Here is a 57,671-nt window from a genome sequence, read left to right on the forward strand (position 1 = left end):
CGGCGTCGTCGTCAAGCTCGACGAGATCGCGCTCCAGGGGCGGCTGGGCTCCACGGCACGCGCCCCGCGCTGGGCGATCGCCTGGAAGTACGCGCCGGAGGAGGTCAACACCAAGCTGGTCGACATCAAGGTCGGCGTCGGCCGCACCGGGCGCGTCACGCCGTACGCGCAGGTGGAGCCCGTGACCGTGGCCGGGTCCGAGGTCGAGTTCGCCACCCTGCACAACCAGGAGGTGGTGAAGGCCAAGGGCGTGCTGATCGGCGACACGGTCGTGCTGCGCAAGGCCGGTGACGTGATCCCGGAGATCCTCGGCCCGGTCGCGGACCTGCGCGACGGCACCGAGCGCGAGTTCGTGATGCCGGCCGAGTGCCCGGAGTGCGGCACGCCGCTGAAGCCGATGAAGGAGGGCGACATCGACCTGCGCTGCCCCAACGCGCGGTCGTGCCCCGCCCAGCTGCGCGAGCGGCTGTTCTTCCTGGCCGGCCGGCAGTGCCTGGACATCGAGAACTTCGGCGTGGTCGCGGCGGCCGCGCTCACCCGCCCCCTGGAGCCCGCCGCGCCGCCGCTGGCCGACGAGGGCGACCTGTTCGACCTGACGATCGAGCAGCTGCTGCCGATCAAGGCGTACGTCCGCGACCCGGACAGCGGACTGCCCAAGCGGGACCCGAAGACGGGCGAGGAGAAGGTCGTCACCGTCTTCGCCAACCAGAAGGGCGAGCCGAAGAAGAACGCGCTGGCGATGCTGGCGAACATCGAGGCCGCGAAGACCCGCCCGCTCGCCCGCTTCCTCAACGGCCTGTCCATCCGCCACGTCGGCCCGGTCGCGGCCGAGGCCCTCGCCCGGCAGTTCCGCTCCCTCGACCGCATCGAGCAGGCCACCGAGGAGGAGCTGGCGGCCGTCGACGGCGTCGGCGGGATCATCGCCGCCGCCGTGAAGCAGTGGTTCGCCGAGGAGTGGCACCGGGAGATCGTGCGCAAGTGGCGGGCAGCCGGGGTGAGCTTCGAGGACGAGGGCGCCGGCGAGGACCAGGGTCCGCGTCCGCTGGACGGCCTGACCGTGGTCGTCACGGGCACCCTGCAGAACTTCACCAGGGATGGCGCAAAAGAGTCGCTGCAAGCCGTCGGTGCGAAGGTCGCCGGTTCCGTTTCGAAGAAGACGGCCTTCGTCGTCGTCGGGGACAACCCGGGTTCCAAGTACGACAAGGCGATGCAGCTGAAGGTTCCGGTTCTGAACGAGGAAGGCTTCGTCATCCTGCTCGAACAAGGGCCCGAAGCCGCGCGGGAGGCGGCTCTCCCGGCCGAGGGCTAGGCCGCCACCGGGCCGCGGAGGCTCACCCGTTCGGCGCATACCAGATCGTTACGGGTGGCCGGGTCGCATTCGGGCAAGAGATGGAGAGCGCTGCCCGTCGGAGCCCTCCGCGGCCTAGTGTGGTGACCGTGCGTCCGCCGCGCACGGCCGCGTGAGGGTCCTGCCGGCGCGAGCAGGAGGCAGGACACGCGGTACGGCACGCGGCGGGACGACGGCCCAGTGACATGTCGCCGGCCCCGCGATGCGACGCACCGCCGGCTGTGAGAGGGACGGGAATGAAACCGACCGAGAGTGCCGCCCCGGTCGCACGGCCCCAGGGACGTGCGGCGTTCGTGGGCATCACCTCCGGGCTGCCCGCAGCCTTGACGGGCATCGCCGCCGTCGCGCTCGCCGCCGGTCTCTACCAGGCGCTGAGCAGCGGCGAGGGGCTCTTCCCCGGCGGATCCGCCGGCTGGTCCCTCGCCGTCCTCACCGGACTGATCGTCGGCCATCTCGTGGCGCTCGGCCGCGACCGCTGGTGGGGCGGCACCGGATCCGGCGCCGCCCTCACCCTCGCCGTCCTGCTCCTCTACGGCTGGGTCCCGGCCTCCCTGGTCTCGCTGACCGTCGTCGTCCTGGTCGCCGCCGCCCGCCGGCACCGCTGGCGCCAGGGCATGCTGCACGGCGCCGTGGACGTCATCGGCACCGGCATCGCCGCCCTCGTGCTCGCCACCTTCGGGGACGTCCCGACCGTCGCGGAGCCCTGGCGGCCCCTCGACTGGGGGATCGCCGACGTGCCGGAAGTGGTGCTCGCCGCGGTCGCCTATCTCGTGGCGACCCGGCTGATGCTGTGGTACGCGCTCGCCCCGCAGACCGCCGGACTGCCCACCCCCGCCCGCACCGCCCTGCTCCGCCAGGGGCTCGTCGCCGTCGCGCTGCTCGGCATCGCCCCCCTCATCTGCGTCGTCGCCGCCGCCGGCCCCGCGGTCCTGCCGCTCTTCGCCGTCCCGCTCATCGCCCTCGACTCCACCCTGTGGATCGCCCGCGCCCGGGCCGAGGAGCAGCTGCGCGACCCGCTCACCGGACTGCCCAACCGGCAGTGGCTCCTGGAGCGCACCTGGACCGCCCTGGAACAGGCCGAGAGCGAGGGGGTCAGGTCCGCGCTCGTGCTGATCGACCTCGACCGCTTCCGCTCGGTCAACGACACCCTCGGGCACCTCGCCGGCGACCGGCTGCTCCTCCAGATCGCCGAACGCCTCCGGCTCGCCCTGCCGCGCGGCGCCGAGGCGGCCCGGCTCGGCGGCGACGAGTTCGCCGTCCTGCTGCCCGCCGCCGACTCCACCACCAGCGCCCAGCGGGTCGCCCGGCACCTCGTGGCCGAGCTGTCCTCGCCGCTCGACCTCGACGGGCTGACCCTCGTCCTGGAGGCCAGCGCCGGCGTCGCCGTCTTCCCCGAGCACGCCCTCGACGCCGAGGGCCTGCTGCGCCGGGCCGACGTGGCGATGTACCAGGCCAAGCGGGACCGCACCGGCGTCGAGGTCTACGAGTCCAAGCGCGACTCCAACACCCCCGACCGCCTCGGCCTCCTCGGCGACCTGCGCCGCGCCCTCGACGCCGGCGAGGTCGAGCTGCACTACCAGCCCAAGGTCCGCTTCGACGGGCAGGTCGCCGGCCTGGAGGCGCTGGTCCGCTGGGTGCACCCGGAGCGCGGCAAGGTCCCGCCGGACGAGTTCATCGCCATCGCCGAGTCCTCCGGTCTGATGCCCCACCTCACCGAGTACGTGCTGGAGACCGCGCTCGCCCAGGTGGCCCGCTGGCGCGCCCAGGGCCTCGACGTGCCCGTCGCCGTCAACGTCTCGCCGCGCGACGTCCACACCCCCGGCTTCGCCGGCGCCGTCGCGGCCCGGCTCGCACGGCACGGCGTGCCGGCCGGCGCGCTCCAGCTGGAGATAACGGAGCACGTGCTCCTGGAGGACCCCCAGCGGGCCGCCGACACCATGGCCGGGCTCACCGGCCACGGCGTCAAGATGTCCCTCGACGACTTCGGCACCGGCTACTCCTCCCTGGTGCACCTGCGCCGGCTGCCGGTGAGCGAACTGAAGATCGACCGTTCCTTCGTCGCCCGGCTCGCCGTCGACACCGAGGACGCCGAGATCGTCCGCTGCACCGTCGACCTCGCGCACTCCCTCGGACTGCTCGTGGTCGCCGAGGGCGTCGAGGACGACGAGACCTGGGAACGCCTGCGCGACCTGGGCTGCGACGCCGTCCAGGGCTGGCTGGTGGCCGCCGCGATGCCGCCCGGCGAGGCCACCGCCTGGCTCCTCGCCCGCGGCGAGCACGGCTGGCGCCGCCCCTCGGAGCTGGCCGCGAGCGCGGCCCTCGCCGAGGCCGAGCAGCCCTCGGACCGCGTCGTCCAGTAGCCGCGGGACGGCCCGTACGGACCGCCGGGCGGACCGCGTACGGGGCACGGGGAGCCCCCGCCGGGGCAAACCGTTTCACGGGTAGCGGTGCGGGCCCCATAGGATTGGGCCAACACCATCAGACTCACCCCGTGAGGATCCGCATGCCTGGCATCACGCGCGAGGAGGTCGCCCACCTCGCACGGCTGGCACGTCTGGAGCTCAAGGCCGAAGAACTCGACCACTTCGCCGGACAGCTCGACGACATCATCGGCGCGGTCGCCCGCGTCTCCGAGGTCGCAGACCAAGACGTACCGCCGACCTCCCACCCGCTGCCGCTGACCAATGTCATGCGCGCGGACGAGGTCCGTCCGTCGCTCACCCCCGAGCAGGCGCTCTCCGGCGCCCCGGCCCAGGAGCAGCAGCGTTTCAAGGTGCCGCAGATCCTGGGGGAGGACTAAGAACGTCATGACGGACAACAGCACCATCATCAAGCTCACCGCCGCCGAGATCGCGGCGAGGATCGCCTCCGGCGAGCTCACCGCCGTCGAGGTGACCGAGGCCCACCTGGCCCGCATCGAGGCCGTCGACGAGAAGGTCCACGCCTTCCTGCACGTCGACCGCGAGGGCGCCCTCGCCCAGGCCCGCGCCGTGGACGAGAAGCGGGCCCGCGGCGAGAAGCTGGGCCCGCTGGCCGGCGTCCCGCTGGCGCTCAAGGACATCTTCACGACCCGGGGCGTGCCCACGACGGTCGGCTCGAAGATGCTCGAGGGCTGGATCCCGCCGTACGACGCGACCCTGGTCACGAAGCTCAAGGCCGCCGACGTGGTGATCCTGGGCAAGACCAACATGGACGAGTTCGCGATGGGCTCCTCCACGGAGAACAGCGCCTACGGCCCGACCGGCAACCCCTGGGACCTGACCCGGATCCCCGGCGGCTCCGGCGGTGGCTCCTCGGCCGCCCTCGCCGCGTACCAGGCCCCGCTCGCCATCGGCACGGACACCGGCGGCTCGATCCGCCAGCCCGCCGCCGTCACCGGCACCGTCGGCGTCAAGCCGACCTACGGCGCGGTCTCCCGCTACGGCATGGTGGCCTTCTCCTCCTCGCTCGACCAGGGCGGCCCCTGCGCCCGTACGGTCCTCGACGCGGCCCTGCTGCACGAGGCCATCGCCGGGCACGACCCGCTCGACTCGACCTCGATCGACGCCCCGGTCCCGCCGGTCGTCGAGGCCGCCCGCAACGGCTCGGTCGCCGGCATGCGCGTGGGCATCGTCAAGCAGTTCCGCGGCGAGGGCTACCAGGCCGGTGTCGTGCAGCGCTTCGACGAGTCCGTCGAGCTGCTGAAGTCGCTGGGCGCCGAGATCGTCGAGCTGGACTGCCCGTCCTTCGACCTCGCGCTCTCCGCGTACTACATCGTCGCGCCGTCCGAGTGCTCCTCGAACCTGGCCCGCTTCGACGGTCTGCGCTACGGCCTGCGCACCGGCGACGACGGCACCCGGTCCGCCGAGGACGTCACCGCGCTCACCCGCGAGGCCGGCTTCGGCCCCGAGGTCAAGCGCCGCATCATCCTCGGCACCTACGCGCTGAGCTCCGGCTACTACGACGCGTGGTTCGGATCGGCCCAGAAGGTCCGTACCCTCATCACCCGCGAGTTCGAGCAGGCCTTCGAGCAGGTCGACGTGATCGTCTCCCCGACGACCCCGACCACGGCCTTCCCGATCGGCGAGCGCGCCGACGACCCGATGGCCATGTACCTCGCGGACCTGTGCACCATCCCGACCAACCTGGCCGGCAACGCCGCCATGTCGCTGCCCTGCGGCCTGGCGCCGGAGGACGGCCTCCCGGTCGGACTGCAGATCATCGCCCCCGCCCTGAAGGACGACCGGCTGTACAAGGTCGGTGCCGCCGTCGAGGCCGCCTTCGTGGAAAAGTGGGGACACCCGCTGCTCGAGGAGGCTCCGTCGCTGTGAGTTCCAGTGCACTGCAGAAGGCCAAGGGCTTCAAGAAGTCCAAGACCGGTACGTATCTGTCGATGGCCACCACGGCGTTCGGCGCCGTGACGGTGACCAAGCAGATCAAGAAGGCCCGTAACGAGCACGACACGCTCAAGCTCGTCGACGCCGTCGTGTCCGCCGCCGCCATCGTCACCGGCCTCGCGATCCTGTACCGCGAGCTGAAGCGCCTCGGCGACGACGACGTCCTGCTGGGCTGAGAGGGAAGTTCCACCGTGACTGTCACTGAACTGCTGTCGTACGAGGCGGCACTCGCCGCGTACGACCCCGTCATGGGCCTGGAGGTCCATGTCGAGCTCGGCACCAGGACCAAGATGTTCTGCGGCTGCTCGACCGAGCTCGGCCAGGACGCGAACACGCAGACCTGCCCGACCTGCCTCGGTCTGCCCGGCGCGCTGCCGGTCGTCAACGCGATCGGCGTCGAGTCGGCCATCAAGATCGGTCTCGCGCTGAACTGCGAGATCGCCGAGTGGTGCCGCTTCGCCCGGAAGAACTACTTCTATCCGGACATGCCGAAGAACTTCCAGACGTCCCAGTACGACGAGCCGATCGCCTTCGACGGCTACCTGGACGTCCAGCTGGAGGACGGCGAGATCTTCCGCGTGGAGATCGAGCGCGCCCACATGGAGGAGGACACCGGCAAGTCCACCCACATCGGTGGCGCGACCGGCCGCATCCACGGCGCCTCGCACTCGCTGCTCGACTACAACCGGGCCGGCATCCCGCTCATCGAGATCGTCACCAAGCCGATCGTCGGCGCGGGCGAGCGGGCCCCCGAGGTCGCCAAGGCGTACGTGGCGGAGCTGCGCGAGCTGATCCGCGCCCTGGGCGTCTCCGAGGCGCGCATGGACAAGGGCCAGATGCGCTGCGACGTCAACCTGTCGCTGATGCCGAAGGGTTCCGACACCTTCGGTACGCGCTCGGAGACGAAGAACGTCAACTCGCTCCGCTCCGTGGAGCGCGCGGCGCGCTTCGAGGTCCAGCGGCACGCGGCGGTCCTGTCCTCCGGTGGCTCCATCCTCCAGGAGACCCGCCACTTCCACGAGGACGACGGCACCACCACCTCGGGCCGCATCAAGGACAACGCCGAGGACTACCGCTACTTCCCGGAGCCGGACCTGGTGCCGGTGGCCCCCTCCCGCGAGTGGGTCGAGGAGCTGCGGAAGGGCCTGCCGGAGCTGCCGCGCGTGCGCCGCAACCGGCTGCGCGAGGAGTGGGGCGTGTCCGAGCTGGACATGCAGGCCATCCTCAACGCGGGTGCGGTCGACCCGATCGTCGCCACGACCGAGGCGGGCGCCGACGCGGCGTCGGCCCGCAAGTGGTGGATGGGCGAGCTGGCCCGCAACGCCAACGAGCAGGGCGTCGCCCTGGACGAGCTCCCGATCACCCCGGCGGACGTCGCCCGCGTGTCGGCCCTGGTCGCCTCCGGCGACCTGAACGACAAGCTGGCCCGCCAGGTCATCGAGGGCGTCCTCGCGGGCGAGGGCGCGCCGGACGAGGTCGTCGAGAAGCGCGGTCTGAAGGTCGTCTCCGACGACAGCGCGCTCGGGGCGGCGGTCGACGAGGCCATCGCCGGCAACGCGGCCATCGCCGACAAGATCCGTGGCGGCAAGGTCGCCGCGGTCGGCGCCCTGGTCGGCGCGGTCATGAAGGCCACCCGTGGCCAGGCCGACGCGGCGAAGGTCAAGGACCTGATCCTGGAGAGGCTGGGCGTCGGCGAGGGCTGACACCCGCCGCTCCGTACGGCAGAAGAGGGCGGCCCCGCACCGGACTTCCGGTGCGGGGCCGCCCTTTCGCGCGTGTGCCCTGAGCCGGGCCGGGCGGACCGGGCCGGGCCGGGCGGACCGGGCCGGGCCCGCGGCGCCCCGATCCGGCCGGATCCGGGGACGGGCCCTAGCGGCGCAGGATCGGGGCGGCGATCACGCCGCTGCCCGAGTCGGAGCAGGAGGAGGACTCCACCTTCAGCCGCAGCCGGAGCACCCCGGCGACCTTCAGGGTGCGGGAGATGGGCTTGCCGAGGACGACGGTCTCGTTGAACAGGGCCGGCTGGTCGTCCACGGAGATGACGATCCGGGCCTCCTCGATCTTCGACTTGTCGTCGATGCCGGCGGTGAACTCGAAGGTCTGCCACTCGCGGTTGAGGTCGTACTCCACGTAGGCGCCGTTGTAGCAGTCGCCGTGCAGGGCGGCTCCGTACTCCTTGGTGTTGATCTTGGCGGGGCCGACGGTGAAGGAATCGGGCTCGCTGACGGAGGAGAGGGTGGTCAGGTCCGCCATGGGCACGTCGGGCAGCGACCCGGGATCGTACGAGGGGCTGGCCGAGGCGTCGGGGTCGGTGGACTCCGTGTCCGCCGGCTCGGCCGTGGGGGACTCGGCGGTGGGCTCCTCGGTGGGCGTGGGGGCGGTGGTCACCGGGGCCGAGGAGGTGCTCCCGCCGCCCTTCGCGGAGTCGTCCTCCTTCTTGTCCTTGTCGCCGAGCAGCTCGACGCCGAGCACCGCGAGCACGGCGACCACCACGACGGCGGCGACGGCGCCGAGGACGAGGCCGGTGCGGCGCTTGCGGCGCGGCGGCCCGGGCGGGCCCGTCTCGGGCTGCCGCGGCGAGGACGGGGGCTCCGCCCGGAGCGGCGGCTCCGCGGCGAGGGGGATCGGGTACGTGGGCTCCCCGAAGCCCTGGGGGGCGCCCGGGGCGACCGTCGGCGGACCGGCCGGCGGCGGGGGTGTCGCCGGTGAGGCGAGCGGGGGCACGGCGGGCGGCGCGGGGGCGGGGACGGCGTCCTGGACGGCCGGGCGGTTCGTCGTGGTGGTGGACACGACCCCGTGCCGTACGTCCTTCACCCAGCCCGACAGGCTGACCGGCCGCCGCTCGGGGTCGGCCGCGGCGATGCTCAGCACCCGGGCGCGCTGCTCCTCCGTGAGGCCGGCGATGTGCGGCAGCCCGGCGAGTGCGGCGGACAGCTGCTCGGGGACGGTCGGCGGGGCCTGGCCGCTGAGCAGGAAGTAGGCGATGGCGCCGAAGGCGTACCGGTCGGAACCCGGGGTCCGCTTCCCCTCGAAGACCTCGGGGGCCGCGTAGCCGGGGGTGAACCACACCTCCGCCGTCTGGTGGTCGGCGGTCAGCTTGCTGAGGCCGAAGTCGACCAGAGTGGCCTGGCCGTGCTGGTCGACCATGACGTTGCCGGGGGAGAGGTCGCCGTGCACGACGGTGCGGCCCGAGGGGGTCGCCTTGCCCGAGTGCAGCCAGTCCAGGACGTCGGCGAGCTGCTCCAGCGTGCGCATCACCTCGCGGCGCTCGGCGGGGGCGGCGAGGGTGCGTTCGGCCCGCCAGTCGCGCAGGTCGAGCCCGTCGACGTGGTTCATGACCAGGACGAGGGCGCGGCCGCTGAGGGTCTCCGCCTCGCCGGGGCGGTGGATCGGCGGGCCCTGGAAGTGCTCGCGGACGCCCACCACGCCGGGGCGGTGGACGAAGCGCAGCAGTTCGGCCTGTTCGTTCCACTTCTGGCTGACGCGTTCGAACAGTTCCGGGGTGATCGTCGTCTTGGAGTCGAGCACCTTGACGACGACCGGTTCCGCACCGCCCGCCAGCTCGATCTCCGCGAGGTAGAGAACGGCCTCGCCGCCGCGTCCGATGGACCTCAGCAGGCGGTACCGGTCGGGCGCCGTGTCCGGCCCGATGTGATGCGCAGTGCCGCTCAATCTTCCCCCACGTCACGAGAATTGACAGGCGATCAGCTTGCCGCTCACGGCGAGGTGGGGTCAACCGAGCTGATATACGATCACTATTGATCAACTTCTTCTCAATCCGGTCGCATTGTCACGATGCGGCTCACGTGTACTGGGGGAATACGTGTCCAACGTGCGCAAGCGAAGGGGCCGGAGAGCCCTGACCCTGCTGGCCGCCGGTGCCGTCGCGGTCCTCGGCCTCCAAGCCGGTCCGCTCGCCTCCGAGGCGGCCGCGGCCACCCCGGACGCCAGCCGGTTCCACGGGGTCAACTGGGCGGACCCGCGCGACAACTACGCCGACGACGCGGTCGTGCCGACCGGGCTGTCGACCGAGGACGACTACCTGACGACGTACGCCAAGTCGGCCGCCGTGGTGGGGCAGTTCCAGAGCGGGTTCGGCGCCGACACCGTCCGGCTGCCGGTCAACCCGGCCTCGGTGAACGGCCCGTGGTGGGACTCCTACCGCGGCGCGATCGACGCCGCCGTGGGCCGGGGCGTCAAGGTCGTGCTCGGCTACTGGGAGGGACCGGGCGCCGCCAAGAACGGCCGGATCGACGACAGGGCCGCCTACGACGCCATGTGGCGGACGGTCGTCGACCAGTACGGCGACACCGGCCGGGTCTACTTCGAGCCGATGAACGAGCCGTTCGGCTACGCGGCGACCGAGTGGGCCGACATCGCGGCCGGCTGGCTCTCCGCCTACGGGGCCGTCGTCCCGCGGGAGCGGGTCCTCGTCGGTGGCGTCGGCTACAGCGACGACGTCCGGCCCGTGTGTGCCGACCCGCGCCTGGCCGGCACCCACCTGTCCCTGCACCAGTACGGCTTCTGGCACCAGGACTGGACCGATCCCGCCCGCTGGGCCGCCGACCTGCGCACCAGGGTGGGGAACTGCGCGTCGCGCACCGTCCTCACCGAGTTCGGGACCGAGCTGACCAGCGGCCTCGACTACAACGGTCCGGTCAACGGGCGCTGGGAGGTCGCCACCCTGAAGGGCCAGACCGACACCGTGCGCGAACTGGGCATCGGCTCGGTCTACTGGCCCGGTCTGCGGGCCGGCGACGCGTACAGCCTCACCGAGCTCCAGGGCACCGGCACGGACCTGACCCTGCGCACCACCAACACCTCGGCCGCCGACCGGCTCGCCTGGGCCTGGTGGGGCACCGGCCGTCCGGCCACCACCGCGGGCCCGCTGCGCGGCGTGGGCTCCGGCCACTGCCTGGACGTCCCCGGGGCCTCGCACGAGCCGGGCACCAAGATGATCATCTGGTACTGCAACGGCAACGAGAACCAGCGGTGGACGTACACCGCCCAGAAGGAGCTCCGGGTCTACGGGGACATGTGCCTGGACGTCGACCACGGCGGCACCGCGGGCGGCACCCCGCTGATCCTGTGGCCCTGCAACGGCGGCACCAACCAGAAGTGGAACCTCGACGCCGGCGGCTCGATCACCGCGCAGGACTCCGGCCTGGCCCTCGACGTCGGCGGCGCCTACACGGCCCCGGGCAGCAACGTCGGCCTCTGGTACGGCAACGGCGGCACCAACCAGAGGTGGCAGCGCCTCTGACGGGGGGACGCATCCCGTCCCGCCCGTGACGTCCGCCCTCCTGGGCGGAAAGGGACGGCCCCGCACCGGGAATCCGGTGCGGGGCCGTCCCTTTCCCGGCCGTCGCGGGGCGGGCGCTCAGTGCGCGAACTCGGGCCGCTCCTTGGGATCGAGCCCCTTCAGGAGGTTGCGGCGCAGCCACCTGCTCAGGGGTTTCTCCGCCCAGCGGTAGACGGCGTAGGAGAGCAACAGCATGGTGGCCGTCGTCACGGCCACGGTGCCCCAGAAACCGAGCGCCGGCACGTGCCGGGTCAGCCCCTTCGCCAGGGGGATCCCGAGACTCAGGTGCACCAGGTAGAAGGGGTACGTCAGCGCGCCGGCGGTGACGAGCCAGCTCCACCGGATCCTCCGGAGCGGGCCGAGGGAGGCCAGCATCAGGACCGCGAGGAACGCGGTGACGAGGACCGCGCACAGGGTCCAGGAGACCGTCCGGTCCGTGTTGGACGTGGCCAGGTGCCAGTTCACCCGGATCTGCAGCACGCTGAGCTGGTAGCCCCAGGCCATGGCGAGCAGGAACCACAGCATCAGGTTCTGGCCGAAGCGGCACATGAGGTACACCGTGATGCCCGCGATGAAGTAGCCCGCGTAAGGGCTGAGGACGAACTGGTCGAGCAGCTTGTTCTCGGTGGAGCGGGTGACGAACGCCGCGACCAGCCAGAGCGTGCAGAAGCCCATCATGCGCTGATAGGTGGTGCCGAACTTCAGGACCACGGCCATCAGCAGGTAGAACCTGGCCTCGACGTCCAGCGTCCAGGCCACCCCGTCGAGGAGGTCGACCTTGAGCGGTCCGGGAAACATCGTCAGGTTGGAGACGATCACCCGGGGGTGGATGGCCGACCAGACGTCGCCGGTCTGCATCGCGCTGATCGCCACGCGCGCGACGATCAGCGCGATGACGAACCAGTAGGCGGGGAAGAGCCGCGAGATCCGGGAGACCGCGAACTGGCCGGGGGTGCGGCCCCAGGCGCTCATGCAGATGACGAATCCGCTGATGAGGAAGAACATCTCGACGCCGAGCCAGCCGTACATGGAGGCGCGGTGGACGAGAGGGGCGAAGACCTTGGGTGATTCACCCCAGATGGCCGGGTTCGTCGTGCCCAGGAAATGGAACGCGGCGACGAAGAGGCAGGCCGCCAGGCGCATTCCGTCCACGAGAGCCAGGCGAGGGGGTTGCGGCCTGCCGGTGGCGGGAGTGATCGGGGACGCGCCTGGGCCGGTGGCCGGCGGGGGTCCGGGCTTCACGGCCGGTGCCGTGTCCGCCGCGTAGTCGATGGTCATGGGCCCCTCAGGCGTCGGGCGGTCAGAACCGGCCGCCCCTTCCGTCGGCACGCGAACGGGCGCCCCGGCGAGGACTCGCGGACCGGAGGCGTGGACGGGTGCGGATGGAGGCCTGACTCCTGACAGGATCGGCTGGCCGTGAAGCGCGTATCCGGAACACCGGGTTCGAACGGGATTCCGAAATTCGCGCGGCGTGTACTTTTCCTTCCTTTGAAGTCCCTGTCAAACACGCCTTCTTCCCGGAACGGTCCGGCCGGCCCGCGCAATGCCGGAAACGAGCGGAAATGTCGCCGCGTGGCGTTCCGCCCCGGTGACAGGGGCATTCATCGTCGCGCCCACGCCGGGCCTCCTGGTGGTCACCCGGCCTCACTAGCGTCCGCCACGGCCCCATCCGAAGGCTCGAAGGCGAACCGTGGGGCGTCGAGTGGAGGTCGGTCGTGGCATCGGAGCTGTCCCCGGAGATATCGCGCAGAAGGCTGCTCGCACTCGGCGGAGGCGCGCTCGGCGCCGCCGCCGCGGGGTCCCTGCTCCCGCCGTCACTGCAGGCGGCCATGGCGGCCGAGCCGCCGGCCGGCGGGATGGCGGCGGTGCGGCACGTGGTGATCCTCATGCAGGAGAACCGGTCCTTCGACCACTACTTCGGCACCCTGCGCGGCGTCCGGGGCTTCGGCGACCGCAACGCCGTCGAGCTGCCCACCGGGCGCCCGGTGTTCGAGCAGCCCGGTCCGCCGGGCCGGACCGTGCTGCCCTTCCCGGTGCGCGGCGCCGCCGCGGCCCAGGCGAAGGACCTCCAGTACATCGGCGACCTCGACCACTCCTGGAGCGGCGGAGCCAGGGCCTGGCGCGACGGCTGGATGGACGGCTGGGTCTCCGCCAAGACCGCCGCCACCATGGCGTACTACGACCGCCGCGACATCCCCCTGCACTACGAGCTCGCCGACACGTTCACGGTCTGCGACGCCTACCACGCGTCCGTCCACACCTCCACCAGCCCCAACCGCAACCACCTGTGGTCCGGCTGGACGGGATACGAGGCGGACGGCAGCCGCGCCGTCACCAACGCCGCCTACGCCGAGGACAGGCATCCCGGCTACGGCTGGCCCACCTACGCCGAACGCCTGGAGGCCGCCGGGCGGAGCTGGAAGACGTACACCGAGTGGGAGAACTTCACCGACAACAACATCGAGTTCTTCACCACCTTCAAGCGGATCGCCCGCAAGGCGCTCGCCCCGACCGGCGGGCACACCTTCATGGAGTCGTTCTACGCCGCCGTCCGCGAGACCGGCGACGCAGCCGCACGGGCGCGCCTCCTCGGCCTCCTGGAGGAGGGGGTGGCCACCCTCACCGACGCCGAGCGCTCCCTCTTCGAGCGCGGGCTGCGCCGGGTCGAGAGCGGCACCCTCGCCGACGCCTTCCGCGCCGACGTCGCCGCCGGCACCCTCCCCGAGGTCTCGTACCTGGTGCCCTCCGCCGTCGACTCCGAGCACCCCGGCGCCTCCTCGCCGGTCGCGTCCGCGAGCCTCGTCTACCGGGTGCTCGACGCCCTCGGCTCGCATCCCGAGGTGTGGCGGCACACCGTCGTCCTGATCAACTACGACGAGAACGACGGCTTCTTCGACCACGTCCCGCCGCCGGTCCCGCCCGCCGACGACACCGACGAGCGCTGGAAGGGCCTGCCCACCGGACTCGGCATCCGCGTCCCGCTGCTCGTGATCTCCCCCTGGTCGGTCGGCGGCTACGTCTGCTCCGAGACCTTCGACCACACCTCCGTGATCCGTTTCCTGGAGAAGCTGACCGGGGTGGCGGAGCCCAACATCACGCCCTGGCGCCGGACCGTCACCGGCGACCTCACCTCCGCCTTCGACTTCAGGCGGACCCGCGGGCTGCCGCCCGTCGAGCAGCCCGGCCCGGTCCCGCCGTTCACCGGCCGCTGGCGGCCGCAGCCCCCGGCCGTCCAGTCGATGCCCGCGCAGGAACCCGGCACCCGCCCCGCCCGCCCGCTGCCGTACCAGCCGGACGCCTTCGCTCGGGTCGCGGACGGTCGGGCGACCGTCACGCTCGGCAACACCGGCAAGGCCGCCGTGCACTTCGCCCTCTACCCCTACGCGGGCGAGTTCGACGTCCCGCAGCACACCGACGTCAGGGGCACGGCCACCTGGGCGGTCCCCCTTCCGCGTGATCGTTACCGCTTCACGATCACCGGGCCCAACGGCTTCCGCCGCGAGTTCGCGGGCCCCTCGGCCGGCGGCGCCGAGCTCGTCTCGCGCATCGACCACCACGACCGTGACCTCCACCTCACCGTCCGCAACGACTCCGCTGCGGCCGTCACCTTCACCGTCCGGCCGCTCGGATACGTGGATCCCGACGACCTCGCCGACTGGACCCGCGAGGTGACCGTGAAGCCCGGCCGGTCCCGCACGGTCGTGCACTCCGCCGCCGACGCCCACGGCTGGTACGACGTCGAGGTGACCGGCCCCGAGGGCTTCCGGCGCCGCCTCATGGGGCACGTCGAGAACGGGCGCCCGAGCGTGTCCGGCTGAGGCCCCGCAGCTCAGGGCGCTGCGCCGGGCCGCACGCGCGGGGGTTCGGGGCCGCGGTCCCGAACCCCCGCCACGCCCTGTGAGGATCGCCACGAAAGGGGCAAAGGATCACGTTTGGCTGCAACAGTGGGCGGCGGAGCACCGACCATCCGAGGAGCACGTCCTTTGGCAGCCATCGCACGATGGTGCATCAAGCACCGCCTCGCCACCGTCCTGCTCTGGCTCCTCGCGCTCGGCGGAGCCGTCACCGGGGCGGCCGTCGCGGGGAACGCGTACTCGAACGACTACGACGTGCCCGGCACCGAGTCGGGCCGCGCCGTCGCCCTCCTCGACAAGGGCTTCCACGGCGCCGGCGGCGACACCGACACCATCGTCTGGCACACCGACCGCGGCAGCGTCACGGCTCCCGACGTCGAGCAGCGCATGTCCGCGATGCTCAAGAAGGTCGAGCGGCTTCCGGGCGTCGCCGGCGTCGCCTCCCCGTACGGATCCGTACCGGGGCAGATCAGCGAGGACGGGCACACCGCCTACGCGTCCGTCGTCTTCGACGCCAAGGCCTCCGACATCCCGGAGGCCCAGGCCGAGGCCCTCGTCGACACCGCCAGGGCCGCCGCCACCCCGGGCGTCCAGGTCGAGCTCGGCGGCGAGGCCGTCGGCTCCACCGAGGCCCCCAGCGCCCACATCGCCGAGATCGTCGGCGTGGCCGTCGCCGCCCTCGTCCTCTTCCTCGCGTTCGGCTCCCTCGCCGCCTCCGTGCTCCCCATCGCGACCGCCCTGGTCAGCGTGGGCATCGCGTACTCCGGCATCGCCCTGCTCGGGCACGTCATGACCGTCGCCGACTTCGCCCCCATGCTCGGCATGCTGGTCGGCCTCGGCGTCGGCATCGACTACGCGCTGTTCATCGTGACCCGGCACCGCAAGGGCCTCAAACGGGGCCTGCCCGTGGCCGAGGCCGCGCGGATCGCGGTCGCCACCACGGGCCGGGCCGTCGTCTTCGCCGGCGCCACCGTCTGCATCGCCCTGCTCGGCATGCTGATCCTGCGGCTCAGCTTCCTCAACGGCGTCGCCATCGCCGCCTGTCTGACCGTCGTCCTCACCGTCGCGGCCTCCGTCACCCTGCTCCCCGCGCTGCTGTCCTTCATCGGCATGCGCGCCCTCAGCCGCAAGGAACGCCGCCGGCTCACCGAGCACGGCCCCGAGCCCGAGCTGCCCACCACCTTCTCCGCCCGCTGGTCCCGCTTCGTCGAGCGCCACCCCAAGCTCCTCGGCGCCGTCGCCGCCGTCGTCATGGCGGTCCTGGCGCTGCCCACCTTCTCGCTCCACCTCGGCAGCTCCGACCAGGGCAACAACCCGGCCACCGCCACCACGCGCAAGGCCTACGACATGATCGCCGAGGGCTTCGGCCCGGGCACCAACGGGCCGCTCACCCTCGTCGCCCAGCTCGACGGCGCCGACGACCGGGTCGCCCTCGACGCCCTGCCGGCCCGGCTGGCGCACACCCAGGGCGTCGCGTCCGTCTCCCCGGTCACGTACAACCACGGCGCCGACACCGCCGTCCTCACCGTCGTCCCCGAGTCCTCGCCCCAGTCCGAGGCCACCAGCCGGCTCGTCGACCGGCTCCGCGACGACGTCCTGCCGGCGGCCGAGGACGGCACCTCGCTCCAGGTCCACGTCGGCGGCGTCACCGCCTCCTACGACGACTTCGCCGAGATCATCGTCGGCAAGCTGCCGCTCTTCGTGGGGGTCGTGATCGCGCTGGGCTGCGTCCTGCTGCTGCTCGCGTTCCGCTCCATCGGCATCCCGCTCAAGGCCGCGCTCATGAACATCGCCGCCGTCGCGAGCGCCTTCGGAGTCGTCGTCGCGGTCTTCCAGTGGGGCTGGGGGAGCGAGCTGCTCGGCCTCGGCAGCGCCGGACCCATCGAACCCTTCCTGCCCGTGATCATGGTCTCGGTGCTCTTCGGGCTCTCCATGGACTACCAGGTCTTCCTGGTCAGCCGGATGTACGAGGAATGGCTGGAGACCGGCGACAACCGGCGTGCCGTCCGCGTCGGCCTCGCCGAGACCAGCCGGGTGATCAACTCGGCCGCGGTCATCATGATCTCCGTCTTCCTCGCCTTCGTCCTGTCCGGCGACCGACGCGTCGCGATGTTCGGCATCGGACTCGCCGCCGCCGTCGCCCTGGACGCCTTCGTGCTGCGCACCCTCCTCGTCCCCGCCCTCATGCACATGCTGGGCGGCGCGAACTGGTGGCTCCCGCGCTGGCTCGACCGGCGGCTGCCGCGGATCAGCATCGAACCGCCCGAGTGCCGGGTCGCCGCCGACGCCCGCGCCGCCGACGCCCACGTCGCCGACGCCCGCGCGAAGATCCCCGTACAGCGGGTGACCGTGGACGAGGCGGGGGAGCCCGAGGGAGCACGGTGACGGCCGTACGGCCCACCCGGCGCCGGCCGCGGCGGCGCGCCCCCGCGGCCTCCTGAGGCGGCCGCGGCCCTCCCTAAGGAGCCCCCCGGGACGCCTAAGGCCCCCCGTACGCCGAACATGCGGCACTCTCCCCATGTGCCCGCACCCCCTGGGAGACGAAGGTAGAGGCATCGCAAGGAGCGATACCGAAACCGGAACCCCCAGGGAGAACACGATGTTCCAGTACGAGCTGCACCGCATCGAGCACGCCGAGCTGGTCCGCCAGGCCGCCGCCGCCCGCCTCGCCCGCGAGGCCGTCCGCGCGGCCAGGGCCCGCCGGTCGGCCAGGGGCCAGGATCCGGAGGGGCGGGTGAGCGCCCACCGGAACGACTTCACCCGGGCCGCGTGACCCCGGATGAGCACGTCCCGCGGGAACGGGGCGCTGCCGGGCATCCCCCGTAGGAGCGCGCCGGCGGACGCCTGTGCGATGCTCGGCGCCGTGGAGACCAGGTCAGTCAGCCCCGTCTTCGTCGGCCGCGCCGGCGAACTCACCGCCCTCACGGAGGCGCTCTCCCGCGCGACCGCGGGAGAGCCCCAGGCCCTCCTCGTCGGCGGCGAGGCCGGCGTCGGGAAGACCCGCCTCGTCGAGGAGTTCCTCGACGAGGCCTGCTCCCGGGGCGCCGTCGTCGCACTCGGCGGCTGCGTCGAGATCGGCGCCGACGGGCTGCCCTTCGCCCCCTTCTCCACGGCCCTGCGCGCCCTGCACCGCCGCCTCCCCGAGGAACTCGCCGCCGCGGCCGAAGGGCACGAGGGCGAGCTCGGCAGGCTGCTGCCCGAACTCGGCGACCCCACCGGTCACGACCCCGCCGCCGAGGACGCCACCGCCCGCCTCTTCGAGCTGACCGTACGGCTCCTGGAACGCGTCGCCGCCGAACGCACCGTCGTCCTCGTCCTGGAGGACCTGCACTGGGCCGACGCCTCCACCCGGCACCTGCTCGCCTACCTCTTCCGCACCCTCCACCGCGGCCGGATCGTGGTCGTCGCGACCTACCGCGCCGACGACATCCACCGCCGGCACCCGCTGCGCCCCCTGCTCGCCGAACTCGACCGGCTGCGCTCCGTCCGCCGCGTCGAACTCGCCCGCTTCACCCGCGCCGAGGTGCACCGCCAGCTCACCGGCATCCTCGCCGCCGAACCCGACCCGGGCCTCCTCGACGAGGTCTACGCACGCTCCGACGGCAACGCCTTCTTCGTCGAGGAACTCGTCGCCTCGCACGAGTCCGGCTGTCACGCCGGCTCCCTCAGCGCCTCCCTCCGCGACCTCCTGCTGGTCCGCGTGGAGGCCCTGCCCGAGGAGACCCAGCGGGTCGTCCGGATCGTCGCCGAAGGCGGCTCCACCGTCGAGTTCGACCTGCTCGCCGCCGTCGCCGGGCTCTCCGAGGACGCGCTCCTCGACGCGCTGCGCGCCGCCGTCGGCGCGAACATCCTGCTCGCCGCCCCCGACGGCGACGGCTACCGCTTCCGCCACTCCCTGGTCCGCGAGGCCGTCAGCGACGACCTGCTGCCCGGCGAGCGCTCCCGGCTCAACCGCCGCTACGCCGAGGCCCTGGAGAGCGCCCCCGGCCTGGTCCGAGCCGCCGAGCGCGCCAACCGGCTCGCCACGTACTGGTACCACGCCCACGACCCCGCCCGGGCCCTGCCCGCCGTCCTCCGCGCCTCCGTCGAGACCCGCAAGCGCTACGCCTACGCCGAACAGCTGCGGCTCCTGGAACGCGCCATGGAGCTGTGGGACGAGGTGCCCGACGAGGTCCGCGGCGCACTGCGCCCCATGGACTACGCCGAGGCCTACCCGGCCTGCGGCTGCGACCCCGAGACCACCCCGCTGCGCTTTCTCGACCTGCTCGCCGAGGCCGCCGTCGCCGCCCGGCTCAGCGGCGAACGCGAACGCGCCCTCACGATCGGGCGCACCGCGCTGCGGCTGCTCGGCACCGACGAGGAGAGCGACCCGCTGCGCGCCGCCTGGTTCTACGTCGAACGGGCCCGCATCCAGTCCCACCTGGGCCGCGGCGACGGCTGGGACGAGATCGCCCGCGCCCAGGAACTCGTCCGGGGACTGCCGCCGTCCGCCGTGCACGCCGTGGTCCTCGCCATCGCCGCCGGCTGGGGCATGCTCCGCAGCCCCGGCCCCGAGGCGCTCGCCGCCGCCGAACGGGCCGTCGAGTACGCCCGTCTGGTCAGGGCCGAGGCGACCGAGCTCACCGCCCGGCTGACCCTCGGCACCATCATGGTGGCCGCCGGCGACATCGAGCCCGGGCTCGCCGCGATGCACGAGGTCCGCGAACGGACCATGGCTCTCGGCCAGTTCCACGAGGCGTCCCGCGCCCACGTGAACATCTCCTCCTGTCTGGAAGGGCTCGGCCGCTCCCGGGAGGCCGTGGAGATCGCCGCCGCGGGCATCGAGATGTGCCGGGCCCGCGGCCTGGTCGACAGCGCGGGCTGGGTCCGCGCCAACCTCGCCGAGTCGCTCCACTCCCTCGGCGCCTGGGACCGGGTCCAGGAGGAGTGCGAACACCTCCTGCGCACCGGGGCCGCGGGCACCAAACCAGGCGGCACCGCGCTGCTGCTGCTCGCCCAGCTCGCCGCCGCCCGCGGCGAACCGGCCGTCGCCGCCGCCCGCCTCACCGAGGCCGCCAGGCGCTACGGCAGCCGCGACCCGATCCCCCAGTACACCCTGCCGACGGCCCACGTGACGGTCGTCGTGGCCGCCGCCGAAGGCCGCCTCGCCGACGTGCGGGCCGAACTCGCCACCGTGGCCGAGGCCGGCTTCCAGCCCGGCACCCACCGCTACGGCTGGCCGCTCGTCCTCGCCGCCGCCACCGCGGAGGCGGACGCCCGGGGGCTCCCGGCCGCCGCCGAGGGCCGCGCCGCCGCCCTCGACGTGATCCGCCGCTGCGTCCGGAGCCTGGCCACCCCGGCGCCCGTCTGGCGCGCCCACTCCCTGCAGGTGTCGGCCGAGCTGGCCCGCGCGGAGGGCCGGGACAGCGCCGCACGCAGGGCCGAGATCGTCGAGGCCTTCGGCGCGCTGGAGCGTCCCTACGAGCTGGCGAGGGCGCGGCACCGGCTCGCCGACGCCCTCCTCGCGGAGGGCGGCCGTCGCGAGGAGGCCGCCGAGCTGCTCCGCGCCGCCCAGGCCACCGTCGCGGGCCTGCGCGCCCAGCCGCTGCGCGAGGACGTGGAGCTCCTCGCGGCCCGCGCCCGCCTCGGCCCGCTCACCGCCGACCGGTCCGCCCCGGCGGCTTCGGAACCGGCCGACGAGGCCTCCGACGCCTTCGGTCTCACCCCGCGCGAGCAGGACGTGCTCCGGCTGGTCTCCGAGGGCCGCACCAACCGCCAGATCGCCGAGGAGCTGTTCATCTCACCGAAGACGGCGAGCGTCCACGTCTCGAACATCCTCGCCAAACTGGGCGTCTCCGGGCGCGGCGAGGCCGCCGCCCTGGCCCACCGCCTGCGCCTCCTGGAGCCGCAGCCCCAGTCCTAGTCCTGAACCCGGTCCTGGTGCCGTCCGGTCGCCTCCGCCGTCCCGGCCGCGGAACCGGCGGCGGGGGCGGCGCCGGGAAGGGGCACGTGAGCGGTGCCGGCTCCGGGGCCGGGCTCCGGCGTGGCGCCGGGCGCGGGCTCCGGCGTGACGTCGGGCGCGGGCGCGGCGCCGGGTATCCGGACCACGACCTTGCCCGAGGCCAGGTCTATCGGACCCTTGTGCGGGGCGCCGTCGCCCAGGTCCTCCCTGGTCAGGGCCAGCCGCTGCCGCTCGTCCTCGGAGTGCTTCCGGCCCGGTGCGAACAGCTCTTCCATCAGGTTGAACACTGCGGTCTCGCTTCCTACCGGACCTCCAGGCGGAGGATCCGGTCGTCACCGGGCCCGGGCGTGCCCCGGGTGTCGGTCTCGCTGGTCACCAGCCAGAGACGCGCGCCGCCCCCGGTCGCCAGGACCGTACGCAGCCGCCCGTACTCATCCTCGAGGAACGCCCGGGGCTCCCCGGAACGTTCCGCGCCGGAGAGAGGGATGCGCCACAGGCGCTCGCCGCGCAGCCCGGCCATCCAGATCGCGCCGTGCGCGTAGGCGATCCCGCTCGGCGAGGCCTGGCCGGTCGGCCACTGCGCCACCGGGTCCGTGAACCCCGCCCGGCCGGCCCGTCCCTCGACGACCGGCCAGCCGTAGTCGCGGCCGGGCTCGATCAGATTCAGCTCGTCCCAGGTGTTCTGCCCGAACTCCGACGCCCACAGCCGCCCGTCCGCGTCCCAGGCCAGTCCCTGCACGTTGCGGTGCCCGTACGAGTACACCACCGAGCCCGGGAAGGGATTGCCCGGCGCCGGGCGGCCCTCCGGCGTCATCCGCAGGATCTTCCCGCCCAGCGAGCCCCTGTCCTGGGCGAGCCCGGTCCGGCCCGTCTCGCCGGTCCCCGCGTACAGCATCCCGTCCGGCCCGAAGGCGATCCGCCCGCCGTTGTGGACCAGACCCTTGGGAAGGCCCGTCAGGACCGGCTCCGGCGCCCCGAGCCGGTCGCCCGCCCCGCCCCCGTACCGCATGCGCACGATCCGGTTGTCCGAGGCCGAGGTCAGATACGCGTACACCCGGCCGTCCCGCACCGCCAGGCCCAGCAACCCGCCCTCGCCGCCCGGCACCACCCCGGGCACCTCGCCGAGCGTGGTCCGGCGCCCGGTCCGCACGTCGACCCGGGTGATCGTCCGGTCGTCGCGCGAGGAGACGAGCAGGTCGCCGCCGGGCAGCTCGGCCAGGCCCCAGGGCGATCTCAGTCCCTCGGTCAGCGTCCCCGTCACCCGCACCCCGCCCGCGGCGGCGGACGGCGCCGCCGAGGAGCCGGACGGAGCGGACGGAGCCGACGACGGGGTGCCCGGGCGCCCCTCGTCCCCGTCCGACGGCGACGAGCACCCGGCGATCAGCAGCAGCACCGCGACGGCACCCGCCGCGCCCTGCCCCACGACTCGGCCTCGACCCATGATCCCGATCCCTTCCGGCGGCGATCCCTCCCTCTTGATACACCGCTCGCGCCGATCGGGTTCCCGGCCCCACGCCGGATCATGCGCTCAGTCCCAGGACCCCCGCGGCGCCGGCAGCGCCGCGATCTCCGCCAGGTCCGCCGCGTCGAGCACCAGCTCCGCCGCCCGCGCGTTCTCCACGGCCCACCGCTCCCGCTTGGCCCCCGGGACCGGGATCACGTGCGAGCCCCGGCCGAGCACCCACGCGAGCGCCACCTGCGCCGGCGTGACCCCCTCGCCGTGCCGGGCCGCGACCCGGCGCAGCCCCGCCACCAGCGGCTGGTTGGCCGCCATCATCTCGGCCGTGAACCGGGGATGCCGGGCCCGTGGGTCGTCCGCCTCGAAACCGCCGCCCGTCGTCAGCGTCCCGGTCAGATAGCCGCAGCCCAGCGGCATGGCGGCCAGGAAGCCCACCCCGCGCGCCGCGCACCAGGGCAGCAGCCGTACCAGCGCCTCCGGCGCCCACACCGACAGTTCGGCCTCGACCGCGCTCACCGGGAAGACCTGCTGGATCCGGTCCAGCTGCCGGATCGTTCCCTCGTAACCGCCGCCCGGCGCGCCCCGCCGGGCCGACCGCGCGCCCACGGCGCACAGCCCGAGCGCCCGCACCTTGCCGGCCTTCACCAGCTCGGCCATGGCGCCCCAGGTCTCCTCCACCGGCACCTCGGGGTCGGCCCGGTGCAGCTGGTACAGATCGATCACGTCCGTCTGCAGCCGGCGCAGCGAGGCGTCACAGGCCCTGCGAACGTACCCGGGCCGCCCGTTGGCCACGATGTGCTGGTCGCCCACGAGCAGTCCCACCTTCGTCGACACGAAGGCGTCCGCCCGGCGCTCCTTCAACACCCGCCCCAGCAGCAGCTCGTTGGTGAAGGGGCCGTACATGTCGGCCGTGTCGAGCAGGTTCGCCCCGACGTCCAGCGCCGCGTGCACCGTCCGCACCGAGCGGTCCCCGCGCCGCTGGGAGGCGCTGTACGCCCAGTTCATCGGCATGCATCCGAGGCCCACCGCACCCACACCGAGCGCCGCCGCCCCGATCGTCCTGCGCTCCACCTGCCGGTACCCCTCCCTGTGCCGCCCCCCAAAGTAACCAATGGCGCGCGCGATTCTTCGCATAGCCTCGCGCACATGACACTCGATGACACCGCCGCTGACGTGTGGCTTCCGATTCCGGCCGACGAGATCGACGGACTCCCCGCGCCGGGTGCGTCGGGCCTGAACTACCGCTTCTGGGACGGCGGGCCGGACTTCCCGGCCGATCCGGCGCACTGCGCCTTCTACGTGGTGCCGTACATGAAGGGCGAGCAGGTCGCGGTGCGCCCGCTGGCCGGGATGAGCTCGCTGCGGGCCGTGCAGACGCTCTCCGCCGGCATCGACCACGTCACCCCCGGGATCGACGCGCTGCGCCCCGGCGTGCGCCTGTGCAACGCCAAGGGCGTGCACGAGGCCAGCACCGCCGAGCTGACGCTCGCGCTGATCCTCGCCTCGCTGCGCGGCATCCCCGGTTTCGTCCGCGGCCAGGACGCGGAGGAGTGGCGGGCCGGCTTCTATCCGGCGCTCGCCGACAAGTCCGTCCTGATCGTCGGGTACGGGTCGATCGGCGCCGCCATCGAGGACCGGCTCGTTCCCTTCGAATGCGCGCGGGTCGTGCGCGTCGCGCGCTCCGCGCGTGCCACCGAGCGCGGTCCCGTCCACCCGTTGACCGAACTGCCCGCCCTGCTGCCCCGGGCCGACGTGGTCGTGCTGTCCACGCCGCTCACCCCCGAGAGCCGGCACCTGGCGGACGCCGGTTTCCTGGCCCGGATGAAGGACGGCGCCCTCCTCGTCAACGTGGCGCGCGGTCCCGTGGTGGACACGGCCGCGCTCCTGAAGGAGGTGGAGACCGGCCGGATCACGGCGGCACTCGATGTCACCGACCCGGAACCGCTGCCCGCCGGACACCCCCTGTGGCACGCTCCCGGTGTCCTGGTGAGCCCCCACGTGGGCGGCTCCACGTCGGCGTTCATGCCGCGCGCGAAGCGCCTGCTCGCGGCCCAGCTGACCCGGTTCGCGGCGGGGGAGCGGCTGGCGAACGTCGTCCTGACCACCTGAGCGGCAGCCCGGGCCCGCCGCCCGATCCGGCGCCCGGGTCGTGCGCGCCCCATGAGTGCGCCGGTCACGAGCCCCCAGCCCGTCACGCAGAGTACTGCGGCCCTGTCCCTGAGTGACGGTCCTGGTGTATGGTCCCGTGGCGGGGGACTGCGTCGAGAACGGGCAGACGCTGGGGAGCGAAGTGACGGGACATCAGATTCCGAGGGGGGCGACGGGTGACGCACGGCCGAGTGACCGACGATCCGACGCGGCGGCACCGCCGCCTGCCATCCCCTCGCGCCCCATGGCGGCGCTGCCGGACCAGGCGGTCCCGGACCGGCCCGCCCGCGCGGCCGGGCCGGGGACGACCGGCGCCGATCAGCTCCCGGGCGGCTCCGGGTGCCATGTCGCCGTGCCCCCGCCCCGCAGTGGCGCCGGCCCCGGCGAGGACGACGGCACGGTACGAGCCGCGGCGGTGCGGCCCCGTGCCGCCGACCGCCCGGGTGGAGCGCCGGGCGCCGGCCGGGGTGACCTCCCGGGCGACGGCCCGGACGCGACGCCCGGGGACGCCCCGGGCGACATCCCGGACGGCCCCCGGAACGGCACGGTGGGCGTTCCGGTCGTCGCCGCGGCCGACGCCCCTGCCGTCCCCGCGGCCGACGCCCCCGCCATCGCCTCCGCCGTCGCCGCGGCCGACGGCGCCTCCGCCGAGGGCGACGCGAGAGCCCCGGCCGGCGGGCGTGCGCGGGTCTCGGGCCGTGCCCCCCGCGCCGCCGCCCGCTGCTCCGGCCACGACGAGCCCTCCGGCGGCTGCGGCGGGCACGAGGCGGCGGGCTCGGACCGCCTGCGGGACGCCTTCCGCCCGCCGCCCGCGCAGGAGCACCCCGGCGAGGCGCCGGAGGAGGCGGTGACGGCCGGGACGCTCGCCGGGGCCCGCCCGGCCGCCGCCGGCGAGGCCGCGGCTCCGCCCGGGGCCGGTTCCGAGCGCGAGCGCCCGGCGCCCGTCGGCGGCGTGCTCGCCCAGCTCGGGCTCGGACTCGTCTGCGGGGGGTACGCCACCGGCGCCGCGCTCGGCTGGGGGTCCCCGCGGCTCTCCGTCTTCATGGGCGACTTCGGGCTGAGCGCCGCCGCGCTGGCCGCCGCCGTCTCCTGCCTGCTCTACGCCCGCGGCCACCATCGCAGCTTCCGCCCCGCGTGGCTCCTGTTCGCCTTCTCCTCCTTCATGGCAGCCGCCGGGAACGCCGTCTGGGGCTGGTACGAGGTGGTGCTGCGCGCGGAGGTGCCCAGCCCCTCCGTCGCCGACGTCTGCTTCCTGCTCTTCGCCCCGCCCGCCATCGTCGGCCTGCTCGTCCTCGCCAAACGGCCCGTGACCCGGGCCGGCTGGGTCTGCCTCGGACTCGACGCCTGGCTCATCGGCGGCTCCCTGCTCACGCTCTCCTGGAGCCTCGCCCTCGCGCACACCGCGTACGTCCCGGGCGAGAGCGTGGCCCGGGCCGCGCTCTCCCTCGCGTACCCGCTGCTCGACATCGTCCTCGTCAGCATGGTGCTCGCGCTGCACTTCCGGCGCTCCCACGTCAACCGCTCGGCCATCAACACGGCCATCGCGGCCCTCGCGCTCACCGTGCTGTGCGACGCCCTGTTCACCTCGCCGCTGCTGCGCGAGCACTACGCCTCGGGGCAGCTCCTGGACGCGGGCTGGTTCGCCGGTTCCCTGCTGCTCGCCTACGCGCCCTGGGGCGTGCGGCGTGCGGCGTGGGGCCGAGGTGCCGCCCCCCGCCCGCGTCCGGCATCCGCACAGCCGCCCCCTCGCCGGCTCGCTGGCCGCGCTCACGCCCTACCTCGCGGCGGCGGTCTGCACGCTCGGCATCCTGTACAACGTCGTCGAGGGACGCAGAGTGGACCGCGTCGTCGTCCTCACCGGCTGCGCGGTCGTGCTCGCCCTGGTCGTCCGGCAGGGCATCATGCTGCTCGACAACATCGCCCTCACCCACGAACTCGCCCAGAAGGAGAACCACTTCCGGTCCCTGGTGCAGGGCTCCAGCGACGTCATCATGATCGCCGCACCCACCGGCATACTCCGCTACGTGAGCCCCGCCGCCTCCGGTGTGTACGGGCGCGAGGCGGAGGAACTGATCGGTTCCGAGCTGGCCTCCCTCATCCACCCCGAGGACCTGGGCGGCGTCGTCCACGAGGTGCGCCGCTTCCTCGCCGCGCCGCCCGCCGAGGAGCCCACCACCCGGATCGAGTGCCGCTTCCGGTCCGGCCGCGGCGACTGGCTCAACGTCGAGTCCACGGTCAACCGCCACCAGGGCGGCCTGATCTTCAACAGCCGCGACGTCACCGAACGCGTCCGCCTCCAGGCCCAGTTGCGGCACAACGCGGAGCACGATCCGCTCACCGACCTGCCCAACCGGGCGCTGTTCACCGAGCGCGTCCGGGGCGCGCTGAGCGGCCGCCGTGCCTCCGACGCCGGCACCGCCGTGCTCTTCATCGACCTGGACGGCTTCAAGGGCGTCAACGACCGCCTCGGACACCAGGCCGGCGACGAGCTGCTGATCCAGGCCGCCCGCCGGCTCCAGGACTCCGTACGGGCCGGGGACACCGCCGCCCGGCTCGGCGGCGACGAGTTCGCCGCCCTCATCCTCGGCGACGGCACCCGGGACCGGGCCGACCGCGAGTGCCGCGTGCACGAGATCGCCGACCGGCTGCGGCTGCGGCTCTCCCAGCCGTACCGCCTGGAAAGCGGCACCGAGGTGCGGGTCGCCGCCTCCATCGGCGTGGCCTTCGCCGAGCCCGGACTCGTCGCCGGCGAGCTGCTGCGCAACGCCGACCTCGCGATGTACCGGGCCAAGGCGGGCGGCAAGGACCGTGTCGAGCTGTACGCCCCGCAGATGCAGGCCGAGGTGGTCCGCCGCTCCGAGATCGCCGCGCGGCTGCGCAGCGCCCTGCACGACGGCGAGTTCGCCCTGCTGCACCAGCCCGTGGTGGACCTCGCCACCGGCCGGATCGCCGCCGTGGCCGCGCAGGCCCGCTGGCGCTCCGCCCAGGGCATCCTCTTCACCCCCGCCGAGTTCCTGCGGGTCTCCCCCGACAGCGAGCGCACCGCCGAACTCGGCCGCTGGCTGCTCGAAGAGGCGGTCGAACAGGCCGCCGAGCGAGCCGGGATCGGGCATCGCACCCCGGTGACCGTCCGGCTGTCCGCGCGCCGCCTGCTCGACCGCTCGCTGCCGCTCGGCTCCGTCGAGTCCCTGCTCACCCGGCACGGGCTGCCGTCGGGATCCCTGATCGTCGAGCTCGCCGACAGCGACCCCCGGGACCCCCGGATCACCTTCGACGAGCTGGAGCAGCGGCTGGCCGCCCTGCGACGCCTCGGCGTCAAGATCTCCCTCGACGGATTCGGCAGCGGACACGCCGCCATCAACGCCCTGCGGCGCCTCCCGGTCGACATACTGAAACTGGACCGCGGCCTCGTCGAGGGCATCGTGGAATCGGCCAGACTGCGCAAGATCACCAGCGGTCTGCTCCGCATCGCGGGCGACCTGGGGATGCAGTCCGTCGCCGACGGGGTGGACATGCCCGAGCAGGTGCTCGCCCTGCGTGCCATGGGCTGCACCCATGGTCAGGGCCTGGCCTTCGCCGGTCCGCTCGACGAGTACCGGCTGCGTCGCGCCCTCGTCCGGGACGAGTACCCGCTGCCCGGGCCGGTCCCGGTGAGTGCCGGAAACCGTCCCCCGTTGCGCTCACATAGTGAGACGCCCGTCCCACCCACTTGACAGTGACGGCGCGTCGGGGAGAGGGTCAGTGCCATGCGCACCCGAATTCTCGTACTTGGAAAGCGCGTCGGCTGAGGCAGGCCCAGAGAAGGCCCGCCTGTAAACGCACCCGACGCGCTCCCCTCGCTTGCCTCCCGGCACGAGGGGTTTTTTGTTGCACCGGCTCACCCTGAAGTCGTACCAAACCCCCGCAGAACGCCCCGCACACCACCTCGCACAAACCCTCTGCTTCGAGAAGAGAACGCTGATGACCGAGCAGGCCACCGGGCACCATCCGCAGCCGCGCACCCGCAGCGGCGCACCGTCCGCCACCACCGTCGAGCACGTCACGGGTGCGCAGTCCCTCATCCGCTCTCTCGAGGAAGTGGGTGCCGACACCGTCTTCGGCATCCCCGGCGGCGCGATCCTCCCGGCGTACGACCCGATGATGGACTCGAAGCGCGTGCGCCACATCCTGGTCCGCCACGAGCAGGGCGCGGGCCACGCCGCCACCGGCTACGCCCAGGCCACGGGCAAGGTCGGCGTCTGCATGGCGACCTCGGGCCCCGGTGCCACCAACCTGGTCACGCCGATCGCCGACGCGCACATGGACTCCGTCCCGCTGGTCGCGATCACCGGCCAGGTCGCCTCCAAGGCGATCGGTACGGACGCCTTCCAGGAGGCGGACATCTGCGGCATCACGATGCCGATCACCAAGCACAACTTCCTGGTCACCAAGGCCGAGGACATCCCGCGGACGATCGCCGAGGCCTTCCACATCGCCGCCACCGGCCGTCCCGGCCCGGTGCTGGTCGACATCGCCAAGGACGCCCTCCAGGCGAAGACCACCTTCAGCTGGCCGCCGCAGACCGACCTGCCCGGCTACCGCCCGGTCACCAAGCCGCACGCCAAGCAGATCCGCGAGGCGGCCAAGCTGATCACGGCCGCCAAGCGCCCGGTCCTGTACGTCGGCGGCGGCGTCCTGAAGGCCGGTGCCACCACCGAGCTGAAGGTCCTCGCGGAGCTCACCGGCGCCCCGGTCACCACCACCCTGATGGCCCTGGGCGCGTTCCCCGACAGCCACCCGCTGCACGTGGGAATGCCGGGCATGCACGGTGCGGTCACCGCCGTCACCGCGCTGCAGAAGGCCGACCTGATCGTCGCCCTCGGCGCCCGTTTCGACGACCGCGTCACCGGCAAGCTGGACAGCTTCGCCCCCTTCGCCAAGATCGTCCACGCCGACATCGACCCGGCCGAGATCGGCAAGAACCGCGCCGCCGACGTCCCGATCGTCGGTGACGCCCGCGAGGTCATCGCCGACCTGGTCCAGGCCGTCCAGGCCGAGCACAGCGAGGGCAACAAGGGCGACTACACCGCCTGGTGGAGCGACCTCAACCGCTGGCGCGAGACCTACCCCCTCGGCTACGACCTGCCGGAGGACGGCAGCCTCTCGCCCCAGCAGGTCATCGAGCGCATCGGCAGGCTCGCGCCCGACGGCACGATCTTCGCCGCCGGCGTCGGCCAGCACCAGATGTGGGCGGCCCACTTCGTGAACTACGAGAAGCCGCGCACCTGGCTCAACTCCGGCGGCGCCGGAACGATGGGCTACGCGGTCCCCGCCGCGATGGGCGCCAAGGCCGGCGAGCCGGACCGCACGGTCTGGGCGATCGACGGCGACGGCTGTTTCCAGATGACCAACCAGGAGTTGGTCACCTGCGCCCTGAACAACATCCCGATCAAGGTCGCCATCATCAACAACGGCGCCCTCGGCATGGTCCGTCAGTGGCAGACCCTGTTCTACAACCAGCGCTACTCCAACACGGTGCTGCACTCCGGCCCGCAGGACGTCAACCCGGACGCGCGGGGCACCCGCATCCCGGACTTCGTCAAGCTGTCCGAGGCCATGGGCTGTGTCGCCCTGCGCTGTGAGGACCCGGCCGACCTCGACAAGGTCATCGAGGAGGCCAACGCGATCAACGACCGCCCGGTCGTGATCGACTTCATCGTCCACGAGGACGCCCAGGTCTGGCCGATGGTCGCCGCCGGTACCTCCAACGACGAGGTCATGGCCGCTCGGGGCGTCCGCCCCGACTTCGGCGACGGCGAAGACGACTGAAGCGCAGAGCGAAGGAAGAGACCCACACCATGTCCACCAAGCACACGCTCTCCGTCCTGGTCGAGAACACGCCCGGCATCCTCGCCCGGATCGCCGCCCTGTTCTCCCGCCGCGGCTTCAACATCGACTCGCTCGCCGTCGGTGTCACCGAGCACCCCGACATCTCCCGCATCACCATCGTGGTCAATGTCGAGGACCTGCCGCTGGAGCAGGTGACCAAGCAGCTCAACAAGCTGGTCAACGTCCTGAAGATCGTCGAACTCGAGCCCAGCGCCGCGATCCAGCGCGAGCTCGTCCTGGTGAAGGTCCGCGCCGACAACGAGACCCGCTCCCAGATCGTCGAGATCGTCCAGCTGTTCCGCGCCAAGACCGTGGACGTCTCGCCCGAGGCGGTCACCATCGAAGCCACCGGTTCGAGTGACAAGCTCGAGGCGATGCTGAAGATGCTGGAGCAGTTCGGCATCAAGGAACTCGTCCAGTCCGGCACGATCGCCATAGGGCGCGGATCCCGTTCCATCACGGACCGGTCCCTGCGGGCCCTCGACCGCAGCGCCTGACACCGGCGCGCCGGGACGGGCCGGTCGCCGGTCCACCCGGCGGTCCGCCTGGCGAGACCCGAAAACCTTCCTCCCGCACCCCGCCGTACGGTGGGAGCAACACCAGCACCTCAAGGAGATTCCCAGTGGCCGAGCTGTTCTACGACGACGATGCCGACCTGTCCATCATCCAGGGCCGCAAGGTCGCGGTGATCGGTTACGGCAGCCAGGGCCACGCCCACGCGCTGTCGCTCCGTGACTCGGGTGTCGACGTCCGCGTCGGTCTGCACGAGGGCTCCAAGTCCAAGGCCAAGGCCGAGGAGCAGGGCCTGCGCGTGGTGACCCCGGCCGAGGCCGCCGCCGAGGCCGACGTCATCATGATCCTCATCCCGGACCCGATCCAGGCCGAGGTCTACGAGGCGTCGATCGCTCCGAACCTGAAGGACGGCGACGCGCTGTTCTTCGCCCACGGCTTCAACGTGCGCTTCGGCTTCATCAAGCCCCCGGCCGGCGTCGACGTCGCCCTGGTCGCCCCGAAGGGCCCGGGCCACCTGGTCCGCCGTCAGTACGAGGAGGGTCGCGGCGTCCCCGCGATCGCCGCCGTCGAGCAGGACGCGACGGGCAACGCCTTCGCCCTGGCCCTGTCCTACGCCAAGGCCATCGGCGGCACCCGCGCCGGCGTCATCAAGACGACCTTCACCGAGGAGACCGAGACCGACCTCTTCGGCGAGCAGGCCGTGCTGTGCGGTGGCGCCAGCGCCCTGGTCAAGGCCGGCTTCGAGACCCTGGTCGAGGCCGGTTACCAGCCGGAGATCGCCTACTTCGAGTGCCTCCACGAGCTGAAGCTGATCGTGGACCTCATGTACGAGGGCGGCCTGGAGAAGATGCGCTGGTCCGTCTCCGAGACGGCCGAGTGGGGCGACTACATCACCGGCCCGCGCATCATCACGGACGCCACCAAGGCCGAGATGAAGAAGGTCCTCACCGACATCCAGGACGGCACCTTCGCCAAGAACTGGATGGACGAGTACCACGGCGGTCTGAAGAAGTACAACGAGTACAAGACCCAGGACGAGCAGCACCTCCTGGAGACCACCGGCAAGGAGCTGCGGAAGCTCATGAGCTGGGTGAACGACGAGGAGGCGTAAGCCTTCGACGCGGGGCCGGACATGCCGTCCGGCCCCGCGTCACTTCCTTGGACACCCCGTCCAACCACGGACGGGTGATCCTTCCAACGAGGCGCACGAGCGGCGCCGACGCACCACTACACTGCTCAACAACATCGCGTCTGGCCCACAGCGTCGTGCGCTTCCACGCGGCAAGCCCCCTCCACCGCTGCGGCCGTCGGGACGGCCGTCCGCACTGCCTTTGTGAGGACTCACGTGAGCTCGAAACCTGTCGTACTCATCGCTGAAGAGCTGTCGCCCGCCACCGTCGACGCGCTGGGACCGGACTTCGAGATCCGGCACTGCAACGGCGCCGACCGCGCCGAGCTGCTCCCCGCGATCGCCGATGTCGACGCCATCCTGATCCGCTCCGCGACCAAGGTCGACGCGGAGGCCATCGCCGCCGCCCGGAAGCTGCGCGTCGTCGCCCGTGCCGGTGTCGGCCTCGACAACGTGGACGTCTCCGCCGCCACCAAGGCCGGCGTGATGGTCGTGAACGCCCCGACCTCCAACATCGTCACCGCCGCCGAGCTCGCGTGCGGTCTGCTCGTCGCCACCGCGCGCAACATCCCGCAGGCCAACACCGCGCTGAAGAACGGCGAGTGGAAGCGCTCGAAGTACACGGGCGTCGAGCTCAGCGAGAAGACCCTCGGCGTCGTCGGCCTCGGCCGCATCGGCGTCCTGGTCGCCCAGCGCATGTCGGCCTTCGGCATGAAGATCGTCGCCTACGACCCCTACGTGCAGCCCGCCCGCGCCGCCCAGATGGGGGTGAAGCTGCTGGCCCTGGACGAGCTCCTGGAGGTCGCCGACTTCATCACCGTCCACCTGCCCAAGACCCCGGAGACCCTCGGTCTCATCGGTGACGAGGCGCTGCACAAGGTCAAGCCCTCGGTCCGGATCGTCAACGCCGCGCGCGGCGGGATCGTGGACGAGGCGGCGCTGTACTCGGCGCTGAAGGAGGGCCGGGTCGCCGGCGCGGGTCTCGACGTGTACGCGAAGGAGCCCTGCACGGACTCCCCGCTGTTCGAGCTCGACGAGGTCGTCTGCACCCCGCACCTGGGCGCCTCCACGGACGAGGCGCAGGAGAAGGCCGGCATCGCGGTGGCCCGTTCGGTGCGCCTGGCGCTCGCCGGCGAGCTGGTCCCGGACGCGGTCAACGTCCAGGGCGGTGTCATCGCCGAGGACGTGAAGCCCGGTCTCCCGCTGGCCGAGAAGCTCGGCCGGATCTTCACCGCGCTGGCCGGCGAGGTCGCGGCCCGGCTCGACGTCGAGGTGTACGGCGAGATCACCCAGCACGACGTCAAGGTGCTCGAACTCTCCGCGCTCAAGGGCGTGTTCGAGGACGTGGTCGACGAGACCGTGTCCTACGTCAACGCCCCGCTGTTCGCGCAGGAGCGTGGTGTCGAGGTGCGCCTGACCACGAGCTCCGAGTCGCCCGACCACCGCAACATGGTCACCGTGCGCGGCACGCTCTCGAGCGGCCAGGAGGTCTCGGTCTCCGGCACGCTGGCGGGCCCGAAGCACCTGCAGAAGATCGTCGCGGTCGGCGAGTATGACGTGGACCTGGCCCTGGCCGACCACATGTGCGTGCTGCGCTACGAGGACCGCCCCGGCGTCGTCGGCACGGTCGGCCGGATCCTCGGCGAGGCCGGTCTGAACATCGCGGGCATGCAGGTCTCCCGTACGGAGGAGGGCGGCGAGGCGCTCGTCGTGCTCACCGTCGACGACACGGTCCCGGCGAACGTGCTCTCCGAGATCGCGGAGGAGATCGGCGCGACCTCGGCGCGCTCGGTCAACCTGGTCTGACCGGCGGCCGGGCCCGTCCCGGCCGCCCGCCCGCTCCCGTACCCGCCCCCTAGACACACGTCTTAGACAAGCGTCTAGGGGGCGGGTACAGTGCTGTCCATGGGACACAAGGAAGATCTGCTCGAAGGCGCCAAGCGCTGCCTCCTGGAGAAGGGCTACGCCCGCACGACCGCCCGTGACGTGGTCGCCGCCTCCGGCACCAACCTGGCCTCCATCGGCTATCACTACGGTTCCAAGGACGCCCTGCTCCAGCAGGCCTTCCTCGCCCTCACCGAGGAGTGGGGCGAGGCCGCCTTCGCCGCGGACGACGAGGGCGACCGGAGCCTGCCGGCCGACCCGTACGAGCGGTTCCGTGCCGTCTGGGAGCAGGTCATCGCCGGGGCCGAGGCCGCCGGCCCGGTGTGGAAGCTCCAGACGGAGGTCGTCACCCGCATCGACGACGACGAGAAGCTGCGCGAGGCCATCAAGGAGCCCCAGCGCGAGGGGCGCCTCGGCATGGCCCAGGGCTTCCTCGGCATCGACCCGGAGAAGGAGCCCGAGAAGGCCCGGGTGGCCGGGCTGCTCTGCCAGGCCCTCGCGGCGGGGGTGATGATCCAGTGGATGGTCGACCCGGAGACCGCGCCCACGGCGGACGACCTCACGGCCGGGCTCAAGGTGCTGATGGGGGAGGAGAGCTGAGCACCACCTTCGCGCGCGGGTGCTCCCCCTCGACGTACCGCAGGGCCCGGTCCGCCTCGGCCAGCGGATAGGTCCGCTCGACCACCGGGGCCATCGCGCCCGTCTCGGCGAGCTCCCGCAGCGTCGCCAGGTTCTCCCGGCGCGGCTCCGCCGTGAGCACCCGGATCCGCCCGCGGGTGAACAGCGACGCCAGCTGCCCCCGGACGATCAGCCCCATGGGCCCGATCAGGCTGCCGCCCTCGAAGACGCCCCCGCCGGACAGGACGAGCCTCCCCTCCGGGGCGAGCACCCGCCGGTACTCGGCCAGCGAACGGTTGCCCACGAGGTCGAGGAGCAGGTCGTAGCGCTCCGGTCCCTTCGTGAAGTCCTCCCGCGTGTAGTCGAGGACGCGGTCCGCGCCGAGTCCGCGCACCAGCTCCGCGTTCCGCGTGCTGCACACCCCGGTGACCTCGGCGCCCCACGCCTTCGCGATCTGCACGGCGAACGTGCCCACGCCCCCGGACGCCCCGTTGACCAGCACCCGGTCGCGCTCCCGCAGCCGGCCCAGGTCGCGCAGTCCCATCAGCGCGGTGTTGCCGGCCAGCGGGATCGCCGCCGCCTGCTCGTAGCCGAGTCCGGCGGGTCTTCGCTCCACGGCGTCCTGCGCGGCGCACACGTACTCGGCGAAGGCGCCGGCGCCCTCCCCGAACACCTCGTCGCCGGGCCGGAAGCGGCTCACGCCCCCGCCCACCGCCGTCACGACGCCGGCGAAGTCCGTCCCCCTGGTCCGCTCCCTGGGCCGCCGCAGCCCCAGCGCCGCCCGCGCCACGTAGGGGTCGCCCCGCATCAGGTGCCAGTCCCGCGCGTTGACCGAGGCCGCGTGCACCCGCACGAGCACCTCGTGGTCCCGGGGCACCGGCACGTCGACCTCCCGGAACTCCAGCACGTCCGCCGATCCGTACCGGTCCTGCACCCATGCCTTCATCACACCGCTCCCTCCGACGCCCCGACTCCTCCTCGACGGTAGGCCTTCTGACGGGTCGTGGGACATCGGGGGAGACCCGGGGAAATCCCCGAGAGCTCCCTCAGGGGCAGGACGGTGGCGTCCCCGGACGGGCGTCCGGGGCGGTCACAGCTTCGCCGCCTTGAGGGCCATGTGCAGCAGCAGGCGGTCCTCGCCCGCGTCCAGGTCAAGGCCGGTGAGCTGCTCGACGCGGGAGAGGCGGTAGTACAGGGTCTGGCGGTGGATGCCGAGGGCCGTCGCCGTGCGGCCGGCCTGGCCCGCGTGGTCCAGGAACACCTCGGCCGTGCGGGCCAGTTCGGCGTGCGCCGGGGCCAGCAGGGTGCGGACCACCGGGTCGGGTCCGGCCGGCGGCAGGGCGGTGAGCATGCGGTACGGGCCGAGGGCCGCCCACTCGGCGAGCGGGCCGAGGTGCGGCTGGGCGGTCGCGGCGCGGGCCGCCGAGACGGCCTCGTGCCAGGCCACGTCCAGATCGGCGAGGCCACGGCGCGGCGCCGCGATCCCGGCCACCGTCGCGGGTCCCGCCGTACCGCGCAGCCGGCCGGCCGCGCCGCCGGCGGGGGAGAGGTTGTCGGCCGACCGCAGCCGCACGAGCGCGGCCAGCGCCCGCGGCGCACCGCCCTCGCCGGGCCCGGCACCCGGCCCGGTCCTCCCCGCGCCCGCCCCGCCGGCCCCGGACGCACCCGCTCCCGGCACTCCCGTGACCGCGGCCCCGGGCCGGCTCCACGGCACCGTGCACAGGGCCGCCGCGCCCGGCACCGTGCGCGGGGACGGGGAGTCCTCGTCCGGCCAGGGCGCGAGGCAGACCAGGGCGTGGAGGCCGTCGGCGTCCGGGCCGAGGGCGGAGCGGAGGGCGGCCAGGGCCATGTCGTACTGCCAGCCGCGTTCCGCCGTCAGGGTGGCGCGCAGCTCGCGGGAGAGGTCGGCGCCGGCGCGTTCCTCGTCGGCGAGCAGGTCGCCGATCCGGGCGGCCACCTCCATGGCGGCGGTCAGCTGAGCGTGCGACGGGCCGGGATCGGCGTCGAGCAGCCACACGTAGCCGAGGACGACACCCCGATGGCGTACGGGCAGGCAGATCCGGCCCCGGTTCACGCCCGCGTCCGGGGCGGCCGGGATGCGGACCGGGCCGGTGGCCCGGGTGATCCCGAAGCCCTCGAACCAGGCGCGGACGGCCGGGGTGGACTTCCTGGTGAGGATCGACCGGGTGCGGACCGGGTCCATGGCACTGTCGTCGTCGCTGTCGTGGGCGCCGAAGGCGATCAGGCCGAAGTCGCGGTTCTCCAGGGTCGCCGGGGCGCCGAGCAGCGCCGAGATCTCGTCCACCAGGTCCTGGTAATCGCCCTTCACGGCGCCCATTCTCGCACCGCACGGCGCTCCCTTCAGACAGATGTCTGAGAGCGGGGCCACGGATGCGTGACAGCTGTAGATGGCGCACGATCGGAGCGATCCTTAGGTTTCACGGTGGTTCTTCGTGCTGTTCCCGTTCGGTCACGTACCTTCGGGTACGGCACCTTTCGTCACCCTGCCCTCTGGAGGTGCCCCGTGCTGGGTCCCGTGATCCTCGCCGCGTCGCGCAGCGACAAGATGCGCCGTTTCGTGTCGGCCGCCCCCGGGACCAAGCAGGTCGTGGCTCGCTTCATCGCCGGCGAGACGGTGAACGACGTCGTCCCGATCGTGCAGGAGCTGGCGGCCCGCGGCCTGGAGGTCACCCTCGACGTCGTCGGTGAGGACATCACCACCGTCGAGCAGTCCTACGCCGCCCGTGACGCCTACCTGGAGCTCATCGGCCGCCTCAGGGAGCTGGGCCTGGGCGCCCGCGCCGAGATGTCCGTGAAGCTGTCCATGTTCGGTCAGTCGCTGGAGAACGGCCACGAGCTGGCCCTCGCGAACGTCCGCCCGGTCGTCGCGGCCGCCGCCGAGATCGGCACGACCGTCACCCTGGACGCCGAGGACCACACCACCCTCGACTCGATGTTCGCCATCCACGAGGAGCTGCGGAAGGACTTCCCGCAGACCGGCTGCGTCATCCAGGCCTACCTCTTCCGCACCGAGGACGACGCCCGCCGCCTCGCCGCCAACGGCTCGCGCGTGCGCATCGTGAAGGGCGCCTACAAGGAGCCCGCCTCGGTCGCCATCCAGGACAAGCCCGAGATCGACAAGGCCTACGTCCGGATCATGAAGATCCTGATGGAGGGCGAGGGCTACCCGATGATCGGGTCCCACGACCCCCGGCTCATCTCCGTCGGGCAGGAGCTCGCGCGCCGCGCCGGGCGCAAGCTGGACGAGTACGAGTTCCAGATGCTGTACGGCATCCGCACCGAGGAGCAGAACCGGCTCGCGGCCGAGGGCCACCGGATGCGCGTCTACACCGCGTACGGCACCGACTGGTACGGCTACTTCATGCGCCGCCTCGCGGAGAAGCCGGCCAACCTGCTCTTCTTCGTCCGCTCCATCCTCACCAAGGGCTGAGCCCCACACCCCTCCGAAGGAGTCAAGAGCCTCATGGACGCTGTGACCCAGGTCCCCACTCCCGTCAACGAGCCGGTGCACGGCTACGCCCCGGGTTCCCCCGAGCGCGCCCGCCTGGAGGTCAAGCTCAAGGAGCTGGCCGACAACCCGCGCGAGCTGCCGATGACCATCGGCGGAGTGAAGCGCATGGGCGGCGGCGAGCGCGTCGACGTCGTGCAGCCGCACAACCACAAGGCCGTCATCGGCACCTTCGCCGCCGCCACCCAGCAGGACGCCCAGGACGCCATCGACGCCGCCCTGGCCGCCGCCCCGGCCTGGCGCGCGATGTCCTTCGACGACCGCGCGGCGATCATCCTGCGCGCCGCCGAGCTGCTCGCCGGCCCGTGGCGCGAGACGCTGGCCGCCTCCACCATGCTCGGCCAGTCCAAGACCGCCCAGCAGGCCGAGATCGACACCCCGTGCGAGCTCGTCGACTTCTGGCGCTTCAACGTGGCCTACGCCCGGCAGATCCTCGCCGAGCAGCCGCCGGCGAACTCCCCGGGTGTGTGGAACCGTCTGGACCACCGCCCGCTGGAGGGCTTCGTCTACGCGATCACGCCGTTCAACTTCACGGCCATCGCGGGCAACCTGCCCACCGCCCCCGCCCTCATGGGCAACGTGGTGGTCTGGAAGCCGTCCCCGACCCAGACCCACTCCGCCGTGCTCCTCATGGAGCTCCTGGAGGAGGCCGGCCTGCCGAAGGGCGTCATCAACCTGGTGACCGGCGACGGCATCGCCGTGTCCGAGGTGGCCCTGAACCACCGCGACCTGGCCGGCATCCACTTCACCGGCTCGACCAAGACCTTCCAGCACCTGTGGAAGACGGTCGGCAACAACATCGAGAAGTACCGCTCCTACCCGCGGATCGTCGGCGAGACCGGCGGCAAGGACTTCGTCGTCGCGCACCCGAGCGCCGACCGCGCCGTCCTGAAGACCGCGCTGACCCGCGGCTCCTTCGAGTTCCAGGGCCAGAAGTGTTCCGCGTCCTCGCGGGCGTACGTCCCGGCCTCCATCTGGAACGACGGCTTCAAGGAGGAGTTCGCGGCCGAGGTCGACGGCATCAAGATGGGTGACGTCACCGACCTGTCGAACTTCATCGGTGCCGTCATCGACGAGCGCTCCTTCGCCAAGAACAAGGCCGCCATCGACCGTGCGAAGGCCGACCCCAGCTGCACGATCGTGGCCGGCGGCAGCTACGACGACTCCGAGGGCTACTTCGTCCGCCCGACGGTCATCGAGTGCACCGACCCGGAGAACGAGGTCTTCACGACCGAGTACTTCGGCCCGATCCTCGCCGTGCACGTCTACGACGACGCCAAGTACGACGAGATGCTGACCCAGATGGAGTCGGTCTCGGACTACGCGCTCACCGGCTCGGTCATCGCGGGCGACCGCGCCGCCGCCGCGTACACGATGGAGAAGCTGCGCTTCGCGGCCGGCAACTTCTACATCAACGACAAGTCGACCGGCGCCGTCGTCGGCCAGCAGCCCTTCGGCGGCGGTCGTGCCTCCGGCACCAACGACAAGGCCGGCGCCCCGCAGAACCTGATGCGCTGGACGCTGACCCGCGCCATCAAGGAGACGCTGGTCCCGCCGACCGAGTACGGCTACCCGCACATGGGCTGACGCCCCCGCCGCCCTCCGGCGGCCCCCGAACACCGCCCCCTTCCTCGGTCCCCCAACCGAGGTCGGGGGCGGTTTCCATGGGACGGGCTTACGCTGCTGGGAAGGGGGCCGGCTCGGCGAGGAGGAACGGCATGCCTGGATCGACGACCCTCGGCCCGGGACACGGGGTCGACGCGATCGCCCACCCCGACGCGCAGCGGATGACGGCCGTGATGCGGGAGCTGCACCGGCTGCTCACCACCACGGACCCGGAGCGGATCACGCACGCGCAGGTCACCGCCCTGTGCGGGGGCGATGCGCACCGGCGCATGGAGTTCACCGCCTGGGTGGAGCGGATGGCCCACCAGCTGGAGCGGGCTACGGCCTGACGGCGACCCGCCGTGCCAGGAAGTCGTCGATGAGCGACGCGATCTGCGGGGCGTGGGTCTCCAGGGCGAAGTGCCCGGTCGGCAGGAGGTGGACCTCGGCGTCCGGAAGGTCGCGGCGGAAGGCCTCGGCGCCGGCCGGGACGAAGACCTGGTCGCCCTCGCCCCAGACGGCGAGGAGGGGGACCCGGCTGGTGCGGAAGTACTCCTGGAAGGCCGGGTAGAGGGCGAAGTTGGTGTCGTAGTCGGCGATCAGGCCGAGTTGGATCCCGTCCTGGCCCTCGCGGGCCATCAGTGCGGCGTCGTGCTCCCAGGCGTCGGGGTCGAGGAGGCCGCGGTACTCCGCGGGCACGCCCGTCTCGTACTGCCACCGGATGCCGTCGAGGGAGCGGATGCCGCGGACCGGGGCCTCGGTCTCCGGGGTGCGCTCGGCGATCAGGGCGAGGACGGGGGCCCAGGCGTCGGCGCCGAGGCCGTCCAGGTAGGCGTTGCCGTTCTGGGAGACGATCGCGGTGACCCGCTCCGGGTGGGCGAGGGCGAGCCGCAGGCCGATCGGGGCGCCGTAGTCCTGGATGTAGAGCGCGAACCGGTCGAGACCGAGGGCCTCGGTGAACTCCGAGGTCAGTGCGCTCAGTTCGGCGAAGGTGTACGGGAAGTCGGCGGCGTCCGGGGCGGCGCTGCGGCCGAAGCCCAGGTGGTCGGGGGCGATCAGCCGGTAGCGGTCGGCGAGGCGCGGGATCAGGTCGCGGAACATGCGCGAGCTGGTCGGGAAGCCGTGCAGGAGGAGCAGGACGGGGGCGTCGGCGGGGCCCGCCTCCCGGTAGAAGATCTCGTGGCCGCGGACGGTGACGGTGCGGTGGTGGATCGGCAGCACGGACATCCCTCTAACCCCTCATTGCCTGATGACTGGTTACGGGAAGAGTCAATCCTGCCGCGTCTAACCTGTCAATAATCTTTTGAAGGTTATATGGGGGAGTGGGGAGACTGGGGAGGTGACCGGAGACGCCCGGGTGCGGACCGCACCCACCCACGAGCTCGGCCCCGAACGGATCCGCGCCGCCCGCGCGATGCTCGACGCCGCCTTCGACGGGGACTTCGCGGACGAGGACTGGGACCACGCCCTCGGCGGCCTGCACGCCTGGATAGAGGACGGGGCCGGGATCGCCGCCCACGGCAGCCTCGTCATGCGACGCGTCCTGCACCGGGGCCGCTCGTACCGCGTCGGATACGTGGAGGCCGTGGGGGTCCGCCCCGAGCTGCGCCGGCAGGGCCTCGCCGGCCGCGTCATGGCCGAACTGGAACGCGCCGTCGACGGCGGGTACGCCTTCGGGGCCCTGTCCGCCTCCGACGCCGGCGCCGCCCTCTACCGGGCGCGTGGCTGGAGCCTCTGGCGCGGACGGATCGAGGTGCTGGGTCCGGACGGAATCGTCCGCCTCCCGGACGAGGAGGACTCCACCTACCTGCGGCCGGCCGCCGGGGGCCCGTTGCCGGACCCGGCCGGTCCGCTCGTCTTCGACTGGCGGGACGGCGACGTGCTGTGACCGTGCGCCGGCCGGCCGGGCGTCAGGAGGCCGGGCCTGTGCGGGGTGCCGCCGAGCTCCCCGGCCGCGCCGACTCCAGGTGCGCGGTGTACAGCCCCGACGCCATCGAACCCAGGCCCAGCGTGAGCGCGAACCCCGGCATCCCCAGCGCCCCGATGAAGAAGGCCCCGGTCGACGCGAGGACCAGCGCCGCCCACACCGCGAGCACGAGCTTGCCCGGGCGGCTCAGGAACAGCCGGCGGCGGGGCGTCTCGGGCAGCGTGTCCAGCGCTCCCGCCGGGCCCGCGGTCGCCGCCCGCGGGCGCTTGAAGTAGCCGTACACCAGCCACTCCCCGCACAGCTCCCAGCCCTCGGGCGAGAGCTCGCCGAGCACCCGGGCGCGCCGCCGGCCGGTGATCACCTCGCGGCGGTACTCCCAGCGCAGCGCCGCGCCCGGCACCCGCCGGCAGACGAACCGGCCGACCGTGTCGAGTGACTCCACCTCCCAGCCCTGGTCGCCGTGGACCGCGAGCATCCGGCGGTCGTTGAAGAGGTCCGCGGTCCAGGTCCAGTGCTCCGCCGCCGTGCCCGGGTCCTCCGGCTCGGGTGCGAGCCCGCCGAGCGAGGCCGCGAAGCGCGCGGCCGGCCCGAACTCCTCCTCCGGGGCGGTCCCGGTCTCCGCCACGTGCCCGCGCAGGTCGGCGACGGTCGCGGAGATCTGCTCCTCGGGCACGCCCGCGGTGCGCAGGGCGGTGGTCAGTTCGTCGAAGTACGCGGTCATGAAGTGCTTCCCCCTGCGTGCAGCTTGCCTTGTACGGCCCGGTGGAACTCCGTCCAGGCCTCGCTCTCGGCCGCGAGACGGGTCCGGCCGGGCGCGGTGAGCCGGTAGTAGCGCCGCCCGGGGCCGCGCTCGGCGGCCCGGAACTCGGCCTCGACCAGTCCCGCCTCCTCCAGGCGGTTCAGTACGGGATAGAGCGTCCCGCCCTTGATCTCGCCCAGGCCCGCGTCGGCGAGCGACCTGGCGATCTCGTACCCGTAACTCTCACCGTCGGTCAGGCAGGAGAGGACGAGCAGGTCGAGGACTCCCTTGAGCCAGCTGGAGCGGCGGTCTGCGGCCATGGCGGCATCTCATCACTACCTAGGTAGGAATGCAATCTAGCTAGCGATGCGGTCGTGGGGCGTCCGGGCCCGGGAGGTCCCTCGCCGTGCGGGCGCCGATCCGCGACCCGTGCGGCCGGACGGGATGATCGCCGTCTCAGATAGTAGGAAGTCCGAGTAATTGTGGAGACAGATGCGGCCGCCTGCCCTAGCTTTGTAGAAGCCGAACGTCCCGCTCCATCGAGCGGAGGCGGACGCGAGCGCGATGCCCCTAGGCAGGCAACCCCTGCGGCGGCGCTCCCCGCCCCTTCCGGCGCCTTCGATCATCACTGATCTCCGCACATCCGGATCACCACTGATCTCAAGGAGTCGATCCCTCATGGCCGCTCAGACCTCCCGCCGCGTCCGCCACTCCGCCGGCCACTCCGGCGACGACGCCCGCAAGAACGCCGCCGCCGCCCTCCAGCGCGCCCTCGACCGCCGCGACAACGGCGGCGAAACCGGTCACTGACCGGTCCCGGGCCGTGCGTCCGGCCGATCGCGGCCGGACCGCGCCCAGGCGTCCGCGGGTCTCCGCACCCCCGCGGACACCGCCGACTTCCCCGGTCGACGGGCGACCGGCCACGATCAGGGTCCGCGCCGCGTGCGCCACGAACGGACCCCGCTCGCGGATCCGCGCGTCCGGCTCGCGGCCGGGGCGACCCGGCCCTCCCCGGTGAGGCCGGGCACGACCACCGCGCACGGGAACCGGATCACGGTCCCCGCGTCGTGGAACTCCCTCCACGGCCGCTCCGCCCCGCACCGACGACCTCCGGGCCGGCGGCGCGTCCCGCCACGCCGCCCGTCGCCGGGATCCCGCGGCCGGGCCGCCTCCGGCGCGCCCTCAGGCCGACGGCCTCGGCGCAGGACTGCGGCGGCGGCTCGTCCGGGCCGTTCACCGCTCCGACCACCGGGCGGATGCCCCATGACTCCGTCCTCGACGGCGCGCCTCCCCGCGAGCAGGAGGATCGTCCGCATCCTGGACAAGATGTGTCAGACGATGGGACGAAGAGTAGGGTGCCGACATGTCTCACAGCATCGATCTCGCAGTCATCCCCGGCGACGGCATCGGCCAGGAGGTCGTGGCCCAGGGCCTCAAGGTCCTCGCGGCCGTGCTTCCCCAGGATGTGAAGCTGGAGACGAAGGAGTACGACTTCGGCGCCAAGCGCTACCACGCCACCGGTGAGACCCTCACCGACGCCGACCTCGATGCCCTCAAGGGACACGACGCGATCCTGCTCGGCGCGATCGGCGACCCGTCGGTCCCGTCCGGCGTGCTGGAGCGGGGCTTCCTGCTGAAGCTGCGCTTCGCCTTCGACCACCACGTCAACCTGCGCCCCTCCAGGCTGCTCCCCGGCGTCGCGACCCCGCTCGCCGGCCAGCCGGAGATCGACTTCGTCGTCGTCCGCGAGGGCACCGAGGGTCCGTACACGGGCAACGGCGGCACCATCCGCAAGGGCACCGAGCACGAGGTCGCCACCGAGGTCTCGGTCAACACCGCCTTCGGTGTCGAGCGCGTGGTCCGGGACGCCTTCGCCCGCGCCCAGGCGCGCCCCCGCAAGAAGCTGACGCTGGTCCACAAGAACAACGTGCTGACCTTCGCGGGCCACCTCTGGACCGACATCTTCCACAAGGTCGCGGCCGAGTTCCCCGAGGTCACGACGGACTACCTGCACGTCGACGCCGCGACGATCTTCCTCGTCACCGACCCGGCCCGCTTCGACGTGATCGTCACCGACAACCTCTTCGGCGACATCATCACGGACCTCGCCGCGGCCGTCTCCGGCGGCATCGGCGTCGCCGCCTCGGGCAACATCAACCCGAGCGGCGAGTTCCCCTCCATGTTCGAGCCGGTCCACGGCTCCGCGCCGGACATCGCGGGCCAGGGCAAGGCCGACCCCACGGCCACCGTGCTCTCCGTCGCCCTCCTCCTGCGTCACCTCGGCTACGAGGCCGAGGCCGCCCGGGTCGAGGCGGCCGTCGCCGCCGACCTCACCGAGCGTGGTGACAGCGTCCGCACGACGGACGAGATCGGCGACGCGCTCGCGGTACGCGTAGCGAGCTGACCCGCCGCTGACATCCCACCCAGCCGCCGGGTCGCACTCCGCACCCGGCGGCTGTACCTATGCGGTCGCCGGGTGCCACCATCGAATCCTTGGACCGCGTACACACCGTTTCCGTGCACCGGCCCCCACGGGCGATAATCGAACGTGGGGCCGCGGCATGCGGGAAAGCTCGGACGTCCTAGCAGTACTGCGTGACTGCGGAGCGGCGTGAGCGCGGTCCGACACACACAACCGGTGAAGGACAAGCACTCATGACGACGCCCACCATCGAGCTCAAGCCCTCCTCCAGCCCGCTGTCCGACGCGGAGCGCGAGGCGATCCTGGCCAATCCGGGATTCGGCCGCCACTTCACCGACCACATGGTCACCGTCCGCTGGACGGAGGGCCGCGGCTGGCACGACGGCCAGCTCGTGCCGTACGGCCCGCTCTCCCTCGATCCGGCGACCAACGTCCTGCACTACGCCCAGGAGATCTTCGAGGGCCTGAAGGCCTACCGCCGCCCCGACGGCTCCGTCGCCAGCTTCCGCCCCGACGCCAACGCCCGCCGCTTCCAGCGTTCCGCGCACCGGCTCGGCATGCCCGAGCTGCCCGTCGAGACCTTCATCGAGGCCTGTGACGTGCTGGTCCGCCAGGACGAGGCGTGGGTCCCGGAGCACGGCGGCGAGGCCTCGCTCTACCTGCGGCCGTTCATGATCGCGACCGAGGTCGGACTGGGCGTCCGCCCGGCCAACGAGTACCTGTTCGTCGTCATCGCCTCCCCGGCCGGCCCGTACTTCCCGGGCGGCGTCAAGCCCGTCTCCATCTGGGCCTCCGAGGACCGGGTCCGCGCCGTTCCCGGCGGCATGGGCGACGCCAAGACCGGCGGCAACTACGCGGCCTCCCTGCTCGCGCAGGCCGAGGCGGCGGAGAAGGGCTGCGACCAGGTCTGCTACCTCGACGCGGTCGAGCACAAGTGGGTCGAGGAACTCGGCGGCATGAACCTGTACTTCGTGTACGGGAACAAGATCGTCACCCCGACCCTCAGCGGCTCCATCCTGGAGGGCATCACCCGCGACTCCCTGCTCAAGGTCGCCGCGGACCTCGGTTACGAGTCCGAGGAGGCCCGCGTCTCCATCGACCAGTGGCAGGCCGACACCGAGAACGGCACCCTCACCGAGGTCTTCGCCTGCGGCACCGCCGCCGTCATCACCCCGGTCGGCACGGTCAAGTCCGCCCGGGGCGAGTGGCAGCAGTCGGGCGGTCAGCCCGGCGAGGTCACCATGAAGCTCCGCGAGGCGCTGCTCGCCATCCAGACCGGGAAGGCCGAGGACGTCCACGGCTGGATGCACGAGCTGGGCAAGTAGGCCCCCGGGCCCCGGGGTTACGACTCCGGGTCCACCAGCGCGCCCGGGACGGTCACCGTCCCGGGCGTCCGCGTCTGCCGGGCCGGCGTCAGGACCGCGTACAGCGCGCCTCCGACGATCCCGGAGAGCACGAAGCTGCAGTCGATCCCGCCGGTCAGGGGGAGCAGGGGGCCCTCGTAGAGCGGGGTGGACACGCCGGCCAGGCCGACGGCCGCGCCGATCGCCCAGGAGGCGGTGGCGCGCGGGTGCCAGCCCGCCGAGAACCAGTAGACGCCGCCGCGCGAACGCCGGTTGTACACCTGGAGCGCCTCCGCGTCGTACACCCCGCGACACCGCCGGTGCCCGATCAGGGTGATGACCGCCCACGGCGTGCCGATCGCGGTGAGCAGCAGGACGAACGAGGTCATGGCGGTCTGCGCGTCCGAGGCGAAGTGGCCGAGGAAGACGAAGGCGGTGGCCACCGCCGCCACGACCAGGGTGGCCCGGGCCCGGGTCGCCCTGGGCAGGATCGCGTCGAGGTCGAGCCCCATCGAGTAGAGCATCAGACCGGCGTTGCCGACCGAGCCGGCGGTCGCGGCGATCAGCAGCGGCACCAGGTACCAGGCGGGCGAGGCCGCCACGAGCGGGCCGGCGTACTCGGCTCCGCCGCGGGCCGCGAGGGCCGTGACCGTGCCGAAGAGCTGCGGGACCAGCAGGCCCACCAGCAGGCCCAGACAGGTGGCCCGCCAGACCCGCCGCGGGCTGTGCCGTTCGGGCGAGATGTAGCGGGTGTAGTCGCCGAGCAGGGTGATGAAGGCGACCGGACCGCTGAGTCCGGCGGCGACCGCGGAGAGCAGCCAGGTCGGCCAGAACGAGCCGAGCAGGTAGGGGGTGCCGGGCACCGGGGCGGTGGTGAAGTCCCCGGCGTACGCGACGAGTCCGATCGCGAGCAGCACGGTCATCCCGACCGCGAGGGCCTGGCTCAGCTTGAGCAGCATCCGGTAGCCGTAGACGGCGCCGACCACGGTGAGGGCGGCGAGCAGCGCGTAGACGGCGGCGTGCGCCGCTCCGCCGGTGGGCAGCCCGGCCAGCCGCTCCAGGGTGCCCACCATCACGTCGCCGCCGATCCACAGGGTCAGCGCCGTGTAGCCGAGGGAGAGCAGCAGTCCGACCACCGAGCCCACCAGCCGTCCGCGTACGCCGAAGAAGGCGCCGGAGGAGGTGGACAGGTTGGTGGCGGTGCGCAGCGAGACCAGGGCGAGCGGGGCGGTGACCGCCACGCCGGCCACGGTGCCGGTGACGACCGAGGTCACCGAGGCCCACAGACCGAGTCCGAAGGAGACCGGGAGCCAGCCGAAGACGATCACGCCGAGGCAGAGGTTGGAGCCGAGCAGGATCGAGACGAGGTCCCGGGGTCCGCTGGTCCGTTCCTCCTCGGGGACGGTGTCGACTCCGCGCTGTTCTATCGCCATGGGGACTCCCTGGGGGGACGGGGTGGGGCGGGCGGGGGAGTGGGGGGTTTAGAGCATCGCTCAATGTCAGCCAATGTGACTCATCGCGGATGGCCACGTCAATGCTTGGAAGATGTGGCGCGAACATTTAGAGTGTCGTTCAAACAGGAGGTGTACGGACGTGCGACTGACCCCCACGGAACGCGACCGGCTGCTGCTCTTCGGCGCCGCCGAGCTCGCCCGGGCCCGCCGGGCCCGGGGCCTGCGGCTCAATGTGCCGGAGGCGACCGCCCTCATCGCGGACACCGTCTGCGAGGCGGCCCGCGACGGCAAGCGACTCGCCGAGGCGATCGAGGCGGCCCGCTCCGTCCTCGGCCCCGACGACGTGCTGCCGGGCGTCGCCGACGTCGTCACCGAGGTGCACGTCGAGGCCGTCTTCGAGGACGGATCCCGGCTCGCCGTGGTCTCCGACCCCATCGGCGGGGGCACCCTCGGGCCCGGCGCCCCCGGTGCGCTGCTGCCCGGACCCGCGTACGAGGAGGCCGCGGCCACCGTCACGCTGAGCGTCCGCAACACGGCCGCCGTGCCGGTCAGCGTCACCTCCCACTTCCACTTCTTCGAGGCCAACCCGCGCCTCGACTTCGACCGTGCCGCCGCCTACGGCATGCGGCTCGCCATCCCGGCCGGCGCCTCCTTCCGCTTCGACCCCGGCGGCGAGGCCGAGGTGGGTCTCCTCCCCATCGGCGGCGCCCGCGTCGCCATCGGCTTCGCCGGCCTGGTCGACGGCCCGCTGGACGCCCCCGGGGCGCGGGAGGAGGCCCTGCGCAGGGCCGCCGCCTGCGGATACCTCGGTGCCGACGCCCCGAAGGAGAGTGAGTGATGGACCCCTACGAGTACGCCTCCGTGCACGGCCCGCGCGCCGGTGACCGGGTCGTCCTGGGCGACTCCGGACTCGTCGTCCGCGTCGAGTCCGACTCCCAGAAGCCCGGCGACGAGTTCCTGGCCGGCTTCGGCAAGACCGCCCGCGACGGGCTCCACCTGAAGGCCGCGGCCGTCCGGGAGACCTGCGACGTCGTGATCAGCAACGTCCTCGTCATCGACGCCGTCCTGGGCATCCGCAAGGTGTCCGTCGGCATCCGCGAGGGCCGGATCCACGCCATCGGACGGGCCGGCAACCCCGACACCCTCGACGGGGTCGACGTCGTCGTCGGGACCGGCACCTCGATCGTCTCCGGCGAGGGCCTGATCGCCACCGCCGGAGCCGTCGACACGCACGTCCACCTGCTCTCCCCGCGCATCATGGAGGCCTCGCTCGCCAGCGGCGTCACCACGGTCATCGGCCAGGAGTTCGGCCCCGTCTGGGGTGTCGGCGTCAACTCGCCCTGGGCCCTGCGCCACGCCTTCAACGCCTTCGACGCCTGGCCGGTCAACATCGGCTTCCTCGGCCGCGGCTCCTCCTCCGACCCGGCCCCGCTGGTCGAGGCGCTGGCCGAGGGCGGCGCCTCCGGCTTCAAGGTCCACGAGGACATGGGCGCCCACACCCGCGCCCTGGACACCGCGCTGCGGGTCGCCGAGGAACACGACGTCCAGGTCGCGCTGCACTCCGACGGCCTGAACGAGTGCCTGTCGGTGGAGGACACCCTCAGCGTCCTGGAGGGGCGGACGATCCACGCCTTCCACATCGAGGGCTGCGGCGGCGGGCACGTCCCCAACGTGCTCAAGATGGCGGGCGTGCCGAACGTCATCGGCTCCTCCACGAACCCCACGCTGCCCTTCGGCCGCGACGCGGTCGCCGAGCACTACGGGATGATCGTCTCCGTCCACGACCTGAAGACCGACCTGCCCGGCGACGCCGCGATGGCGCGCGACCGGATCCGGGCCGGGACGATGGGTGCGGAGGACGTCCTGCACGACCTCGGCGCGATCGGCATCACCTCGTCCGACGCGCAGGGGATGGGAAGGGCCGGCGAGACCGTACGCCGGACCTTCGCCATGGCCGGGAAGATGAAGGCGGAGCTCGGCCCCATGGAGGGCGACGGCCCGCACGACGACAACGCGCGCGTGCTGCGCTACATGGCCAAGCTCACCGTCAACCCGGCCATCGCCCACGGCCTCGCCCACGAGATCGGCTCCATCGAGGTCGGCAAGCTCGCCGACATCGTGCTGTGGCGGCCGGAGTTCTTCGGCGCCAAGCCGCAGCTCGTGCTGAAGTCCGGCTTCCCTGCGTACGGGGTCGTGGGCGATCCGAACGCCGCCACCGACACCTGCGAACCGCTCGTCCTCGGCCCGCAGTTCGGCGCGCACGGCGCGACCGCGGCCGACATCGCGGTGGCGTTCGTCGCCCAGGCGGCGATCGACCTCGGCGGGGACCGGCTGCCCACCCGGCGCCGGCGCGTCCCCGTGCGCGGCACCCGCGGCATCGGGCCGGCCGACCTGCTCCTCAACTCCCGGATCGGCGACGTCCAGGTCGACGGCCACTCCGGCCTCGTCTCCCTCGACGGGGCGCCGATCCGCTCCGAGGCGGCGGAGTCCGTCTCCCTCAACCGCCTCTACTTCCTCTGATCCCCTAGGACCCGTGATCATGACGTACCGCATGCCCGCCGAGTGGACCCCGCACGAGCGCACCTGGATGGCCTGGCCCAGCCCCAACCCCACCTTCACCACCGCGGAGGAGCTGGCCGAGGCCCGTGCCGCCTGGGCGTCCGTGGCCCGCGCCGTACGCCGCTTCGAGCCCGTGACCATGGTCGTCGCGCCCGGCGACACCGACTCCGCCCGCGCGCTCCTCGGCGAGGACGTCGAACTGCTGGAGCGCGAGCTGGACGACGCCTGGATGCGCGACATCGGCCCCACCTTCGTGAAGGACGCGGAGGGCCGGCTCGCCGCCGTGGACTGGGTCTTCAACGGCTGGGGCGCGCAGGACTGGGCCCGCTGGGAGAACGACTCCAAGATCGCCCGTCATGTGGCGGACGCCGCGGGCGTCCCGGTGGTCAGCAGCCCCCTGGTGAACGAGGGCGGCGCCATCCACGTGGACGGCGAGGGCACGGTCCTGCTCACGGACACCGTGCAGCTCGGCGCGGGCCGCAACCCCGGGTGGACCCGCCAGGAGGTCGAGGCGGAGGTCCACGCCCGGCTCGGCACCACCAAGGCGATCTGGCTCCCGCACGGCCTGGCCGGCGACTACGGCCTCTACGGCACCCAGGGCCACGTCGACATCGTCGCCGCCTTCGCCCGCCCCGGCACCCTCCTGGTGCACAGCCAGCAGAACCCCCAGCACCCCGACTTCGAGCGCTCCCGCCTCCACGTCGGCCTCCTGCGCGGCCAGACCGACGCGCAGGGCCGCCCGCTGGAGGTCATCGAGGTGCCGGCCCCGACCGTCCTGAAGGACGAGGAGGGCGACTGGGTCGACTACTCGTACATCAACCACTACCTCTGCAACGGAGGCGTGGTCCTGTGCGCCTTCGACGATCCGCACGACGAGGTCGCCGCGGAGATCTTCCGCCGCCTGTTCCCGGAGCGGGAGGTCGTCCTGGTCGACGCCCGGACCGTCTTCGCGGGCGGCGGCGGCATCCACTGCATCACCCAGCAGCAGCCCGCGGTCTGACCGGGCCAGGGCCCGGGGGCCGGCTCCCGGGACCGGCGGCCGGCCGCCGGAGCTGCGCCGGGTGGAGGCCCGCCCCGCAAGCCGCCGGGTGGACGCCGGACATGCCCCGGGTGCCCCGCGCGTGAACGGGAGGTGCCGCCGGGCCGCTAGCATCGCGGAGCCTGGGGTCAGGTGTTCGGTGTTCCGGTGAAGGACGGAGTGGGCTGTGGCGCGACCGCGTGTCGGTGTGGCGGTGTTGACGATGGGCAACCGGCCCGAGGAGCTGCGGGCGCTGCTCGACTCCGTGGCCGGGCAGGACGAGCAGCCCACCCGGGTGGTCGTGATCGGCAACGGCGCCGGCTCCCTCGCCGAGCTCCCCGAGGGCGTGCACGGCGTCGAACTGCCCGAGAACCGCGGGGTGTCCGGCGGCCGCAACGTCGCCATCGAGACGCTCCGGGCCTTCGGCGACGTCGACGTCCTCGTGGACCTCGACGACGACGGCCTGCTCGTCGACACCGACGTCTTCCGGCGGCTCGCCGACCTCTACGAGGCCGATCCCGCGCTCGGCATCGTCTCCTTCCGCATCGCGGACGAGAACGGCGAGACGCAGCGCCGGCACGTGCCGCGGATCGGCGCGTCGGACCCGATGCGCGGCGGCGAGGTGACCACCTTCCTCGGCGGCGGCCACGGGCTCTCGATGCGGATGCTCGACGGGATCGGCGGCTGGCCCGAGGAGTTCTTCTTCACCCACGAGGAGACCGACCTCGCCTGGCGGGCGCTCGACGCGGGCTGGAGCGTCCGGTACGCGCCGGAGCTGCTGCTCCAGCACCCCAAGACCAGCCCGGCCCGGCACGCCGTCTACTACCGGATGACCGCCCGCAACCGCGTCTGGCTGGCCAAGCGCAATCTCCCGGTCCCGCTCGTCCCCGTCTACCTGGGGGTCTGGACCCTGCTCACGCTGGCCCGCACCCGCTCCCTGCCGGGCCTGCGCGCCTGGTTCGGCGGCTTCTTCGAGGGCGTCCGCCGCACCGGCGGCGCCCGCCGTCCCATGAGCTGGACCACGGTCTGGCGCATGAGCCGTCTCGGCCGCCCGCCGGTCATCTAGGACCCGCGCGGGGCACCGGGCACGCCCCGGGCGCCCGCGCCCGCCCGGTCCGACAACCCGCCGATCCTGTAGAACGTACGAGTGAGTCAGAGCAGCGACCCGACCCCCCACCCCCGCCGGCGCAACCAGGCCGCACCGCCCCGTGAGGACGTGCTCGCCGCCGCCATGGACACCATCGCCGAGCGCGGGCTCGACGGGCTGACCATGGCCGGGCTCGGGCGGCAGGTCGGGATGAGCAGCGGGCACCTGCTCTACTACTTCCGCACCAAGGACGAGCTCCTGCTGCAGACCCTGGAGTGGAGCGAGGGACGCCTGGGGGCCGAGCGCAGCGCACTGCTGTCCGGGCCCGGGACCGCCCGGGAACGGCTCGACGGCTACGTGGACGTCTACGTGCCGGACGGGCCGCGCGACCCGCACTGGACGCTCTGGCTGGAGGTCTGGAACCGCTCGCAGAACGCCGACGACGACGCCCGGGCCCGCCAGGCCGCCATCGAGGGCGCCTGGCACCGGGACCTCGTCGCGATCCTCGCCGAGGGCGTCTCGCGCGGGGAGTTCCGGACGGTCGACCCGGACCGCTCCGCACACCGGATGCGTGCGCTGCTCGACGGATTCAGCGTCCATGTCGCCGTCGGCATCCCCGGCACGGGACGCGAACAAGTGCTCGGTCACGTCAGGGAGTTCGTCGCCGAAACCCTGCTTCCGTGACCTTTAGGCACGCAAGTACTCCTGATCGTTGCCCGGTGCACCCTTGTTGTTCCCCGACCGTCTCCGGCACGGTTCGGGGCCATGGGACGAGAGCACTGGAAGAAGATCTGGGTCGGCTCGGCCGGCAACATGGTCGAGTGGTTCGACTGGTTCGTGTACGCGAGCTTCGCGACCTATTTCGCGGGGGCGTTCTTCCCCGAGGGCAACGACACCGCCAAGCTCATGAACACCGCCGGCATCTTCGCCGTCGGCTTCTTCATGCGCCCGGTCGGCGGCTGGCTGCTCGGCCGGGTCGGTGACCGCAAGGGCCGCAAGGCGGCCCTGACCCTCACCGTGACGCTGATGTCCGCGTCCGCGGTCCTCATCGCCGTCGCGCCGACCTACGCCGTCGCGGGGTACGGCGGCGCCGCCGTTCTGCTGGTCGCCCGCCTGCTCCAAGGGCTGTCCGTCGGCGGCGAGTACGCCGCCAGCGCCACGTACCTCACCGAGGCCTCCGCACCGCGGCACCGCGGCTTCGCCTCCAGCTTCCAGTACGTGTCGATGACGGCCGGCCAGATCCTCGGCCTCGGTCTGCAGATCATCCTGCAGCGGACCATGTCCGCCGAGGCCCTGCACGGCTGGGGCTGGCGCATCCCGTTCGTCGTCGGCGCCCTCGGCGCGGCCGTGGTCTTCTACCTGCGCCGCACCATGCTGGAGACGGAGGTGTACGAGGAGACCGCCGACTCCGGCGTCGCGAGCGGCGACAAGGGCACCCTCAAGGCCCTGTGGGCGCACCGCCGCGAGGCCTTCCTCGTCGTCGCGCTCACCATGGGCGGCACGGTGGCCTACTACACGTACACCACCTACCTCACCAAGTACCTGTCCAACTCCGCCGGCCTGCCCAAGCAGACCGCCACCCTGGTGTCCTTCTGCGCGCTGATCGTCTTCGCCTGTCTCCAGCCGCTCGCCGGCCGGCTCTCCGACCGGATCGGGCGCCGCCCGCTGCTCATCACCTTCGCGGTGGGGTCCACCCTCCTCACCGTGCCGATCATGGCGTTGCTCCGGCACGCGGGCTCCTTCTGGCCGGCCCTCGGCCTCTCCCTCCTCGCGCTCGTCGTCGTCACCGGCTACACCTCGATCAACGCGTGCGTGAAGGCCGAGCTCTTCCCGACGGGGGTGCGCGCGCTCGGCGTCGCCCTGCCGTACGCCGTCGCCAACGCCCTGTTCGGCGGCACGGCCGAGTACGTGGCCCTGTGGTTCAAGGACGCCGGGATCGAGTCCGGCTACTCCTGGTACGTCGCCGGCTGCGCGGCCGTCTCGCTGGTCGTGTACGTCACGATGCGCGAGACCCGTGACATCGACCTGGGCCGCGTGGGCGGGCCGGGGCGGCCGGAGGCGGCCGGCGAGCAGGAGAAGGCCGCCGCGCCCGCCGTCTGACCGGCCGACGGTCCCACCGTGCGCGCCGCACGGCGCGGCTGACCGCGGCCAGGGGGCTCTCCCTGGTCGCACGGTGCGGCTGATCGCGGCCAGGGGGCTCTCCCTGGCCGCGGCCCAGGCGGTCCTTCCCGCTCCGGCCCGGCCGCCGGGCCCGCTCGTACGGGTCGTACCGGTCGCCCCTGGCGCGGCGGGCCCCCAGCCCCCGGCCGGCGGGGCGGCCGGAGCCCGGACCGGAAGGGAGCCCGGAGGCGGCCAGGTGCTCCCGCGGACGATCCGCCCGCATCCTGAGACTGCGCTCCTGTCGCTCGCGCGGCTGTGGCACACTGCCGACGTGCTCGCTACCACCATGATTATCGGCAGCAGCGCGCCGGTCCGCAGTGACCGCTGAGGCGTGGAACGACCCCCACGCAGGCGGCCACCGTGCCCCAGACCCGCGCGCAGACCTCTCGCACCCGCGAGGGGTTTTTTCGTTTTCCGGCCCCACCACCGCCGGAAACGGACAGCGCGTGAGAATGGGGGCAAGTGGATCCAGACCTTCCGGAGCCACATCCGACAGGAGCCATCACGTCATGACCACGGAGAACGGCGAGCGCCCGCGCCTCGACGACAGCTTCCATGTCTTCGACACCACGCTGCGCGACGGAGCCCAGCGCGAAGGAATCAACCTCACCGTCGCGGACAAGCTGACCATCGCACGGCACCTCGACGACTTCGGCGTCGGTTTCATCGAGGGCGGCTGGCCCGGCGCCAACCCTCGTGACACCGAGTTCTTCGCGCGCGCCCGACAGGAGATCGCGTTCAGGAACGCGCAGCTCGTCGCCTTCGGCGCCACCCGCAGAGCCGGCGGCAACGCCGCCGAGGACCCGCAGGTCAAGGCGCTGCTCGACTCCGGCGCCCCGGTCGTCACCCTCGTCGCCAAGTCGCACGACCGGCACGTCGAGCTGGCGCTGCGCACCACGCTCGAAGAGAACCTGGAGATGGTCCGCGACACCGTCTCCCACCTGGTCTCCCAGGGCCGTCGCGTGTTCGTCGACTGCGAGCACTTCTTCGACGGCTACAAGGAGAACCCCGGCTACGCCAAGGACGTCGTCCGGGCCGCGCATGAGGCCGGCGCCGACGTCGTCATCCTCTGCGACACCAACGGCGGCATGCTGCCGGCACAGGTCCAGGCCGTGGTCGCCACGGTCCTCGCCGACACCGGCGCACGGCTCGGCATCCACGCCCAGGACGACACCGGCTGCGCCGTGGCCAACACGCTCGCCGCCGTCGACGCCGGCGCCACCCACGTCCAGTGCACCGCCAACGGCTACGGCGAGCGGGTCGGCAACGCCAACCTCTTCCCGGTCGTCGCGGCCCTGGAGCTCAAGTACGACAAGCGGGTGCTGCCCGAGGGCGCCCTCGCCGAGATGACCCGGATCTCGCACGCCATCGCCGAGGTCGTCAACCTCACGCCCTCCACCCACCAGCCGTACGTGGGCGTCTCCGCCTTCGCGCACAAGGCGGGACTGCACGCCTCCGCCATCAAGGTGGACCCGGACCTCTACCAGCACATCGACCCCGAGCGGGTCGGCAACACCATGCGGATGCTGGTCTCCGACATGGCCGGCCGCGCCTCCATCGAGCTCAAGGGCAAGGAGCTCGGCGTCGACCTCGGCGGCGACCGCGCCCTGGTGGCCCGGGTCGTCGAGCGGGTCAAGGAGCGCGAGCTCAAGGGCTACACGTACGAGGCCGCCGACGCCTCCTTCGAACTGCTGCTCCGCGAGGAGGCCGAGGGCCGGCCGCGCCGCTACTTCCGCACCGAGTCCTGGCGGGCCATCGTCGAGGACCGGCCGGACGGCACCCACGCCAACGAGGCCACGGTGAAGCTGTGGGCCAAGGGCGAGCGGATCGTCGCCACCGCCGAGGGCAACGGCCCCGTCAACGCCCTCGACCTGGCGATGCGGGTCGGCCTGGAGCGGATCTACCCGCAGCTCGCCAAGTTCGAGCTGGTCGACTACAAGGTCCGCATCCTGGAGGGCCGTCACGGCACCGAGTCCACGACCCGGGTCCTGGTCACGACCAGCGACGGCAACGGGGAGTGGGCGACGGTCGGCGTCGGCGAGAACGTCATCGCCGCCTCCTGGCAGGCCCTGGAGGACGCCTACACGTACGGACTGCTGCGGGCGGGCGTCGACCCGGCCGAATAACCGCGCGCCGTACCGGACGACCGCGCGTCGTGCCGGAGTTCCCGAGCCGGTACGCCCCAGCATGTCCGGTATGACTCGTCATGCTTATCGTGCGGCAGGGGGCGTGGTCGCGGCGGGCGCGGCGGCCGCCCTGCTCGCCGGAGGCCTCGGCGCCGCCGCGGCCGCGCCCGGGGCCGCCCGCGACCGGAGCCCGGTACGGCTCCTCGCCTCCCCGGTCACCACGGTGGCCGAGGGCGGCACGGCGCGGGTCCGCCTGCGGATCGACACCACCCGGCCGCTGACCCGTCCGGTGACGGTCCGCTGGACCACGGCGGCGCGACCGGCGGCCGGCGGCCGGTCGGCCGCGCCCGCACCGGCCGCCGCGGCGCGGTCCGCGGAGCCCGCCCGGGACTACCGCGCCTCCTCCGGCACCCTCACCTTCCCCGCCGGCACCCTGCCCGGCTCGACCCGCGCCGTCGAGGTCCCGACCCTGCGCGACGCGACGCCCGAGACGGCCGAGGCCGTCCCGGTCAGCCTCGACGTCACCGGCGCGGCCCCGCCCGAGCGCGCCCCGCTGGTCGTGGTGGACGCCAACGGGCTGCCGTACCTGGACCCGGCCCGGCCCGTCCGGGAACGGGTCGCCGACCTGCTCGGGCGGATGACCCGGGCGGAGAAGATCGGGCAGATGACCCAGGCCGGCCGCAACACCCTGGCCGCCTACGAGGACATCACCTCCTACGCCCTGGGGTCGGTCGTGCACGAGGCCGTGCCCGACGGCGCGGCGGCGCGGACCGCCGAACAGTGGCGGCAGACCAACGACACCTACCAGTGGTACGCGCGCGCCACCCGCCTCCAGATCCCCCTGCTGCTCGGCGCCGACGCCGTGCACGGCCACGCGCTGGTCGCGGGCGCCACGGTCATGCCGCACAACATCGGACTGGGCGCCGCCCGCGACCCCGCGCTCGTGGAGCGGCTCGCCGCGATCACCGCCGAGGAGGCCCGGGCGACCGGCGTCACCTGGGACTTCTCGCCCTGCGTCTGCGTGGTCCGCGACGTGCGCTGGGGACGGACCTACGAATCCTTCGGCGAGGACCCGGGACTGGTCGCCTCCCTCGCGGTCGCCGTCCGCGGGCTGCAGGGTGCCGCCGACGGCCGGGACCTCGCCCGCAACGACAAGGTGCTGGCCACCGCCAAGCACTTCGTGGGCGACGGCGGCACCGCCTACGGCTCGGGCCGGGCCCCGTACACCCTCGACCAGGGCGCCACCCTGATCGACCGGCGCG

Annotated in this window: 43 protein-coding genes and 1 pseudogene (2 of these 44 running past the window's edge); 33 read left to right on the top strand and 11 right to left on the bottom strand. The window is 72.8% G+C overall.

What is annotated here, in order from left to right; all coding sequences use genetic code 11:
• The 6 genes from ligA to gatB form a co-directional block, all read left to right on the top strand.
• Positions 1-1,309 carry the 3' portion of an NAD-dependent DNA ligase LigA gene (gene ligA / locus ACGF1Z_RS24745; protein ID WP_393007462.1) on the top strand. The gene continues 869 nt to the left of window position 1, outside the view, so only the last 1,309 of its 2,178 coding nucleotides appear in the window; the start codon falls outside the window, past its left edge; its stop codon occupies positions 1,307-1,309.
• Positions 1,310-1,584: 275 nt separating this feature from the next.
• Complete coding sequence (locus tag ACGF1Z_RS24750; RefSeq protein WP_393007464.1) at positions 1,585-3,708, top strand: putative bifunctional diguanylate cyclase/phosphodiesterase; 2,124 nt, start codon at positions 1,585-1,587, stop codon at positions 3,706-3,708.
• A 143-nt stretch (positions 3,709-3,851) separates the two neighbouring features.
• On the top strand, positions 3,852-4,148 hold the full coding sequence (gene gatC / locus ACGF1Z_RS24755) for an Asp-tRNA(Asn)/Glu-tRNA(Gln) amidotransferase subunit GatC (RefSeq protein WP_010984178.1): 297 nt from the start codon (positions 3,852-3,854) through the stop codon (positions 4,146-4,148).
• 7 nt (positions 4,149-4,155) lie between these two features.
• Complete coding sequence (gene gatA, locus ACGF1Z_RS24760; RefSeq protein WP_393007466.1) at positions 4,156-5,658, top strand: Asp-tRNA(Asn)/Glu-tRNA(Gln) amidotransferase subunit GatA; 1,503 nt, start codon at positions 4,156-4,158, stop codon at positions 5,656-5,658.
• Positions 5,655-5,900: a hypothetical protein gene (locus ACGF1Z_RS24765; RefSeq protein ID WP_393007468.1), complete on the top strand. Its 246-nt coding sequence runs from the start codon at positions 5,655-5,657 to the stop codon at positions 5,898-5,900. Before gatA ends, ACGF1Z_RS24765 begins: the two co-directional genes overlap by 4 nt.
• A 15-nt stretch (positions 5,901-5,915) precedes the next feature.
• The gene (gene gatB, locus ACGF1Z_RS24770; protein WP_393007470.1) at positions 5,916-7,427 is read left to right on the top strand and encodes an Asp-tRNA(Asn)/Glu-tRNA(Gln) amidotransferase subunit GatB; all 1,512 of its coding nucleotides are present in this window, start codon (positions 5,916-5,918) and stop codon (positions 7,425-7,427) included.
• A gap of 166 nt (positions 7,428-7,593) precedes the next feature.
• Here the strand turns inward: gatB and ACGF1Z_RS24775 are convergent, their stop codons facing one another.
• Positions 7,594-9,396: a protein kinase gene (locus ACGF1Z_RS24775; RefSeq protein WP_393007472.1), complete on the bottom strand. Its 1,803-nt coding sequence runs from the start codon at positions 9,394-9,396 to the stop codon at positions 7,594-7,596.
• Between the two features lie 160 nt (positions 9,397-9,556).
• On the opposite strand from ACGF1Z_RS24775, the gene ACGF1Z_RS24780 reads away from it, so the two are divergent.
• Positions 9,557-10,987, top strand: coding sequence for a lectin (locus ACGF1Z_RS24780; protein ID WP_393007474.1), 1,431 nt, complete (start codon positions 9,557-9,559; stop codon positions 10,985-10,987).
• 117 nt (positions 10,988-11,104) lie between these two features.
• Here ACGF1Z_RS24780 and ACGF1Z_RS24785 read toward each other — a convergent pair whose 3' ends face one another.
• Positions 11,105-12,169: an acyltransferase family protein gene (locus tag ACGF1Z_RS24785; RefSeq protein WP_393007852.1), complete on the bottom strand. Its 1,065-nt coding sequence runs from the start codon at positions 12,167-12,169 to the stop codon at positions 11,105-11,107.
• A gap of 584 nt (positions 12,170-12,753) precedes the next feature.
• Here ACGF1Z_RS24785 and ACGF1Z_RS24790 point away from each other — a divergent pair.
• From ACGF1Z_RS24790 to ACGF1Z_RS24805, 4 genes are all read left to right on the top strand, one after another.
• Positions 12,754-14,844: a phosphocholine-specific phospholipase C gene (locus ACGF1Z_RS24790; RefSeq protein ID WP_393007854.1), complete on the top strand. Its 2,091-nt coding sequence runs from the start codon at positions 12,754-12,756 to the stop codon at positions 14,842-14,844.
• A gap of 165 nt (positions 14,845-15,009) precedes the next feature.
• Positions 15,010-17,265 carry an MMPL family transporter gene (locus tag ACGF1Z_RS24795; RefSeq protein WP_393007476.1) on the top strand — a complete coding sequence of 752 codons (2,256 nt, stop codon included), beginning with the start codon at positions 15,010-15,012 and terminating at the stop codon, positions 17,263-17,265.
• Between the two features lie 214 nt (positions 17,266-17,479).
• A complete protein-coding gene (locus tag ACGF1Z_RS24800; protein WP_393007478.1) occupies positions 17,480-17,653 on the top strand; it encodes a hypothetical protein in 174 nt (57 codons plus the stop codon).
• A gap of 78 nt (positions 17,654-17,731) precedes the next feature.
• The gene (locus ACGF1Z_RS24805) at positions 17,732-20,782 is read left to right on the top strand and encodes an AAA family ATPase (RefSeq protein ID WP_393007856.1); all 3,051 of its coding nucleotides are present in this window, start codon (positions 17,732-17,734) and stop codon (positions 20,780-20,782) included.
• On the opposite strand, the gene ACGF1Z_RS24810 is transcribed toward ACGF1Z_RS24805, so the two are convergent.
• The 3 genes from ACGF1Z_RS24810 to ACGF1Z_RS24820 all read right to left on the bottom strand — a co-directional run bounded on the left by ACGF1Z_RS24810 (position 20,779) and on the right by ACGF1Z_RS24820 (position 23,351).
• Entirely contained in the window at positions 20,779-21,108 is a 330-nt protein-coding gene (locus ACGF1Z_RS24810; RefSeq protein ID WP_393007480.1) for a DUF6191 domain-containing protein, read from the bottom strand. The genes ACGF1Z_RS24805 and ACGF1Z_RS24810 overlap by 4 nt on opposite strands.
• A 14-nt stretch (positions 21,109-21,122) precedes the next feature.
• On the bottom strand, positions 21,123-22,262 hold the full coding sequence (locus ACGF1Z_RS24815; RefSeq protein ID WP_393007482.1) for a PQQ-dependent sugar dehydrogenase: 1,140 nt from the start codon (positions 22,260-22,262) through the stop codon (positions 21,123-21,125).
• An 87-nt stretch (positions 22,263-22,349) separates the two neighbouring features.
• Entirely contained in the window at positions 22,350-23,351 is a 1,002-nt protein-coding gene (locus ACGF1Z_RS24820; protein ID WP_393007484.1) for an aldo/keto reductase, read from the bottom strand.
• A gap of 75 nt (positions 23,352-23,426) precedes the next feature.
• On the opposite strand from ACGF1Z_RS24820, the gene ACGF1Z_RS24825 reads away from it, so the two are divergent.
• The 7 genes and pseudogenes from ACGF1Z_RS24825 (at position 23,427) to ACGF1Z_RS24855 (ending at position 34,422) form a co-directional block, all read left to right on the top strand.
• Positions 23,427-24,389: a 2-hydroxyacid dehydrogenase gene (locus tag ACGF1Z_RS24825; protein WP_393007486.1), complete on the top strand. Its 963-nt coding sequence runs from the start codon at positions 23,427-23,429 to the stop codon at positions 24,387-24,389.
• An 886-nt stretch (positions 24,390-25,275) separates the two neighbouring features.
• Positions 25,276-28,141: pseudogene (locus ACGF1Z_RS24830) on the top strand (putative bifunctional diguanylate cyclase/phosphodiesterase).
• Between the two features lie 247 nt (positions 28,142-28,388).
• Positions 28,389-30,236: an acetolactate synthase large subunit gene (locus tag ACGF1Z_RS24835; RefSeq protein ID WP_393007488.1), complete on the top strand. Its 1,848-nt coding sequence runs from the start codon at positions 28,389-28,391 to the stop codon at positions 30,234-30,236.
• 29 nt (positions 30,237-30,265) lie between these two features.
• Positions 30,266-30,793 carry an acetolactate synthase small subunit gene (gene ilvN / locus ACGF1Z_RS24840; RefSeq protein ID WP_015036373.1) on the top strand — a complete coding sequence of 176 codons (528 nt, stop codon included), beginning with the start codon at positions 30,266-30,268 and terminating at the stop codon, positions 30,791-30,793.
• A gap of 125 nt (positions 30,794-30,918) precedes the next feature.
• The gene (gene ilvC, locus ACGF1Z_RS24845; RefSeq protein WP_393007491.1) at positions 30,919-31,920 is read left to right on the top strand and encodes a ketol-acid reductoisomerase; all 1,002 of its coding nucleotides are present in this window, start codon (positions 30,919-30,921) and stop codon (positions 31,918-31,920) included.
• A gap of 234 nt (positions 31,921-32,154) precedes the next feature.
• On the top strand, positions 32,155-33,744 hold the full coding sequence (gene serA, locus ACGF1Z_RS24850) for a phosphoglycerate dehydrogenase (protein WP_393007493.1): 1,590 nt from the start codon (positions 32,155-32,157) through the stop codon (positions 33,742-33,744).
• A 99-nt stretch (positions 33,745-33,843) separates the two neighbouring features.
• Entirely contained in the window at positions 33,844-34,422 is a 579-nt protein-coding gene (locus ACGF1Z_RS24855; RefSeq protein WP_393007495.1) for a TetR/AcrR family transcriptional regulator, read from the top strand.
• Here the strand turns inward: ACGF1Z_RS24855 and ACGF1Z_RS24860 are convergent.
• Positions 34,394-35,386, bottom strand: a complete 993-nt coding sequence (locus ACGF1Z_RS24860) for an NAD(P)-dependent alcohol dehydrogenase (RefSeq protein WP_393007497.1) — start codon at positions 35,384-35,386, stop codon at positions 34,394-34,396. The genes ACGF1Z_RS24855 and ACGF1Z_RS24860 overlap by 29 nt on opposite strands.
• Before the next feature lie 144 nt (positions 35,387-35,530).
• A complete protein-coding gene (locus ACGF1Z_RS24865) occupies positions 35,531-36,769 on the bottom strand; it encodes a PucR family transcriptional regulator (RefSeq protein ID WP_393007499.1) in 1,239 nt (412 codons plus the stop codon).
• A 195-nt stretch (positions 36,770-36,964) separates the two neighbouring features.
• Here ACGF1Z_RS24865 and ACGF1Z_RS24870 point away from each other — a divergent pair, with 195 nt between their 5' ends.
• The 3 genes from ACGF1Z_RS24870 (at position 36,965) to ACGF1Z_RS24880 (ending at position 39,924) form a co-directional block, all read left to right on the top strand.
• Complete coding sequence (locus tag ACGF1Z_RS24870; RefSeq protein WP_393007501.1) at positions 36,965-37,891, top strand: proline dehydrogenase family protein; 927 nt, start codon at positions 36,965-36,967, stop codon at positions 37,889-37,891.
• A gap of 33 nt (positions 37,892-37,924) precedes the next feature.
• The gene (gene pruA, locus ACGF1Z_RS24875; protein ID WP_393007503.1) at positions 37,925-39,556 is read left to right on the top strand and encodes an L-glutamate gamma-semialdehyde dehydrogenase; all 1,632 of its coding nucleotides are present in this window, start codon (positions 37,925-37,927) and stop codon (positions 39,554-39,556) included.
• A 131-nt stretch (positions 39,557-39,687) separates the two neighbouring features.
• Positions 39,688-39,924 (top strand): hypothetical protein, encoded by a 237-nt coding sequence (locus tag ACGF1Z_RS24880; protein WP_393007505.1) that lies wholly within the window; start codon positions 39,688-39,690, stop codon positions 39,922-39,924.
• On the opposite strand, the gene ACGF1Z_RS24885 is transcribed toward ACGF1Z_RS24880, so the two are convergent.
• Complete coding sequence (locus tag ACGF1Z_RS24885; RefSeq protein ID WP_393007507.1) at positions 39,914-40,801, bottom strand: alpha/beta fold hydrolase; 888 nt, start codon at positions 40,799-40,801, stop codon at positions 39,914-39,916. The genes ACGF1Z_RS24880 and ACGF1Z_RS24885 overlap by 11 nt on opposite strands.
• 112 nt (positions 40,802-40,913) lie before the next feature.
• On the opposite strand from ACGF1Z_RS24885, the gene ACGF1Z_RS24890 reads away from it, so the two are divergent.
• Positions 40,914-41,462: a GNAT family N-acetyltransferase gene (locus ACGF1Z_RS24890; RefSeq protein ID WP_393007509.1), complete on the top strand. Its 549-nt coding sequence runs from the start codon at positions 40,914-40,916 to the stop codon at positions 41,460-41,462.
• Positions 41,463-41,484: 22 nt separating this feature from the next.
• On the opposite strand, the gene ACGF1Z_RS24895 is transcribed toward ACGF1Z_RS24890, so the two are convergent.
• Both ACGF1Z_RS24895 and ACGF1Z_RS24900 read right to left on the bottom strand, forming a co-directional pair.
• Positions 41,485-42,222, bottom strand: a complete 738-nt coding sequence (locus ACGF1Z_RS24895; protein WP_393007511.1) for a hypothetical protein — start codon at positions 42,220-42,222, stop codon at positions 41,485-41,487.
• Positions 42,219-42,560, bottom strand: a complete 342-nt coding sequence (locus ACGF1Z_RS24900) for a PadR family transcriptional regulator (RefSeq protein ID WP_393007513.1) — start codon at positions 42,558-42,560, stop codon at positions 42,219-42,221. The genes ACGF1Z_RS24895 and ACGF1Z_RS24900 overlap by 4 nt, the downstream gene beginning before the upstream one ends.
• Positions 42,561-42,918: 358 nt before the next feature.
• On the opposite strand from ACGF1Z_RS24900, the gene ACGF1Z_RS24905 reads away from it, so the two are divergent.
• From ACGF1Z_RS24905 to ACGF1Z_RS24915, 3 genes are all read left to right on the top strand, one after another.
• A complete protein-coding gene (locus ACGF1Z_RS24905; RefSeq protein ID WP_393007515.1) occupies positions 42,919-43,050 on the top strand; it encodes a hypothetical protein in 132 nt (43 codons plus the stop codon).
• Between the two features lie 553 nt (positions 43,051-43,603).
• The gene (locus ACGF1Z_RS24910) at positions 43,604-44,644 is read left to right on the top strand and encodes a 3-isopropylmalate dehydrogenase (RefSeq protein WP_393007517.1); all 1,041 of its coding nucleotides are present in this window, start codon (positions 43,604-43,606) and stop codon (positions 44,642-44,644) included.
• Between the two features lie 251 nt (positions 44,645-44,895).
• The gene (locus tag ACGF1Z_RS24915; RefSeq protein WP_393007520.1) at positions 44,896-45,987 is read left to right on the top strand and encodes a branched-chain amino acid aminotransferase; all 1,092 of its coding nucleotides are present in this window, start codon (positions 44,896-44,898) and stop codon (positions 45,985-45,987) included.
• Between the two features lie 17 nt (positions 45,988-46,004).
• On the opposite strand, the gene ACGF1Z_RS24920 is transcribed toward ACGF1Z_RS24915, so the two are convergent.
• Positions 46,005-47,438, bottom strand: a complete 1,434-nt coding sequence (locus ACGF1Z_RS24920) for a cytosine permease (protein ID WP_393007522.1) — start codon at positions 47,436-47,438, stop codon at positions 46,005-46,007.
• A 160-nt stretch (positions 47,439-47,598) separates the two neighbouring features.
• Between ACGF1Z_RS24920 and ureA the strand changes: the two genes are divergently transcribed.
• The 8 genes from ureA to ACGF1Z_RS24960 form a co-directional block, all read left to right on the top strand.
• Positions 47,599-48,297, top strand: a complete 699-nt coding sequence (gene ureA, locus ACGF1Z_RS24925; protein WP_393007524.1) for an urease subunit gamma — start codon at positions 47,599-47,601, stop codon at positions 48,295-48,297.
• On the top strand, positions 48,297-49,979 hold the full coding sequence (locus tag ACGF1Z_RS24930; protein WP_393007526.1) for an urease subunit alpha: 1,683 nt from the start codon (positions 48,297-48,299) through the stop codon (positions 49,977-49,979). Before ureA ends, ACGF1Z_RS24930 begins: the two co-directional genes overlap by 1 nt.
• Before the next feature lie 19 nt (positions 49,980-49,998).
• Entirely contained in the window at positions 49,999-51,018 is a 1,020-nt protein-coding gene (locus tag ACGF1Z_RS24935) for an agmatine/peptidylarginine deiminase (protein WP_393007528.1), read from the top strand.
• A 205-nt stretch (positions 51,019-51,223) separates the two neighbouring features.
• Positions 51,224-52,102: a glycosyltransferase family 2 protein gene (locus ACGF1Z_RS24940; protein WP_393007530.1), complete on the top strand. Its 879-nt coding sequence runs from the start codon at positions 51,224-51,226 to the stop codon at positions 52,100-52,102.
• Between the two features lie 150 nt (positions 52,103-52,252).
• Complete coding sequence (locus ACGF1Z_RS24945; RefSeq protein WP_393007858.1) at positions 52,253-52,807, top strand: TetR/AcrR family transcriptional regulator; 555 nt, start codon at positions 52,253-52,255, stop codon at positions 52,805-52,807.
• Positions 52,808-52,888: 81 nt separating this feature from the next.
• On the top strand, positions 52,889-54,223 hold the full coding sequence (locus ACGF1Z_RS24950) for an MFS transporter (protein ID WP_393007532.1): 1,335 nt from the start codon (positions 52,889-52,891) through the stop codon (positions 54,221-54,223).
• A 569-nt stretch (positions 54,224-54,792) separates the two neighbouring features.
• The gene (gene cimA, locus ACGF1Z_RS24955; protein ID WP_393007534.1) at positions 54,793-56,409 is read left to right on the top strand and encodes a citramalate synthase; all 1,617 of its coding nucleotides are present in this window, start codon (positions 54,793-54,795) and stop codon (positions 56,407-56,409) included.
• A gap of 70 nt (positions 56,410-56,479) precedes the next feature.
• Positions 56,480-57,671 carry the 5' portion of a glycoside hydrolase family 3 protein gene (locus ACGF1Z_RS24960; protein WP_393007536.1) on the top strand. It continues 1,121 nt past the right edge of the window, so only the first 1,192 of its 2,313 coding nucleotides appear in the window; the start codon lies at positions 56,480-56,482; its stop codon lies off the right edge, out of view.

Origin of the sequence: Streptomyces sp. NPDC048018 (assembly GCF_043202995.1) — a bacterium.
Taxonomy (GTDB): domain Bacteria; phylum Actinomycetota; class Actinomycetes; order Streptomycetales; family Streptomycetaceae; genus Streptomyces.

What these genes read in the sequence shown, in the direction of transcription:
- ACGF1Z_RS24805 (WP_393007856.1), top strand. Translation starts at nt 17,732, where the DNA reads ATGCTCGGCGCCGTGGAGACCAGGTCAGTCAGCCCCGTCTTCGTCGGC.
- ACGF1Z_RS24950 (WP_393007532.1), top strand. Translation starts at nt 52,889, where the DNA reads ATGGGACGAGAGCACTGGAAGAAGATCTGGGTCGGCTCGGCCGGCAAC.
- ACGF1Z_RS24930 (WP_393007526.1), top strand. Translation starts at nt 48,297, where the DNA reads ATGGACCCCTACGAGTACGCCTCCGTGCACGGCCCGCGCGCCGGTGAC.
- pruA (WP_393007503.1), top strand. Translation starts at nt 37,925, where the DNA reads ATGGACGCTGTGACCCAGGTCCCCACTCCCGTCAACGAGCCGGTGCAC.
- ACGF1Z_RS24800 (WP_393007478.1), top strand. Translation starts at nt 17,480, where the DNA reads ATGTTCCAGTACGAGCTGCACCGCATCGAGCACGCCGAGCTGGTCCGC.
- gatA (WP_393007466.1), top strand. Translation starts at nt 4,156, where the DNA reads ATGACGGACAACAGCACCATCATCAAGCTCACCGCCGCCGAGATCGCG.
- ACGF1Z_RS24880 (WP_393007505.1), top strand. Translation starts at nt 39,688, where the DNA reads ATGCCTGGATCGACGACCCTCGGCCCGGGACACGGGGTCGACGCGATC.
- ACGF1Z_RS24785 (WP_393007852.1), bottom strand. Translation starts at nt 12,169, where the DNA reads ATGCGCCTGGCGGCCTGCCTCTTCGTCGCCGCGTTCCATTTCCTGGGC.
- ACGF1Z_RS24920 (WP_393007522.1), bottom strand. Translation starts at nt 47,438, where the DNA reads ATGGCGATAGAACAGCGCGGAGTCGACACCGTCCCCGAGGAGGAACGG.
- ACGF1Z_RS24935 (WP_393007528.1), top strand. Translation starts at nt 49,999, where the DNA reads ATGACGTACCGCATGCCCGCCGAGTGGACCCCGCACGAGCGCACCTGG.
- ACGF1Z_RS24835 (WP_393007488.1), top strand. Translation starts at nt 28,389, where the DNA reads ATGACCGAGCAGGCCACCGGGCACCATCCGCAGCCGCGCACCCGCAGC.
- ACGF1Z_RS24855 (WP_393007495.1), top strand. Translation starts at nt 33,844, where the DNA reads ATGGGACACAAGGAAGATCTGCTCGAAGGCGCCAAGCGCTGCCTCCTG.
- ACGF1Z_RS24915 (WP_393007520.1), top strand. Translation starts at nt 44,896, where the DNA reads ATGACGACGCCCACCATCGAGCTCAAGCCCTCCTCCAGCCCGCTGTCC.
- ACGF1Z_RS24750 (WP_393007464.1), top strand. Translation starts at nt 1,585, where the DNA reads ATGAAACCGACCGAGAGTGCCGCCCCGGTCGCACGGCCCCAGGGACGT.
- cimA (WP_393007534.1), top strand. Translation starts at nt 54,793, where the DNA reads ATGACCACGGAGAACGGCGAGCGCCCGCGCCTCGACGACAGCTTCCAT.
- gatC (WP_010984178.1), top strand. Translation starts at nt 3,852, where the DNA reads ATGCCTGGCATCACGCGCGAGGAGGTCGCCCACCTCGCACGGCTGGCA.
- ACGF1Z_RS24825 (WP_393007486.1), top strand. Translation starts at nt 23,427, where the DNA reads ATGACACTCGATGACACCGCCGCTGACGTGTGGCTTCCGATTCCGGCC.
- ilvN (WP_015036373.1), top strand. Translation starts at nt 30,266, where the DNA reads ATGTCCACCAAGCACACGCTCTCCGTCCTGGTCGAGAACACGCCCGGC.
- ACGF1Z_RS24895 (WP_393007511.1), bottom strand. Translation starts at nt 42,222, where the DNA reads ATGACCGCGTACTTCGACGAACTGACCACCGCCCTGCGCACCGCGGGC.
- ACGF1Z_RS24900 (WP_393007513.1), bottom strand. Translation starts at nt 42,560, where the DNA reads ATGGCCGCAGACCGCCGCTCCAGCTGGCTCAAGGGAGTCCTCGACCTG.
- ACGF1Z_RS24905 (WP_393007515.1), top strand. Translation starts at nt 42,919, where the DNA reads ATGGCCGCTCAGACCTCCCGCCGCGTCCGCCACTCCGCCGGCCACTCC.
- ACGF1Z_RS24815 (WP_393007482.1), bottom strand. Translation starts at nt 22,262, where the DNA reads ATGGGTCGAGGCCGAGTCGTGGGGCAGGGCGCGGCGGGTGCCGTCGCG.
- ACGF1Z_RS24885 (WP_393007507.1), bottom strand. Translation starts at nt 40,801, where the DNA reads ATGTCCGTGCTGCCGATCCACCACCGCACCGTCACCGTCCGCGGCCAC.
- ACGF1Z_RS24910 (WP_393007517.1), top strand. Translation starts at nt 43,604, where the DNA reads ATGTCTCACAGCATCGATCTCGCAGTCATCCCCGGCGACGGCATCGGC.
- ACGF1Z_RS24860 (WP_393007497.1), bottom strand. Translation starts at nt 35,386, where the DNA reads ATGAAGGCATGGGTGCAGGACCGGTACGGATCGGCGGACGTGCTGGAG.